Here is a 57,671-nt window from a genome sequence, read left to right as displayed (position 1 = left end):
GGCGCCTCCGGCGACGACTGCGCGGTGCCCACTGCCGCGTACCCCCACGACGTGTACAGAGCCTGCACCTTCCCGTCCTCGTTCAGCGGGTTCACCATCAACGAGGCTTGGGGCTCGACCCGCCCGGCCAGCAGGACGTCGTGCAGCCTGCGGGCGATGCCCTGCCCGCGCCACGGTCGGCGGACCATCATCTCCTTCACCGCGACCGTGGGTGTCCCCGTGATGTCGACCCCGGGCTCGGGGCAGGTGCGCCGCCACCAGCGGTCGTCCGCTCCATCGAGCCGGTTGGCGTAGAGGTAGCCGACCGGCTCGCCCGAGCCGTACGCCACCACGGCCTCCCACCCCGGTTCGGCGGCATGCCGCCGCAGCCGCTCCCCGAACGCCTCCGGGGCGTAGTGCGGCAGATGGAGCTTGTGCGCCCAGCACTCCTCGTAGATGCCCATCAGGTCATCCCACACGGACTCCACATCACCGACCCGGACGAACCTCACAGGGCCCCGGTGCGGGCCGCGAATTCCCGCACGCCTGGTACGCGGGCGGGCACATACAACAGGTCCGCCGTCAGGGCCCGCAGTGCCGGCCGCCGCACTTCCTGCGGCGCCTCCTGCTCCACCCTGCGGAGCGCCGCGAAGGTCTGCGGCTGATCGCCGAGGGCGTGCCACATGCGCGCCGTGTCCGTCCAGGCGCGGGCACGGCGCTCCGCCGTCGGCATGGAGTCGATGTTCAGCCTCACGGCGACCTTCACACCCTCGTCGGGCGTGCCGAGTGCGTTGAGCACGCCGATCCGGTACACGTCCACCTGCGTCCGGCTCGTGTCCACGGTGAACAGCCCCGGCACCGCCCGATGCCGCTCCGCCTGCTCCTCAGCCTCGTCCAACAGGCCCAGCGCCGTGGCGCGGTCCCTGCCGCTGGCCGCTGTGTACGCGGCCGTCAACAGCAGCGTCGTACGCACGGCCCCGGTCGGGGCCCGGCCGACGTCCAAATCGGCCGCCTCCTGGGTGAGCAGCCGCACCGCAGCCGGGCACCGCCCCGACCGCCGCATGGTGATCGCGAGTACCCGAGAAGACTCACCGATCGGAACTGGGTGGCCGCTGGCCCGGGCCGCGGTCAGCGCACGGTCGGCAGCCACCCAGGCCGCGTCGTTGTGCTGTTTGAGCGCCAGCTCGGCAGCCAGCACGTATGCCCGTCCGAGCACCACGCTCGCCTGCTCTCGTGCCCGCCCGTTCGACGCGTCCCGCGTCGCCGAGGCCGCGGCGAGCAGGCCCGGGAGCGCGCGGCCGAGGGAGGCGTAGCGAGCAGCGCAGAAGTCCGCCCGTGCGGCCGCCGTCTGCTGGACGAGGCGGGCCGTCGGAACCGGGGCGGCAGCGGGGAGCCGGAAAAGCGCGTCCTCAAGGCTGGCCGCCGGGTCGAAAGGCCCGGACACGGCACCGGCCGGGGCAGCCCCTACAACGGCCGTTGTCCCAGCCGCCAACGCACCGGTGAGCAGATTCCTACGACGCACCGCATCCTCCTCGCCCGATGGACGCTCCACCGTATCGACCGCGGGTTCGTCCGGCACAGGAGTCGCGGCCAGCCGGTCGAGTGGAAGGTTCAAAACGCGGCGAACTGCACCAGCGCTGCGTAAATCGAGCCGCATGCGGCCGGACTCGATCCGGGAGACGGCCGACGCGGAGTATCCACACGCCTGGCCGACTTGCGCCTGGGTGAGACGGGCGGCGCAGCGGGCACCGCGAAGGATCGAACCGATGTCAACTCTCGCTGAACCTAAGTTCATAGGTACCTCCCGAGGGACAACGAGAGACACGACGCTAGCGGTACCGCGGGCGGGTGAGGAGGGCGTACGGAAGCACGCCGTGTGCGGGTCCGGCACGCGGTGTGCGGAAGGCCATCTCACGCTCCCGCACCAGGCAGGGCGGCATCATCCTCACCACCCTCGCCCCTGGCTCATGGGCGTACGGCACCGGCCTCGCAAAGATCACCGTGAACGACGACGGCACGGCCGAGGGGCCGATCGTCGGGGAGTCGTCATTCATACAAGCCCGCTCCCAGGCCGCCGTACCGCTCGCCGGGGACCTGTCCGCGCGTACCGCCTACGCCGACAGCGAGCGCGAAGCGGAGGTACCGCCGACACTGCTGGAGGAGTGGATGCCCGCCTTCCTCGCCCAGCTGGCCGCGCCCGGCGCACAGCTCGTACGCGCCACCCTGGGTGATGGCACCCCGCAGCTCTACCTCTTCGACGCCGACCGCGAATCCTTCGCCGCGTTCACCGGGAACGGCTCCGGCTGGACCGTCCGGCAGGGCGGTCCGGTGGCGCTGTGGGACGACATCGAGCAAGCGCTCATCGCCTGGCAGGACGCCGGACGCCCCGACATCAGCGCGGTACGGCTCCGCGTCACATCCCGCTCTCATACGTACTGGATCTCCGGCAGCCCCGCGCTGCGCCGGGAGCACCGCCTCACCTGAACCCCGACACGACGAAGGCCCCGCCAAGCGGCGGGGCCTTCGTCGTACATGGGATGAGTGGAGATGGCGGGAATCGAACCCGCGTCCAACGGTGCGGAATCAGGGCTTCTCCGAGCGCAGTCCGCTGTGATTTTCTCGGCCCCGGAGATCACGCGGACAAGTCTCCGACGGGCTCAGTCACTGTTTGATTTCCCACTACACCCCGTGACCGGGTCTAGTGGTTTAGTTCCCTAGTCGATGCCAGGATCCGGGTCGGGAACACCCCCGGGCTGACACTTCGCAAAGTCGCTACTTAGGCAGCGAGGGCGAAGGAATCGCGCTTGGTGTTGGCGATTATTGGTTGCGACATATGGTTTACGAGATCATTGCCGCTTCCTCGGCTCGCTTCCCCTGCTTCGACAGCCGCTGTCGAAACCGATCATCCCCATGTTGATTTTTCAAAAAGGTGGTGCCACGCCCTCGTGTGGGGGCGCACCGCCATCATAGGTGAACAACGCGCTACGGGGCCACATCATTCCCGCCGGGCGACGTCCCGGACGACGTCCGAGGTCAGACTCGGCCGCGCTCGCGGCGGCGGGCCGCCGAGATCGCGCGGTCCGTCTCGCGGCGGTCCTGCTTCTCGCGGAGCGTCTGGCGCTTGTCGTACTCCTTCTTGCCCTTGGCGAGCGCGACCTCGACCTTGGCGCGGCCGTCCTTGAAGTACAGGGACAGCGGCACGATCGTGTGGCCCGTCTCCTGGGTCTTGTGGACCAGCTTGTCGATCTCCGCCCGGTGCAGCAGCAGCTTGCGGCGGCGGCGCGCCGAGTGGTTGGTCCACGTCCCCTGGCTGTACTCGGGGATGTGCACGTTGTGCAGCCACGCCTCACCGTTGTCGAGCTGCGCGAAGCCGTCGGCGAGCGAGGCGCGCCCCTGGCGCAGCGACTTCACCTCGGTCCCGGTCAGCACCAGGCCGCACTCGTAGGTGTCGATGATGTGGTAGTCGTGCCGCGCCTTCTTGTTCTGCGCGATCAGTTTGCGACCCGTCTCTTTAGCCATAGCGAGGCCATTCTCGCACTAGGACCCGCCCCCGAGGCCACTCAATACTGTCCGCGCGCGCGTCTCGGCGCTCGGTCCGTCGTCGCCGTGGACGGTGAGATCGGGTGCGATGCCCTCGCCGTCGACGTTGCGCCCGGCGGGGGTGCGGTAGTGGCCCACGGTCAGCTCGGCGACCGAGCCGTCGGCGAGCTTGCTGGGCATCTGCACCGATCCCTTGCCGAAGGTGCGGGAGCCGACGACGATCGCGCGGCCGCGGTCCTGGAGCGCGCCGGTGAGCAGCTCGGCGGCGCTCATGGTGCCGCCGTCGACGAGGACGACCAGCGGGCTGTGGGTGTCGCCGCCGGGCCGGGCGTCCAGGACGCGTTGCTCGCCCCGTACGTCGTACGTGGCGACCAGGCCGCCGTCGAGGAAGGACGAGGCGGTGGTGACGGCCTCGGTGACCAGCCCACCGGAGTTGCCGCGCAGATCGAGGAGGATGCCGTCGCCCCGGGGCACCTGCCGCACCGCGCGGCGCACCTGGTCGCCGGAGCCCTTGGTGAAGGAGTCGACCTTGATGCGGACGGCGCCCGGCCGCTGGCCGTCGACGCGGTCGACGGTGACCGGCTCGGTGGCCAGCCGCGCCCGGTGCAGGGTCTGCCGCCACCGGTGGCCGTCGCGCTCCAGGGCGAGCGCCACCGGGGTGCCCGACGAGCGTCCGGCGTGTCCGCGCAGCCGGGCGACGACCTCGGTGACGGGGCGGCCGGTGGACTTCGTACCGTCGACGCTCAGCAGCCGGTCTCCGGCCCGCAGTCCGGCCCGGTCGGCGGGGCTGCCGGGCTGGACCTCGTCCACTTCGATCCGGCCGCCGGTTCCGACCCGCGCGGAGACCCCGACGCCGACGTACGCGCCGTCGAGGTGCTGGCGGAATCCCTCGTACTCACGGGCGCTATAGACCGCGCCCCACCGGTCGCCGCTGCGGCTCACCACGTCACGGGCGGCCTGCGAACCGGACTTCCCGTCCTTCTCGGCCGCGGCTGCCGCCGCTTCGACCTGGTCGCTCTCGACGGAGCCGGCGGCGATCGGGCGGATCGGTATCCGCGCGGCCGACGAGCCCCGGTCGGCGGCCCGGGCGGGACCTTCCGCGCCCCACGAGCCGGTGGCGGCGCCGGTGGCGAGCACGCTCACGAAGACCAATGTCAGGGCGGCCCCGTGGCGAATGCGGCGGGGATGGACGAACAAACACGGGCCCGACATGCCGGTGAGTGTAGGGCAAGCCCGGGCGCCGTACGCCGCGTTGTGAGGTACGGCGCCCCAGGCGAATGTCACACCTTGAGGTACTTGCGGAGCGCGAAGAAGGCCGCGAGGGCGGGCATGAGCAGCCCGATCGCCAGCACCAGCGGCAACTTGGCCAGCACCGCGTCCCAGCCGATGAAGTTGATCACGTCGATCTGGCCCGCGAGCCAGTTGTCGACCAGGAAGTACTGGCCGCTGACGAGGAGTACGCAGGCGAAGCCCGCGCCCATCAGCCCCGCGATGGCGGCCTCCATGATGAACGGCATCTGGATGTAGAAGCTGGACGCGCCGACGAGCCGCATGATCCCGGTCTCCCGGCGGCGGCTGAACGCCGACACCCGCACCGTGTTCACGATGAGCATCAACGCGACCACCAGCATCAGCGTCATCACGCCGAGCGCCGCGTAGTTCATGCCGTTGAGCAGATTGAAGAGATCGTCGACCAGGGCCTTTTGGTCCTGTACCTCCTGCACCCCGGGCCGGGCGGCGAAGGCGGTGGAGATGACGTCGTACCGCGTCGGGTCCTTCAGCTTGATGCGGAAGGACTCCTGCATCTGGTCCGGCGTCAGCGAATCGGCGAGCGGTGAATCGCCGAACTGCTCCTTGTAGTGCTTGTACGCCTGCTCACTGGTCTCGAACTGAACCGAGTCGACGATGTTCATCTGGTTCAGTTCGGAGCGGATCTCCTTTTTCTGGACCTCGGTGGCCGCGCCCTTCGCGCAGTTGGCCGACGACTCCTTGTCGTTCTTGTTGCAGAGGAAAATCGAGACGTTGACCTTGTCGTACCAATAGCCCTTCATCGTGCTCACCTGCTGGCTCATCAGCAGGGACCCGCCGAACAGGGCGAGGGAGAGGGCCACGGAGACGATCACCGCGAAGGTCATCGTGAGATTGCGGCGGAGACCGACGCCGATCTCCGACAGGACGAACTGGGCGCGCATGGCGTCCTTTCAGTGCTGGTAGCCGTAGACGCCGCGGGACTGGTCGCGGACGAGACGGCCCTTCTCAAGTTCGATCACGCGCTTACGCATCTGGTCCACGATCTGCTGGTCGTGCGTGGCCATGACGACCGTGGTGCCGGTCCGGTTGATCCGGTCCAGCAGCTTCATGATCCCAACGGAGGTCTGCGGGTCCAGGTTGCCCGTCGGCTCGTCGGCGATCAGCAGCATCGGACGGTTCACGAACGCGCGCGCGATGGCCACGCGCTGCTGCTCACCGCCGGACAGCTCGCCGGGCATCCGCTCGTCCTTGCCACCCAGCCCCACCAGGTCGAGCACCTCGGGCACGGTCTTGCGGATCGCGCCGCGCGGCTTGCCGATCACCTCCAGCGCGAAGGCGACGTTCTCCCCGACCGTCTTGTTGGGGAGCAGCCGGAAGTCCTGGAACACCGTGCCCAGCTGGCGGCGCATCTGCGGCACCTTCCAGTTGGACAGCCGCGCGAGATCCTTGCCCAGCACATGGACCGCGCCATGGCTCGCCCGCTCCTCGCGGAGCAGCAGCCGGAGGAAAGTGGACTTCCCCGACCCCGAGGAGCCCACCAGGAAGACGAACTCGCCCTTTTCGATCTCGAGCGAGACATCCCGGAGTGCGGGACGGGTCTGCTTGGGGTAAGTCTTGGATACGTTGTCGAATCGGATCACTGATGCACCACGGTGACCTGGGTAGCGGTACGGGCTGCCGCCGGAGCGGCTCCCGTCGGTGAGCGTGACCATACGCGAACCGCGCGCGGGCGCGCAGCGCCCATCCGGCTTGGTGCGTTTATTCACGGCACTATTGGGGGCAAACGGTTGACAAACTGGCCGTCGGACCGTCCGAAACGGCCACAGAACCGGTACGGATGCGGCACGGAATCGTGCGGGGCGCGCCGAACCGGGCGGAAGCTGGCACAGTGGAAGGGGAACCAACCCATTTCCCTGAGCGTTGGCCCCATATCTACTGCGGCACCGCCGCGCGGGAGGAGAAAGCGCATGACGTACGACAGGCTCGTCTGCGCCAACTGCGCGAGTCCCGTCAGCGAGGGCCGCTGCCCGGTCTGCCGGGCCAGCAGGGAGCGCCTGCAGCAGCAGGACGGCCTCTTCGGCGGACTGACCCCGGCCGCGCTGATAGCGCTCCTGGTGGCGCTGATCGCGGTGGCCGTGCTCGCCCACGAGATGGCGGCCGCAGCATAACGTAGCGTAACCAACGCTTACCCGTACAGACACCCCGAGGGGCCCGGAGCTCTGCAGCGCTCCGGGCCCCTCGACGTGTAATGCGGCGTATGGATCAGGCCACGTTGTTGTTGCGGTTCGCGAGCCGCGGCACGACGCGGAAGCCGATGCCACCCGCGATCATCGTGGCGGCACCGATCAGCAGGAAGGTGGTCTCGGAGGAGGCACCGGTCTCGGCCAGCTCCTCCTTGGCCTTGCCCTGCTCGACCGGCTTGGAACCGACGCTGTCGGTGTCCGTGTTGTCGTCGCAGTTGGTGGAGTCGAGGTCCACGGTGCAGGTCGAGTCGTCGCCGCCACCCGCGCCGCCGCCCTGGCTGGGCGAGGAGCTGGGCTGGCCGGAGGGCTCGTCCGTGGGCTCGCCGGTCGGCTGGCCCGTGGGCTCGCCGGTCGGCTGACCGGTGGGCTCGTCCGTCGGCTCGCCGGTGGGCTCGTCCGTCGGCTCTTCCGTCGGGAGCGTCGGCAGCCCGGTGGGCAGGCCGGTCGGCTCGTCCGTCGGCTCGCCGGTGGGCTCGTCCGTCGGCTCACCGGTGGGAATCTCGGTCGGTTCGTCGGTCGGGTCGTCGGGGTTGTGGACGCCGACACCGACGTCCAGGCCCTTCTTGTCCGCGTTGACCGAGGCGTCGACGCCACCGATCCCCACGTCGATCCCCACGGCCGATGCGGCACCGGCAGCGGTCAGCGACGCACCGGCGGCTATCACCGCGGCAGCCGCTACGCGCGCGACACGCAGCCGCGTCTTCTTCGTCATCTACTGCTACCCCCAGTAGCTGTGCTCGTCGATGGAGCAGCTATGCAGGGGCCACGGCCGTCAGGGAAAGAAACTCCGCGGGCTCTGCCTGCCCTGCCTGCTCAGGCGATCCGCCGGTCCCCGTTCACACGCGCCCCAGTCATACGCATGCCGCGCGTCAGCCTTCCCAGTTTTCATGGCACCGTCAAGCGTCTTTGGGGGCGAGATGTCCGCTATGAAGGTGCTTGTGTGACGCATGGGTACACGACTGTGACCAAAAAGCGTCCTTGAGGGACCACTTGGCGATCAGGAAAACCGCCACGAGAGGCCGGGAGAGGCCGCGAGAGGCGCCAACCGGGGGCTTAGCTCTCCTGCTCCCGCTTCTTGCGCCAGCGGATTCCGGCCTCCAGGAAGCCGTCCAGCTCGCCGTCGAGCACCGCCTGCGGGTTGCCCACCTCGAACTCGGTGCGCAGGTCCTTGACCATCTGGTACGGGTGCAGGACGTACGAACGCATCTGGTTGCCCCAGGAATTGCCGCCGTCGCCCTTGAGCGCGTCCATCTTGGCCTGCTCCTCCTGGCGGCGGCGCTCGAGCAGCTTCGCCTGGAGGACGTTCATCGCGGTCGCCCGGTTCTGGATCTGCGAGCGCTCGTTCTGACAGGAGACCACGATGCCGGTCGGGATGTGGGTCAACCGCACCGCGGAGTCGGTGGTGTTGACGCCCTGCCCGCCGGGGCCCGACGAACGGTAGACGTCGACCCGCAGCTCGGACTCGTCGATCTCGATGTGGTCGGTCTGCTCGACCACCGGCAGCACCTCGACGCCCGCGAAGGAGGTCTGACGGCGGCCCTGGTTGTCGAACGGCGAGATGCGCACCAGGCGGTGGGTGCCCTGCTCGACGGAGAGCGTGCCGTACGCGTACGGCGTCTGCACGGCGAAGGTGGTCGACTTGATGCCGGCCTCCTCCGCGTACGAGGTCTCGTAGATCTCCGTCTTGTAGCCGTGCCGCTCGGCCCAGCGCAGATACATCCGCTGCAGCTGCTCGGCGAAGTCGGCGGCGTCGACGCCGCCCGCCTCGGCGCGGATGTTGACGACCGCCTCACGGGCGTCGTACTCGCCGGACAGGAGGGTACGGACCTCCATCTCGTCGACGGCCTTGCGCACCGCGTTCAGCTCGGCCTCGGCCTCGACGCGCGCGTCGTCGTCGCCCTCGTCGGCCGCCAGCTCGAACAGCACCTCGAGGTCGTCGATCCGGCCGCGCAGCTCCTCGGCACGGCGCAGGTGCCCCTGGAGATAGGAGAGCTTGCTGGTGACCTTCTGCGCGTTCTCCGGGTCGTCCCACAGGGACGGGGCCGCCGCCTGCTCCTCGAGCACGGCGATGTCGGCCCGCATCTTGTCGAGGTCCAGGACGGCCTCGATCGACCCCATGGTCGAGGAGAGGGACTTCAGCTCTTCGGATACATCGACGACTGCCACGTGCACCAGCCTAACCGCTATAGAAGGATCTCCGGCCCGTCGGCCCTACCAGGACCGGCGGGCTCTCAGCGGGCGCCGGAGTCCTGTCCGGACCCCTGCCCGGAGTCGCGCGAGCCATGCGAATCCTGCGAGGACGAGTGTTCGCCGCCCTTGGGTGCGTCGTCCCCGTCGTCGCCCCCCGCGACCAGCCAACCGCCGACGCCCACGACGACCAGCGCCGCCACCGTGGCCGCGGCGACCTTGATCCGACGGCGGCGCAGCGCGCCCGAGACCGCCGGATGGCGCGCCGAGCCCGCCCGGCGCTGACCGTGTACGCGAGGGGCGCGCGCGGTGCCGTGCGCGCCGCCCGCCAGCTCGTCCGCGCTGGGCACGCGCATGCTGGTGTGCGTCTCGCGGCTGCTGTCCGGCACCGCGCCCGGGACCAGCGGGACCGCGCCGCGCCGCCGCCGCGCCCCGCCCTGGCCGTATGCCCGCTCGTATCCCTGGCCCTGCCCCTGGCCCGGTCCGGCGGGGGCGGGCTGGTGCCCGCCCTCCGGACGCGTGCCCTCGCCCTCGCGCTGCTCGGGTTCGTCGTCCTCGTCCGGCTCGTCGATGTCCAGCGGCGGATACCCGGCCAGGGTGGGCAGGATCTCGCGCAGCCGCGCGGCCAGCTCGGAGGCGCGCAGCCGGGAGGCGGGGGCCTTGGCGAGGCACTGGAGCAGCAGCTGCCACAGCTCGTCGGGGATGCCGGGCAGCGGGGCGACGGTCTCCGTCACATGGCGGCGCAGGATCGCGCCGGGGTGGCCGCCACCGAACGGGGTGAAGCCCGCCAGCAGCTCGTACAACACCGTGGCCAGCGCGTACACATCCACGCTGGCGCGCGGCGGCAGCCCCTCGATGATCTCCGGCGCGAGGTAGTCGGGGGTGCCGATGACGCTGCGCGGGTTGGGCGAGCGGCCCTGGGACGGCTGCTGACCGCGGGGCGTCCGGCCGCCGCGGGCCCGGCCCGGTTCGTCGACCAGGCGCGCGATGCCGAAGTCGGTGAGGAGGGCGGGGTGGGAGCGGCCGGGGCCGAGCGGGCCCTGCATGTCCAGCAGGACGTTCTCCGGCTTGACGTCCCGGTGCACGATCCCGGCGGCGTGCGCCGCGGCCAGCCCGTCGGCGACGTCCGCGGCGATCGCGACCGCGGCCTCCGGGGACAGCCGCCGCTCGCGGTCGAGCCGGGTGCGCAGATCCGTACCGCGGATCAGGTCCATGACGAGGGCCAGGTCGTTGCCGTCGACCACGAGGTCGCGCACGCCGACCACTCGGGGGTGGTCAAGGCTGAGCAGCGCGGTGCGCTCCTGTACGAAACGGCCGACCAGCTCCTGGTCGGAGGCGAGGTCCTCGCGCAGGAGCTTGATGGCGACCGGGCCCTCGGGACCCTCGCCCAGCCACACCGTGCCGGCGCTGCCGCGTCCCAGGACCTGGTGCGCGGTGTACCGGCTGCCGATCTTCCGTGACAAGACTGCTCCGAATCCTCCGACAGGGGGCACGTTGGCGACAAAGCTACGCGCCTACTGGCGCGTTGGGGGCATCAGACAGCGCCAACTGTCACTTCTGAGCGGAAAACACCCCTTGGATGTCGACAAATCACCTGACTCGGCGCATCGGTCGGGGTGTTGAGGGTGTGCCGAAGGGAGGCGGCGCGACGGCCTCAGCCGTGGGTCGGCTGGGGCCGCGTCAGTTCTCGCCTCGTCAGTTCTCGCCTCGTCAGTTCTCGCCTCGTCAGCTCGGGCCGCCGAGCGTGGAGATCCAGTCCTTGACCTCGGTGACCCAGGTCGAGACCGCGTCCCAGTAGCCCTTGCCCTCCGCGACCCAGTCCTTGAGCGGGGTCAGTTCCCAGATCAGCCAGGAACCGACGACCAGGATCAGGATCACGAACAGACAGCCCTTGAGGCACCCGAGCCCGGGGATCTTCATCCGGTTGGGGTTGGACCCGCGCTGCCGGGGCTCGCGGCGCGGCTCCGGCTGCTGCGGCGGCGCGTAGCGCTGCGGCTGCGGCTCCTGGGGGCGCTGCGGCGCCGGGGCGTACTGCTGCGGCTGCTGCTGTTGCTGGCGGCGCTGCTGACGGCGCGACGGCGGCGGCTGCTGCGGCTGGGGCTGCTGCGGCTGCTGGTACGGCTGCTGCTGGTACTGCTGTTGCTGATACTGCTGCTGTTGCTGCTGGTACTGCCCCGGCGGCTGCTGCGGTGCGGGGCGGTGGGGGCGGCGGCGCAGCGGGTCCTCGCTCGGGTCGAGGTACTGGACCTGCGTCTGCTCGTTGCGGTCGCGGGCCGCGGCCAGCTGGTTCTGCCAGGGGTGCGGATCGTCCTGGCCGGGGGTGCCGCCGGGCGGTACGGGGGGCATGGCCCGGGTGGGGTCGGCCCCGGGGGCGTTCGGGCCCGTGGTGGGGAGCACGTTGGTGGCGGCGGCCGGGTCGTACGAGGGCTGGTTGCCCGGCGCGTTCGTCGGCAGCACCTGGGTCGCGTCGCCCGCGTCCGTGGGGGCGGTGTCGGGGACCGGGGCCGGTGCCGGGTCCGGCGCGAGCAGCGCGGCGACGCCGAGGGCGGCCTCCGCCTGGGCGGCCGAGGCGTGCACGCCGATACCGGCGGCGACCACGCGCAGGCCACGGGCCAGGCTCTCGGCGCTCGGGCGCTCGTCCGGGTTCTTGCGCAGACAGCGCTCTATGACCGTCCACAGCGGCTCGGGCACGGTCGTGGGGCGGCGCGGCTCCTCGCTGAGGTGGCGGTGCAGCACCTCGAGCGCGGTGTTGCCCGCGAACGGCGGACGGCCGGTGACCAGTTCGTACAGCATGATGCCCGCGCCGTAGATGTCCACCGCGGACGTCTGCGGACGGCCCTCGGCGGACTCCGGCGCCACGTAGGCGGGGGTGCCCACGAACTCCTGGGTCCGGGTCAGACCGGGTGAGTCGGCGAGCCGCGCGATGCCGAAGTCGGTCAGCATCGGGTGCATCTCCTCGCCCTCGCCGGTGCCCGCGAGGAGCACGTTGGCGGGCTTGAGGTCGCGGTGCACGACGCCGTCGGCGTGGCTGGCGGCGAGCGCGTCGGCGACCTGCGCCATGAGGAGGGACCCGGCGACGGGCGTGAACGGGCCGTTGGCGCGCAGGTAGTGGTGCAGGTCCGGACCGTTGATCAGGTCCATGACGAGGGCGAGCAGATCGCCCTCGACGACGAGATCGCGGGTACGGACGATGTTGGGGTGGGTGAGGCGGAGCAGTACGGAACGCTCGCGGAGAAAGCGCATGACGATGTCCGCGTCGTTCGCCAGCTCCTCCTTGAGGACCTTGATCGCGACCGTCTCGCCGGGCTGCCCGGCCACGGCCGCCTCGGCGCCCGCCGTCTCCCGCTGGCTGGCCCGCCAGACGGTGCCCGTGGCTCCGCGTCCGAGCGGCTCCTCGAGCAGGTACTTGCTGCCTACCGGCCGCACGTGCGCTCCCTGGTCGTGGTCATATCACTTGCATCGCTTGCTGCATCGCTTGTACTGCCTGCCGTGCTCGTCCGCCCACTGTAATGGGGACGGACGAGGTGCCGTACCGATCACCGCTGATCACCGCTTGAGCGGGGCGCGACGGGGTGTGCCGGGCCGTCGCGAACCCCGGGGAAAGACGCGTGATCCGGGGAGTCGGTTGCCCACTCCCGTCCTCTTAACACAGCCGATCCGGTCCTGCTAACGCAGCGGATCCGGTCGCAATCAGCCAGTTTCGGCCGAGTAGCCGACCAATCAAGATCATGTGCCGCCGGGCGGCGGGCGAAGTGTCAGTGGCAGGTGCGAGGATGCACGCAGCACGGAAGCGCCGAGCGGCGGGGGGCTCACGCTCCGTGATCCGTACGACCCCGTACGGACCTGTACGTGCCGAAGCGCCTGGGGGCGAGACGGCGGGGTTGGCACCCCCGCCCGGCCCCCCGGACAGAAGGGACCGTTGACGGCGATGCAGATTCGGCTGACCGTCCTCGGGCCGCGCAGCGCCCACCCGGGCCGTTCCGGCCATCCTGCGCCCGCGCCGCCGCCGCATGCCCTCGCGGGCGCGGTGGACGTGCTCGTGACCGCTCCCGTCGGCACCGCCCTCGCCTCCGTGACGAGCGGCCTCGCCGCCGCCGTCGCCGCCGCCGGGCACGACGCCGGGGGCGGCACCGGCGCGGTCGTGGTCTACGCGGGCTCGGAGCGGCTCGACCCCCAGCGCTGCGCGCTCGGCGAGCCCCCGCTGGTGGACGGCGCGGTGCTCTCCCTCCACGCCCCGGCCGACCCCGACCACTACCCCGGCTACCCGGGGTACCCGGGCCTGCCCGAGGCGGCGGTGTCCGACGCCACGGTCCACCTGGACGTGATCGCGGGGCCCGACGCGGGCGGCGTCCACCTGCTGCACGGCGGCCAGGTCCGCATCGGCCGCTCCGCCGACGCCGATGTCCCCCTGGACGACCCGGACGTCTCCCGGCTGCACTGCGCCGTGACGGTCGCCGAGGACGGCCGGGTGACCATCGCCGACCTCGGCTCGACGAACGGCACCGCCGCCGACGGCGCCCCCGTCGGCCCCGACCCCGTACCGCTCGCGCCGGGCGCGCTGCTCCGGATCGGCGAATCCGCGCTGCGGCTGCGCGCCCCGGGGGAGGCCCCGTCCTCCCCCGCCCGCCTCCCCGCCCAGCCGGACGGCGAGGGCCACCTGAGGGTCACCCCCCGCACGGACGGCGTGGCCCACGCCAAGGGCCCCTGGACCGGCGCCCCCACCCCCCGCCACCCCGGCCGGGGCTGGACCCCGGTCACCCCCGCGGCACCCCAGGGCACCACCACGCACGGCACCGGCACGGCGGCAGCCAACGGTCCCACCGGACAGCCCGGCACGGCCGCAGGCCCCCGCCACGGCGAGCAGGGCCCCTGGGCCGAAGGCCACGCACCGTACGGCGACCCGGGCGGCCAGCCCGGAGCCCGCGAGACCCACGGGCGCGGTGGGCCGTACGGCAACCCGCCTGCCAACGCCGGGCAGCACACGCGCGACGGCGCGGCCGGAGGCCCCGGAGGCGGTGTACCGGGGCCCCGGTCCGGAGGCCCGGGAGCGGGCGGCGGCACGCCGCACGGCGGACCGCACAGCGCGACCGACCGGACCGGAGGCCCCGTCACGGACAGCGGCGGGCAGCCCGGAGACCCAGGGCGCGGCACGCGGGGCGACGCACCGTACGGCGCCCCGGCCGGAACCGGCCCGCGCCCCGGCGGGCAACCGGCGCTCGGCACCTGGGCCGGAGGCCCCGTCACGGACGGCGGCGGGCAGGGACTCGGGGCGCCCCGGGGGCCCCGCGGGGGGCGGGGGACGCCGTTGCGGGGGACCACCGTGCCGGAGGGGATCGGCGAGGCGGGGGCGGCGTATGCGTACGACGCTCCCGGGGCGCAGGTCCGGCGGCGGGGGATAGGGGCCTGGGTACGGCAGTTGACCGGGGGGCGGGGCGCGGACGAGCAGGGCATGGACGAGGCCGCGGGCGCCGAGGACCGGGCAGTGCGGGCGGCCGAGGAGGCCGCCGCGCTGCACCGGCGGTGGCCGGACCCCGCCGCCGTGCTGATGACGGCGCTGGGCCCGGGGCCTCGGCTGTGGGAGCGCGGGCCGGGCCACCCGGACGCGCTCACCGTGCGGCTCGGCTCCGCCGACCGGCTCTCCGGCGCCGGGGGGCTGCTGCCCGCCGCGCCGGTGACCGTCGATCTGCGGCAGGCGGGTTCGCTGGGGCTGGCGGGGCCACGCGGGCGGCTGGCCGGGCTCGCCCGGTCCGTCGTGGCGCAGCTCGCGGCGCTGCACTCCCCCGGCACGCTGGAGATCGTGCTGCTCAGCACCGAGGACCGGCCCGCCGAGTGGTCCTGGCTGGGCTGGCTGCCGCAGCTGCAGCCGTTGCGCGGGCAGGACTGCCGACTGCTGCTGGCGTACGACGCGGAGCAGGTGACGGCCCGTACGGCGGAGCTGACGCGGCGGCTGGACGACACCGCCGCGGGCCCGGCCGGGCCGTACACCGTGGTGATCGTGGACGGCGATCCGGGACCGCCCGCGCTGCGCGAGACGCTCGGGCGGCTGGCGGCCGGCGGGCCGGGGGCCGGGATTCACCTCCTGTGCCTGGCCGAGGCCCCGGCCGCGTCGCCCGCCTCACCGCTGTCGGTGAGCTACGAGACGGCGTGCGCGGCCTCGGCGGCGTTCGCGGCGTGCGAGGTGGCGGCGCTGCTGAGCGGTGATGTGGCCACCGGGCTGCAGATCGTGCGCCGCGATGCCGCCACCGGCGGCGCGGGCGTCCCCATGTGGGTGGCCGGGGCCACCACGGCGGCCACCGTGGACGCGGTGTCGGGGGCGTGGGCCGAGCGGTTCGCGCGGGCGCTCGCGCCCCTGCGCCCGGCCGCTTCCGGCCAGGGCGACGAGAGCGGCCCGGGGCGGCAGGTGGCGGCCCCGCTGCCCGACTCGGCCCGGCTGCTGGACGAGTTGGGACTCGCCCGGGCCACCCCCGCGTCGCTGCTGGCCCGTTGGGCGGCCGCGGCGGACGAGGTCCCGGCGGGCGGCCGGGCCCTCGCGGTGCTGGGCGCCGGGCCGCGCGGACCGGTCGCCGTCGATCTGGCGGCCGACGGCCCGCATCTGCTGATCGACGGCGGGGCGGGCACCGGCAAGACGGAGCTGCTGCGGTCGCTGGCCGCCTCCCTCGCGGCCGCCGAGCGCCCCGACCGGCTGGAGCTGGTGCTCCTCGACGGCGCGGGGGCGAGCGGCGGGGCGGAGCGCGGCGAGGGGCTGCGGGTGTGCACCGATCTGCCGCATGTGTCGACGTATCTGGCGGCTTCCGACCCGGTGCGGATGCGGGAGTTCGCGCAGGCGCTCAGCTCGGAGCTGAAGCGCCGGGCCGAGCTGCTGGGCCGGATGGACTTCGTCTCCTGGCACGCCCGGCTCCGGGAGGGTACGGGCACGAGCGCGTCCGGAGGCGCTCCCGCGCGGGTGATCGCGCCCCGTTCCGCCGGTGACATCGACCCACCGCCCAGTACGACACTCAGGCTGCGCCCCCAGCGCGGCCGCCCCGACCAGCACGACGAACCCGCGCGGGGCAGCGCCGAGGCGGCCGCCTCGCCCCCCTTCCCCCGACTCGTCGTCCTCGTCGACGACTTCGACGCGCTGGTGGCCCCGGCCCTCGGGAGTCCGGGCCGCCCGGCGGCCGGTTCGGTGGTGCGCGCGCTGGAGGCGATCGCCCGCGACGGCGCCCATCTCGGCGTCCACCTGGTGGCGGCGTCCGGCCGCCCGGACCGTACGGCGGACACGGCGGCGGTCGAGCGGGCCGCGCTGCGGATCGTCCTGGAACCCCGTCCGCTGGCGCCCGCCTCGTCCGAGCAGCCGGAAGGGGAGACCTGCGCGTCCGGTGAGTCCGGCAGCGAGCACGCCCCCGGCCGCGGCCGTCTGCTGGGCCCCGACGACGCCGCGGCGACCCCGTTCCAGGCGGGCCGGGTCACCGGGCGGATACCGCGCACCGCCACCCAGCGGCCGACGGTCGTCCCGCTGGAGTGGGAGCGGATGGGCGATCCCCCGGCCCGCCGCCCGCTGCGCGAACTGGGCAACGGGCCGACCGATCTGGCGCTGCTCGCCAGCGCGCTCCAGCGCGCCGCGCAGTCGGCGGACGCGCCGACGGCCCCCGCGCTGATCTGACGCCACCCGGGCAACCGGGGCGGGCGGGCCGCACCACGGCCCCCGCCCCGTCCGCCCGTCCATTCCCCTCGTTCGGTTCCCCCGTTCGGCGATCATCACGGCACGGTCACGACCGTGAGTGAACGCCGAAAACAGTATTGCCACGTTGGGTGACCGGGCGTAGGACTGTCGCACGGGACACGACCGCGCGCGAGGCGGTCGGCATCGGAGGGAAACGGGGATGCAGAAATCGCTTCGCAGGAACGGGAGCGGAAAGCGGAAGAAGCGAGCGGTACGCGCCGCGCTCGCCACCGCATCGGCGGGAGCGCTCGTGCTCACCGCCGCGGGCTGCGGCAACGACGACGGGGACACGGTCAGCGGCGGCCCGCCGCCGGTCACCGTGAAGCTGCCCAGCCTCAAGGGCCAGAAGCTCCAGGTCACCGCCGTCTGGACGGGCACCGAGCAGGAGAACTTCACCAAGGTGCTGAAGGAGTTCGAGAAGCGCACCGGCGCCAAGGTCTCCTTCGTGCCCAGCGGTGACGACATGGCGGGCTTCGTCGGCTCGAAGATCGCGGGCGGTTCCCCGCCGGACGTGGCGATGGTCGGCCAGGTCGGCGTCATGCGCGAATTCGCGCAGAAGGGCTGGGCGAAACCACTCGACACCGCCGCGAAGTCGGAGGTGAACAAGAACTTCGCCAAGGGCTGGCGGGATCTCGGCTCGTACGACGGCAAGCAGTACGGGGTGTATTTCAAGGCCAGCAACAAGTCCCTGCTCTGGTACAACACCTCGGCCTTCGACTACGCGGGCGCGAAGGTGCCGAAGACCTGGCGGGATTTCCTCGCCCAGGCCCAGCTGATCTCGGATTCCGGCACCGACGCGGTCGCGGTCGGCGGCCAGGACGGCTGGACGCTGACCGACTGGTTCGAGAACGTGTACCTCTCCCAGGCGGGACCGGAGAAGTACGACCAGCTGGCCCAGCACAGAATCAAGTGGACCGACCCGTCCGTCAAGAAGGCGCTCGAAACGCTCGCCCAGCTGTGGGGCGCCAAAGGCCTGGTCGCGGGCGGCCGGAGCGGCGCGCTGCAGACCGCGTTCCCGGATTCGGTCACCAAGGCGTTCGGCAACGCCGCCGAGCCCGAAGCGGGCATGGTCTTCGAGGCCGACTTCGTCGCGGCCAACGTCGCCGACGCGGGCGCGGAACTCGGCGGGGACGCGAAGGTGTTCCCGTTCCCGGCGGTGGGTGCCAAGCCACCCGTGGTGACCGGCGGCGACGTGGGCGTGGCGCTGAAGAACAGCAAGGCCGCGCAGGCGCTGCTGACCTTCCTGGCCTCGCCCGACGCCGCGACCATCTGGGCCCAGTCCGGCGGCTTCATCTCGGCGAACAAGGCCGTGAAATTCAGCGCCTATCCCAATGACCCGATGCGCGACATCGCCAAGGCGCTCATCGCGGCGGGCAATGACTTCCGGTTCGACATGTCCGACCAGGCCCCGGCCTCCTTCGGCGGAAAGCCCGCCCAGGGCGAATGGAAAGCGCTCCAGGACTTCCTCAAGAACCCGAGGAACGTGGAAGGAATCCAGCGCCAGTTGGAAGCCGATGCCGCCAAGGCGTACAAGAACTGACGACTCGACCGGGAGATCCACATATGTCGACCGCGACAGCGGGCGGCGCGGCCACACCTGGCCGGGCGTCGTCCGCCCCACCCGCCACCCCGCGCGTCACCAAGAAGAAGAGCGTCCTGGGCACCCGGCCGTGGCTGGCGGCGGTGTTCCTGCTGCCCGCGCTGCTGCTGCTCGGCGCGCTCGTCGTCTATCCGATCGGCTACTCCGTCTACCGCAGCTTCTTCGACGCGAGCGGCAACGGCTTCGTCGGCCTGGACAACTACACGGAGATGTTCTCCGACGACGCGACCAAGACGGCGATCAAGAACAACATCATCTGGCTGATCCTGGCGCCGACCATCTCCACCGCGCTCGGCCTGATCTTCGCCGTGCTCACCGAGCGGGTGCGCTGGGCCACCGCGTTCAAGCTGATCGTCTTCATGCCGATGGCGATCTCCATGCTGGCCGCGGGCATCATCTTCCGGCTGGTGTACGAACAGGACCCGGACAAGGGCGTGGCCAACGCCATGTGGGTGGGCGTGCATGACTCGTTCAGCGCCTCGCCGCCCTTCCCCGGCGCCCATCCGCGCCCGGCCGCCGGGCTGACGGAGTCGTCGAACGGCTCCTTCACCACCCGGGACACCGTCCGCGCCGGGTCCCCCGCCTCGATCCCGCTGGTCGCCGCCAAGCGCGACGACATCAGCGGCGCGCAGGACGCCAAGGCCGCGCGGCCCGAGGCCGGGAAGGTCACCGGCACCGTCTGGTTCGACTTCACCAAGGGCGGGCTGGGCCAGCAGGGCGCCATCGACCCGGGCGAGAAGGCGATGTCCGACCTCAAGATCGAGGCGGTCAAGGACGGCAAGGTCGTCGCGAAGACGACCTCGGCGGCGGACGGTACGTACACCCTCCCCGCCAAGGCCGAGGGCGCCCAGCTGCGGCTGCCCTCCTGGAACTTCTCCGCGCCGTACAACGGCATCGACTGGCTCGGCCCGTCCCTCGTCACCCCCGCCATCATCGGCTCGTACGTCTGGATCTGGGCGGGCTTCGCCATGGTGCTCATCGCGGCGGGGCTGGCGGGCGTACCGCGTGAGCTGATGGAGGCCGCGCGGATGGACGGCGCCAGCGAGTGGCAGGTCTTCCGGCGCGTCACCGTGCCGCTGCTGGCGCCGGTGCTCTCGGTCGTCGTCGTCACGCTGATGATCAACGTGATGAAGATCTTCGACTTGGTCTACATCATCGCACCGGGCCCCTCGCAGGACGACGCCAACGTCCTCGCCCTCCAGCTCTTCCAGTCGTCCTTCGGGACCGACGTCAACCAGGGCCTCGGCAGCGCGATCGCCGTCCTGCTGCTGTTGCTGGTGCTGCCCGTCATGTTCGTCAACATCCGCCGGATCCGAAGGGAGAGCCGCCGATGACCAGCGCGGACACGGTCGTACAGGCGAAGCGGTCCCTGATCGGGCGGATCGCGGAACGCGCCGGGGGCGGGCTGACGCAGGTCGCGCTCGTCCTCATCGGCCTCTTCTGGCTGATGCCGACGGCGGGGCTGCTGCTGTCCTCCCTCCGCGACCCGTCGCAGGTGGACATCTCGGGGTGGTGGAAGGTCTTCAGCGATCCGTCGCAGCTGACCTTCGACGCGTACGACAAGCTGCTCAGCAACCAGCTGATCACCGACTCGCTGTGGACCACCCTCGCCATCACCGTCCCGGCGACCCTCCTGGTGGTCATCATCGGCGCCCTGGCGGGCTACGCCTTCGCCTGGATGGACTTCCCCGGCCGCGACTGGTGGTTCCTGATCGTCGTCAGCCTGCTGGTCGTCCCGGTCCAGGTCGCCCTGATCCCGGTCGCCAAGCTCTTCGGCGAGATCGGCATCTTCCAGACCACCACCGGCGTGGTGCTCTTCCACACCGCCTTCGGCCTGCCCTTCGCGATCTTCCTGCTGCGGAACTTCTTCGCCGAGATCCCCCGGGAGCTGCTGGAGGCGGCCCGCCTGGACGGCGCGGGCGAGCTGCGGCTGTTCTTCCGCGTCGTCATGCCGCTGGGCGCCCCGGCGATCGCCTCGCTCGGGATCTTCCAGTTCCTGTGGGTCTGGAACGACATGCTGGTCGCCCTGATCTTCGCGGACAGCGGCAACCCCCCGATCACGGTGGCCCTGCAGCAGCAGGTCCGTCAGTTCGGCAACAACATCGACATCCTGGGCCCCGGCGCGTTCGTCTCGATGGTCATCCCGCTGGCCGTCTTCTTCGCCTTCCAGCGCCAGTTCGTAGCGGGCGTGATGGCAGGCGCGGTGAAGTAACCCCGAGGGGCTTCCCTCCGCCCCGCCCCTCCCCGACCCCGGGGAGGGGCGGGGCGGGGGAACCCGGCCGCCTGCGGAAGCGCTGGGCCGAATGGGGGCAGTTTGGGGATGTCCGCCATGGCGGCACCCCATCCCGGCGGCGTTCAGATGATGGTGTGAGGAACCACCCGTACCGCGCCGCCCGCCCCAGGACGCACGATGCCCCTCACCGCACCGCCGCCCGCCGCCCCCCGCCCCCCGTCGTGGCTTGCCGATCCGCCCCTGGTACGCGGCTACCGGCGTACGGTCCCGCTGCGGATCCGTCGCGCGGTCATCGCCCTGACCGGGGCCGAATTGCGCCGCACGGCCATGCGCGGGCTGGGCCGGATGTCCACCGCCTCCGGTGCGCTGCGGCTGCGCTGGGCGCGGCGGCGGCTGGGGCGGCTGGTGCGTACGGGGCTGCTGTCCACACCCGGCCGCATGGTGATCGCCGACGACCGCGGCACCCGGATCGCGACCGTCGTCCCCGCTCCCACCCCGCTGTTCGCACGCGCCGAAAACCTGCGGCTGGTGTGCGAGGCGCTGGACCAGGCGCGGCTCGATCACTTCGTCATCCGCTGCTACAGCAACGTCGCCTCCGCCGTGGGCGTACGGGCGGACCAGCGGGCCGAGGTGGTCGCCGCGCTCAGCGCGCTGTGCGCCCGGGAGGCGGGTTACGTCTCGCCGCCCCCGCGCCGGAAGGGCGGAAGGGGCGGGGCGGACCCGCTGCGGCTCGGCACGGCGGCCCGCGCCTGGCGGCCGCTGGCCGCCGAGCCCGTCGTCCGCTTCACCCGCTTCCACACCACCCCCCGCGGGGACCTCGTCCTGGGCTCCTCGCACGGCTGCGACATCGAGTTCTGGGAGCGCGGCCCGGCGGACGGCCCGGCGGAGCGCGGCCCGGCGGACGGCCCGGGAATCCCGGAACCGAACGGCGCGCACCTCCTCCACGCGCCCCGCCCCAACCGCACCACCGCCTCCGTCCCGCTCGCGGGCGACGCCGTACGCGCCCCGGACGAGATGTTCACCCGACTCGCCCCGGCCGCGGGCTGGGCCCCGAACCGCCTCGTCCGTACCCGGCCCGAGTTCACCACCCGGCTCCCGGACGACGTCCGCTTCCCGATCGACGTCGTCTACACCTGGGTCGACGGCTCCGACCCGCAGTGGCAGCGGCGGCGCGCCGCCGTAACCGACGAAGAGGGGGCCGCGGGCTACCACGCGCAGGCCGCCAACGCCGCCCGCTACGCCAACCGCGACGAGCTGCGCTACTCCCTGCGCTCACTCCACCTGTACGCCCCCTGGGTACGCCACATCTACATCGTGACGGACCGCCAGGTACCCGCCTGGCTCGCGCTCGACCACCCCGGCATCACCGTCGTCGACCACCAGGACATCTTCGACGACCCGAGCGCGCTGCCCACCTTCAACTCGCACGCCATCGAGACCCGGCTGCACCACATCAAGGGCCTCGCCGAGCACTTCCTCTACTTCAACGACGACGTCTTCCTCGGCTCGCCCGTCACCCCGCAGGACTTCTTCCTCGCCAACGGCGTCACCAAGTTCTTCCCCTCCCGCGCGCTGATCCCGCTGGCCCCCGCCGACCACCTCGACGTCCCCGTATCGGCGGCGGGCAAGAACAACCGACGGCTGCTGGAGGGCCGGTTCGGGGCGACCGTCACGCAGAAGATGAAGCACACCCCGCACGCCGTGCGCACCAGCGTGCTCGCCGAGATCGAGCGGGAGTTCCCGGGCCCGATCCGGGCCACCATGGCCAACCGGGTGCGCTCCGCCTCGGACATCTCCCTGCCGTCCTCGCTCCACCACTACTACGCGTTCCTCACCGGCCGCGCGATCCCGGCCCAGCTGCGCTACGACTACGTCGACCTCGCCCGGCCCGCCATCCACAACCAGCTCGCGCGACTGCTGCGAACGCGCCACTGCCAGGCGTTCTGCCTTAACGACACGGTCTCCTCCGAGCACGACCTGGCCGGTCAGCTGGCCCTGCTCCGCCCCTTCCTCGACGCCTACTTCCCCGTACCCAGCCCGCTGGAGCGGGCCGTCACCCGACAGGAGGCGCGGCAGCCATGCCCCTCGCCATCACCCTCCCGCTGAACCCGGACGTGCTGGCCGCCAGCGGCCCGTACCCCCGCGCCCTCAACGTGCTCAGCCGCAAACAGACCGCGGTGCAGCGGCAGTTGCGCCGCTCGGGCCTCGCGGGCTACGAACCCACCACCCAGGCCACCCTGCTGGCCCTCGCCGGAGCGGCCCCGGCGGGCAGCGCGGTGTACGACATCGGGGCGCACATCGGGCTGTACTCGGCCCTGGTCGACGCGATCTACGGCCACGGCGGCCCGCACACCAGCGGCCCGCGCACCATCGCCTTCGAACCCACCCCGCAGACCGCGGCCCTCTGCCGCCGCATCCGCCACTGCAACCACCTCGACTACGAGGTGCAGCAGACCGCGCTCTCCTCCGAACCCGGCGCCGCGGAGCTGTACTTCTCCCATAAGTCGGAATCGTCGAACTCCCTCAACCCGGCCCACCGCGAACACTCCGAGTCGGTGACCGTCCCGGTCACGACGGTGGACGCCTTCACCGAGGACCGCGGTCTCGTCCCCCACCTCATCAAGATCGACGTCGAGACCTACGAGGCGGCCGTCCTCACCGGCGCACTCGCCACCATCCGCCGCCACCGCCCGTGGATCATCTGCGAACTCCTCCCCAGCGCCGACCACGACACCCTCCGCACCGCCCTGGCCCCCCTCACCGCCATGGACTACGGCCTGCACCCGATCACCCCGGAGTCCCCCTGGCAGCGCTACGACGAGACGACGTATCAGCAGGCGGTCAGCCCCCAGTCCCGCGACTGGCTCCTGGCCCCCCGCCCGCTCGCCCCGGCCTTCCACCGCGCCATGCGCCGCTGGCTGATCGCGATCCTGGCCTGCGACGAGACGACGAACCTCCTCACCCCCGACAAGGCGTCCTTCCCGTACGCCTGGAACGCCCCCTACCGCCCGCGCGCCCTGAGCCCGGCCCTGACCCGCCTGTCCGCCGCCGCGGCCCGCGCCCGCCGTTTCGCCTTCCCCGCCCCCACGCCGCCGGTCACCACTCCGCCGGTCACCACGCCGCGCTGACCGGCCCAGGTTCAACGGCCTCCGACACCGTGACGAGAAGCCTCTCCACCTCGGCACCCCAACGGGAACTGATCACCAGATCGCGAGCGGGATCGACCCACAGCAGATGGCCACCGCCGTTGCCCCGGGCGCAGCGCCCGGTGGCCGGGGCGGTCGGCCATACGGTGCGGTGGTCGTTGAGCCACCAGGACAGCCCGTAGTTCGGCTTGACCGGGCACGGCGTCCACATCTGCTCGATCCAGCGAGCGGAGACGATCCGGTCCCGCCCCCAGCGGCCGCCCCGAAGACACAGCTGCCCGACGCGGGCCAGATCGAGCGCGTTGATCCACAAGCCCCCACCCCAGTGGGCGCCCCCGGAGACCACCGGCACCCGGGTGCCGTCGAGGTCCAGATACGCGTTCGCGTAGCCGTGCCAGGACCACGACGACGACGCGCCGATCGGCGCCATGACGCGCTCCCGCAGAACGTCCGGCAGCGCGCGCCGGAAGAGGACCGTGAGCGCCAGGGCGGTGAGATTCACCCGCACGTCGTTGTACGCCCACCCCTCACCGGGCGGCCCACCGGCCGACTCGGTGCCCTCCCGCGTGCTCTGCGCGTCGACCGCCGTCGGCTTCCCCCACAGTTCGCCCTCCCACTGGCTCGTCTGGTCCAGCAGATGCCGCCAGGTGACCGCCCGGCCATGCGCCCCCTCGAACTCCGGCAGCCCGACCCGCGCGGAAACCGGCTCGTCGAGGACCAACAGCCCCTCGTCATGAGCAACGCCCGCCACCAACGCCAGCACGCTCTTCGTCGCGCTGTACGCCATCTCCACCCGCGCCGGATCCCCCCACGACCCGATCACGACCCCCCGCCGCACCACGACCCCGCTCGCACCCCCGCCATCCAGCAGCGGCCCGATGACCTCCCGATGCGAGTCGTCGGCCACCTGCGCGGCGAGATAGGAAGCCATATCCCCCACCCCGGGAACCCCCCGCTCCCCCTGCCCCCGAACCGCCCGCGCCACAGCTCCCGCGTCCACGCCCTCCCACGGATCCCCAGCCCCACCCGCCCCGTCCAGAGCCGCGTTCACAAGAACCTCCCCCATCCCCGCTCTCCTCTTGTTCCCCACGGACGGTACCCAGAGGAGATCCCCGCTCCCCTTCCCCCTCACCAACGGATAGCGACAAAAGGCGCATATATGGCGGTTCGCCTAGGGTTCCGTTCAGGACGACGTATCCGCCGCGAAGGGCATGAGCCATGGATCGCCTCGGTGTTCGGACTCCCCGCGGGCCCGTGCCGCCGGTCGCGGAGTGAACGGGTCCGGCGTGTCGTGCGTCGAAGGGGGCGCCCCGGACGCTGGTCCGTCATCCGCCGGCCGTGCGTCCCACACCCGTCCCTCACCCCCGGCCCCGACCATGAGCAGCCACCAGGAGTCAGGAGCGATCATGGGAACGCAGCACGTCATGGCCGCCGCCCGCAGCCGCGTCGGCCGCCGCGCCCCCGCACACCCCGGCGACGCCGCCTGAGCCCCACCTCACCCACCGGAGTCCGCATGTTGCCGCGCACCCCACGCCCCGGCTCGCGCCCCCGCGTCAGCGTGATCGTCCCCGCTCGCAACGCCATGCCCGCGCTGACCCGCGCCCTCACCTCCGCCCTGGACCAGACGATAGGCATCGCCCGGCTGGAGATCATCGCGATCGACGCCGGGTCGACCGACGGCACCGGCGCGGAGCTGGACCGGCTGGCCACCGGCTGCCCCGCCCTCAAGGTCGTCCGCGAGGAGCCCGGCGGTGGGCCGGGCAGACCCCGCAACACCGGTCTCGACCTCGCCCGCGGCGACTACGTGTTCTTCCTCGACGCCGACGGGTATCTGGGCCCCGACGCGCTGCGCCGCATGGTCGCCATGGCCGACCAGAACGGCACCGACGTCGTCGTCGGCAAGATGGCCTCCCCCACCGGACGCGGCGTCCCCCGTGCGGTGTTCCGCCACAACCAGCTGCGCACCGACGTCCTCGACTCGCACGCCTACTCCACCCTCGGCCCCTGGAAGCTGTTCCGCCGCGACCTCATCGAACGGTTCCACCTGCGGTTCCCGGAGGAGTGCCGTACCGGCGAGGACCAGCCCTTCACCGCGGCCGCCTTTCTCAACGCCTCCGCCATCTCCGTCGTCGCCGACTACGACTGCTACCACCTGACCACCCGCCACGAGGCCGGGCCCAACCCCGCCCGCACCGGACTCACCGACCGCATCGACGCCATCCGGCTGCTGTTCCAGACCGCCGCCCGCTACACCCAGCCCGGCCCGCGGCGCGACCATGTGATGCGGCGCCACATCCGCCGGGAGCTGTGCGGCGCGCTGCGCGCCCTGCCCCGCGAGGACGAGGCGGAGGCGCGGACGCGGTTCCTCCCCGAGCTGCGCCGCTGGGCGACCGACCACTGTTCGGACGCGCTCTTCCGCACCCTCACCGCGCCCGAGCGGCTGATGGTGCACCTGCTGCGCAGCGGCCGCTTCGACGATCTGCTGACCGTCATCCGCACCGCCAAAGAGGACGCGGGCCGCGGCCGTCTGGTCGAGAAGGGGCGCGTGTACTGGCTGCACCCCTTCTTCCGCGACCCGGCGGCCGACGTCCCCGACGACTGCTTCGACGTCACCGACCGGCTGCCGGTCCGTCACCACCTCACCGGCGCGGCCTGGCACGGCGGCTCCACGCTGCGGGTCCGCGGCCGGGCCGGGGTCAAGGGCCTGGACGCCGGTCCCGAGGACCGCACCGAGCTGATATTGCGCCGCCGCGAGGCCTCGGACGAACTGTGCGTGCCGGTCACGGCCGCGGAGGGCGAGACGGACGACGGGGACTTCGAGGCGGACATCGACATCGCCACCGCCGACGGCGGCGCCCCGCTGCGCCCGGGCGTCTGGGACGTCTTCCTCGACGTACGCGCCCAGGGCGTCAGCCGCACCATACGATTCGGCCACCGCCACGACGAGGGGCTCGACATCGGCACCGCGCGCCGGGTGGTGAGCGCGGGCCCCGGACTGCGCGCCCGCGTGACGCCGTACTTCACCACCCCGTACGGCAATCTCTCCCTCGACATCGGCCCGGCCCCGCGCGGCGCGCCCTGCGAGGTGACCGAGGCGCTGTGGCATCCGTCCGACAAGGGCACGCTGGTCGTCGCCGGGCGGCTGCTGCCGCCGGGCTCGCCACCCCGCGACCGGGTGCTGCGACTGCGCGCCGAGCACACCGACGGCCGCGTCCTGGACCACCCCGTGCGGTACGCGGCGGGCCACCCGGCGGGCGCGTTCACCGCCCGGCTGCCCGTGCGCGACCTGAGCCGCGGCCGCTGGACGGTGACGCTCGCCCTGGTCGGACGCGGCGACGGCCCGCCGCGCGCCGCCCCCGTACCGCCGCCCGAGCGGCTGCCCGGCACCCGCTGGCTGCGCCGCGGCCGTCCGTACTACGCCAAGCCGCTCACCGGGCGCGGCGAAGCGACCCTGGAGCTGCGCATCGCGCCCGTACGCCTCCTCGCCGCCGCCCGGAACCGCCTCGGCGGCCGTTTCTGACCTACCTGCCCCTACGGGCACGGGCACGGGCACGGTCCCGGGCCCGCCGCAGCCGCCGCCGCACCCCCGCGGCGACCTTCACCGGCGCCACCTCCAGGGCGAGGGCCGGAGCCGAGCGCCGGGTGAGCGGTTTGGCGTAGTACGGACGGCCGAAGCGGAACCAGCGCGTCCCGGCCAGCCGACCCAGGCAGGGCACGACGACGCCGCGGCCCTCCACGATCAGCGTCAGCGTCCAGCGGCCCGCCGTCAGCCGTCCGACGGGCAGCCGGGCGGTGAAGTCCCCGGAGGTGCCCGGCTCGAACCGCGCCGCGACCTCGCGCACCGCGCCCGCCCCGCTCTCGGCGCGCAACCGCAGCCCGGCCGGGGCCCCCGTCCAGGGGACCGTGCCGGTCAGCCGTCCGCCGACGATCAGGACGCTCTTCCTGGCGCCGTGCCAGGCGGTCCGGGTCACCAGGCACGGGGCCTCGCGGGCGTCGCGGGCGGCATGGGCGACCTCGCCGACGTCGAGCGAGAGATTGCCGTACGGGGTGAAGTACGGAACCACCACCACGGGTTCGCCGCGCGGCGCCGTGACGGCGCGCCGGGGCGGCCGGGTGGCCGCACCGCCCTCGCGGCTGCCGCCGAACCGCACGGTGCGGGTGACGCCCTGGGCCCGGACGTCCAGGTAGAGGTTCCACAGGCCGCGTTCCAGCGGTGCGCCGCCGTCGGCGGTGGCCGGGTCGATGTCGACGGTGAAACCCGGCGTCCCATCAGGGCGCGGCACCGCGGGCACCCGGATCTCGGGGCGGTCGGCCTCGTACTTGCGCAGGACGAGTTCGGTGCCCGGTTCGGTCGCGTCGACGCCCTCGGCCGCGTCGAGGCCCTCGATGGCGGCGCGGCCGGTCAGCCGCAGCACTCCGCCGCGCCACCGCGCCGTATCGAGGTGGTGGTGGACCGGCAGCCGGTCCGTGATGTCGAAACAGGCGTCGGGGACATCGGCGGTGTGGTCGCGGAAGAAGGGGTGCAGCCAGTAGACGCGGCCCTTGTCGACGAGGCGGCCGCAGCTCTCGTCCCGCTTGGCGCCGCGCGCGACGGTCAGGACGTCCTCGAAGCGGTCGGCGCGCAGCAGATGGATCAGGAGCCGGTCCGGGGCGTCGATCCGCTCGACGATGGTGTCGGTCACCCAGGTCCGCGCCAGGTCCCGGAACACGGGGAAGAAGCGCTCGCGCGCGTCCCGCTCGCTCTCCCGGGGCAGCAGCCCCCGCAGCGGGCCGCACAGCTCCCACTCGACGTGACGGCGCATGATCTGGTCCCGGCGGGGGCCCGGTTCGAGATAGCGGGCCACGGTCTCGAAGCACAGCCGGATGCCGTCCACGCGATGGGCGAGACCGGAGGCGGTGAGGGTGAGGTTGCCGCGGTTCTCGCGGTAGCGGACGTAGTAGCAGTCGTAGTCGGCGACCACGGAGACTCCGGAGGCGTTGAGGTAGGCGGCCGCGGTGAACGGCTTGTCCTCGCAGTTGCGGTACGGCGGGAAGCGCAGCCGCAGCCGCTCGATGAGCGCGCGCCGGAAGAGCTTCCAGGGGCCCAGGGTCAGATAGGCGTGGGAGGAGAAGATGTCGGTGCGCGGCTGGTTGTGCGAGAAGACGGCACGGGGCACGGCGCGTCCGCCCACCGAGGCGATCCTGCCGAGCACGACGTCGGTGCCGTTCTCGTCGGCCATGGCGACCATGCGGCGCAGCGCGTCGGGCCCCAGGTAGTCGTCGGAGTCGAGGAAGAAGACGTAGTCGCCCCGCGCCCGGTCCAGTCCGGTGTTGCGGGGGCCGCCCGCGCAGCCGGAGTTCTCCTGGTGGATGACGTGCAGCGCGGGCCATGTGCGGGCGAGCCGTTCCAGCTCGTCCCCGGTGCCGTCGGTGGAGCCGTCGTCCACCGCGATGATCTCGATCCGGTCCGGGCCGAGGGTCTGCTCCATCGCGGAGGTGACGGACCGGGTCAGCTCCGGCATGGCGTTGTAGGCGGGAATGATCACGCTGACGCGGGGGTGGGAAGGGGACGCTGCGGATGCTGCGGGCATGGCGACCTCCGGACTCCGGCTCAGGGGCGGACTACGGGATCAGTCGCGGTCGACTACGGGATCAGACGCGGTCAGAGAAGGCGCGATCGGATCAGTCTCGGTCGGATCAGTCGCGGTCGGGAAAGGCGCGGGTGGGCTGCACGGCATGCGGGGGCAGGGTGCCGCCGTGTCCCCGCACGCCGTGCGGCGACGGCACCGTACGGGCCTCGGCCTCGGACCGCTGCGCGAGGGGCGGCAGCGGCCCGGGAGCCGTGACGTCCTCGCCCAGCATGAGCGTCCGTACGACGCGCTCGGCCGCGTGGCCGTCGTCGTACGGGCAGAAGCGGTCCCGGAAGGCGGCGCGCAGCGCGGCCGCTTCGGCGTCGCACCAGCGGCCGTCGCGGAAGAGGGCGATCAGTTCGTCCAGGGTGCGGGCCACCGGGCCCGGGGTGTCGCCGGGGCGGCCCGACAGCAGGTCGAAGTAGACGCCGCGGGCGGCCCGGTAGATGTCCCAGTCGTCCGCGTAGATCACGATGGGCCGGTCCAGCAGGGCGTAGTCGAACATGATCGACGAATAGTCGGTGATCAGCGCGTCGGCGGCCAGGCACAGCTCTTCGACCCGCGGATGGCGCGACACATCCCGCACCAGCCCCGCCTCGTCGAGTTCGCGCAGCGCCGCCGATGGCCGGTACGAGTAGTGCGCCCGCACCAGGAGCGTCGTACCGGGGCCCAGGGCGCGGCTGACCCGCTCCAGGTCCAGCCGGGGCGTGAACCCCTTCTGGTAGTCGCGGATCGTGGGCGTGTAGAGGACGGCGGTGTGGCCCTCCGGGACGCCGAGCGCGGCGCGGGCGCGCCGTACGTCGTCCGCGGTGACCGAGACCAGCACGTCGTTGCGCGGATATCCGCATTCCAGGAGCCGGTAGGAGGCGGGATAGACCCGCTCCCACACCTCGCTGGAATGCGGATTCGAGGAGAGCGCGAAGTCCCAGCGGTCGATGCGCTTGAGGAGATTCCCGAAGCTCATTCCCGCCGCCGCGGCGGGGTAGTGCTGCTGGTCCAGGCCCATGCATTTGAGCGGGGTGCCGTGAAAGGTCTGCAAATGCACCGTGCCGGGCCGCTTGACGACGTCGTTGGAGAAATTGACGTTGTTGATGAGATACGTGGCGCGGGCTACCGTCCGGTAGAAGTCCCGGGTGCCCGCGACGACGTAGTCGACATCCTCCGGAAGCGAGGCGATCTCCGATTTCTTGACCACCCACACTCCGTGGACATGCGGGGCCAGTTCCCGGGCCTTGTAGTAGATCGCCGCCGGGTTGCACAGCACTCCGCGGCCCCAGTACGCGCTGTAGACGGCCAGGTTGGGGTCGGTGGGCCGCCGCCGGTGGGCACGGTAGAGGGCCCGTTTGCCCCGTACGGCCAGCGCCGCCCGGGCCATCCGCTTGGCCTTGCGGGCCCCGGCGACGGCCCGCGTCGCCATCTCGTGCTCCCGGTAGCTGGCGAACGAGCCACGGGCCAGCGCCGCGAAGCGCCACTCGGCTCCGGCGGGCGGCCGGAATCCGTCCGGGAGGTGGGTCCGGTACCAGGCGGCGGCCCGCCGGAAGAAGCGCGGCCGGTCGCCCGGCGCCACCCGGGAACGGCGGTCCAGGCAGAACAGGAAATGGGAGACGGCCCGCTCGAAGAGCAGCTCCCGCAGCGGATTCAGATCGGGGTGCTCATCGAGGAAGGCGAACAGTCGGGTGTACTGGTCGAATATGACGAAGTGTTTCTCGCCCGGGCTTCCCGTGCTGGCGCCGACCCGGCGCTGGCGGTATTCCAGGCCGACCAGATCCACACAGGCGATGCGCCGCGCCGTCAGCATCGTCAGATACGACAGCAGCGCGTCCTCGTAGATTCCCTCGCTGAACGAGAAACCGTGCTCGGCGTAGAAGGCGCGGCGGTAGACCCGGTTGGACGACATCGCGAAGATCCGCAGGAATTCGGGGCGCTCCAGGACGGAGAAGACGTCGGTGCCCGCCGAGTTCAGCAGCTCCCCGAAGACGCTGGGCGCGCTGCGCCCCGACCAGTACGTGCGGACGTGGTTGAAGTAGAGGATGTCCGGGTCCTCGTTGAGCGCGAGCCGTTCGGCGAGGCCCTCCAGGGTGCCGGGCGCGAGGGTGTCGTCCCCGTCGAGGAACAGCAGATAGTCGCCGGTGGCCCGCTCGACACCGGCGTTACGGGCCTGACCGGGGCCGGAGTTGACGGGCTGGTGCACGGCCACCACCCGGCTGTCGCGGGCCGCGCGGGAGTCGATGATCGCGCCGCAGTGGTCCGGCGAGCGGTCGTCGACGGCCACCACCTCCACGTCGCGGAACGACTGGGTCAGCACGGAGTCCAGGCAGGCCTGCAGATAGCCCTGCACCCGGTAGGCGGCGATGACGATGCTGAAGCGGGGCATGCGGCTCCTCGGGACGCGACGGCGGACCTGGGCGCGGGGCGCTCACTGATTCACCACCGTAGGGTCGTACGTCCCGATATGCCCGATAAGCCCATGAGCGGGCGGCCAAGTGGGTGAAACCGGGGAATCGCTGCGAAGTCATGAACACGGCATCTGTACGATCTTCGAGTCACGCGATCTTCGGGGGAACCATGACCAATGCCGACCACGCCGTGCTGAGCCCACTCGGGCCGGACGATCCACGGGAAGTCGCCGGTTACCAGCTGCTCGCCAGAGTCGGCGAAGGCGGCATGGGCTCGGTGTACCTGTCCCGCACCCGCGGCAACCAGCCGGTCGCGCTCAAGGTCATCCGGCGTGAATTCGCGCAGAACCATGACTTCCGCCGCCGTTTCGAACAGGAAGTCACCGCCGCCCGCCGGGTGCAGGGCTACCACATCGTGCCGGTGGTCGACCACGACACCAGCGGTGACCTGCCCTGGCTCGCCTCCACGTACGTCCCCGGACTCGCGCTCGACGACGCGCTCGGCCGCTTCGGCCCGCTGCCGATGCCCGCGGCGTTCCAGCTCATCGGCTGTACGGCGCAGGCGCTGCACGCGGTGCACGCCGCGTCCGTCATCCACCGGGACCTCAAGCCCAGCAACATCCTGCTCAGCTCGAACGGCCCGTTCGTGATCGACTTCGGCATCGCCCGGGCGGCCGACGCCACCCAGCTCACCCGCAGCGGCGGGTTCATCGGCACGCCGCAGTACATGTCGCCGGAGCACGCCTTCGGCAAGCCGGTCACCGCCGCGACCGACATCTTCGCGCTCGGCCTGATCGCGGCGGTCGTGGCCACCGGCCGCCACCCGTACGGGGACGGCGCGGGGATCTCGATCGCCGCGCAGATCGCCAACACCGCCCAGCAGCCGCCGGACCTGAGCGGCTACCCGGACGAGCTGCGGCCGCTGCTGGAGCGCTGCCTGACGGCGGACCCCGAGCGGCGGCCCACGCCCGCGGAGCTGGCCGACCTGTGCCACCGGGCCGCGGCCCGTGAGCTGCGCGACTTCGCGGGCTGGCTGCCCGCGCCCCTCACGGGGGAGATCGAGCGGCGGGAGCGGATGGCGCAGCAGCCGCCGACGCCCGCACAGCCACCGGCCCCCGCGCAACCACCGGCCCCCGCGCAGCCACCGATGCCCGGTCACGCCCCCACGCAGACACCCACCCAGACCCCCACCCACACGCCCACGTACGCCCCCGCCTACGCCCCCACGCAGGCCCCCGCGCAGCCCGCCCACCACCCCATCGCCTCCGCGCCGACGCAGGCCTCCACCCAGCCGCCCGTGGGCGGCGGCTACCCGGCCCCGCCGGCGCGGGGCGACAGCGGCCGCGACCGGGGCCGGGGCCGGATGCTGGCGTTCGGCGGCGGCGCACTGGCGCTGATCATGGTCGCGGTGGCGGCGTGGGTGTTCACCCAGGGGGACGACACCAAGGGCGGGGAACAGAACAAGGCCGACGGCAAGCACACGGCCCAGCCGCGGCACTCCGCGTCCGAAGAGGCCCCGCAGCCGAAGGACTCGGCCTCCTCCGACGTCGAGAACGCCGAGGACGCCCCCACCCCCCGGACCGCCTACACCCCGGTCTACGAGAACAAGACGCTGCAGCTGCGGGCACCCGACGAGTTCGGCCCGACCACCGACTTCGACCTCGACCAGCCCAAGGTGGACACCACCGGGAGCATCGCCTCCGGTGTGCAGGACTTCTCCATGAACCAAAGCCAGTTCAGGGCCGGGGAGGCGATGGCCAAGAGCCCCGGCACCACTCCGAAGGAGTGCGAGGAGGCGGTGACGACGGACCCGCTGGAGACCACCCTGGACGCGGATGATCTGAACGACGACCAGCTCATCGCCAAGGGCGACCGGCTGTGCATGGTCACGACGAGCGGCAATCTCGCGATGCTGAAGATCACCGCCGTCCTCCCGCCGGAGGCGGACTACCACATCCCCAGCTACAGCGCCCAGGTGACGCTCTGGAAGCGCGCCTCGTAGCCGACGCACCGCACGCCGAAGGGGCGGTCAGCGGCCACATCGGCCGCTGACCGCCCCTTAGCGGTGGATCAGCTGTGGGTACGTCAGCTGTGCGTACGCAGCAGCGTCCGCATCGTCCGCATCGCCACCGACAGGTTCGCCAGGTCGAACGTCTCCGACGCCTGGATCTCGTCCAGCGTGGTCCGCGCGCGGGAGAGAATCGCGGCGTTCTTCTGCTCCCAGGCCTTGAAGCGCTGCTCGGGCGTCGAACCGCCGTTACCGACCGACAGGACGTCGGAGGTGAGGGCGGCCTGGGCCGCGTACAGGTCCTCGCGGATGGAGACGCGGGCCATGGACTGCCAGCGGTCGGCCCGCGGCAGCTCGATGACGCGGTCCATCAGCTGGCTGATCGACAGCCGGTCGGCCAGGTCGTAGTAGACCTCGGCGACCGCGAGGGGGTCCTTGCCGGTGCGGTCCGCGATGGCGACGATGTCCAGCGTCGGGAAGGCGGACGAGAAGCCCGCCACCCGGGTGGCCAGATCGTCCGGGACACCGGCGGCGGTCAGCTCGTCGTGGATGCGCTGGTACCACTCGATGTCGCCGCCGCGCAGCAGCTTGGGCAGCTGGGCCCGCACCGCGGCGACCCGCTCGCCGAAGAAGTCGATCGTCTCGGCCAGCTCCAGCGGCTGCGGCCGGTTGTTGAGCAGCCAGCGGGTGCCGCGCTCGACGAGCCGCCGCGAGTGCAGCCGCATCCGGGTCTGGAATTCGGCGGAGACGACCGTGTCCAGGGACTCGACCTCGTCCCAGACCGCCCCCAGCTCGAAGATGGCGCGGGCCGCGGCCTGGGCGCGCACGACCTCCTCGGTCGAGGCCCCGCTCTCCTCCCGCATGCGGTGCAGGAAGGTCGAACCGGCGGTGTTGAGCGTGTCGTTGACCAGCACCGTGGTGATGATCTCGCGGCGCAGCGCATGCCCGTCGACGTACTCGGGGAAGCTCTCGCGCAGCGCCTGCGGGAAGTAGGCGTGCAGCAGCCGCTGGAGGTACGGGTCGTCGGGGAGCCCGGTGCCGATCAGCTCGTCCGCCACGGTGATCTTGACGTAGGCGAGCAGCACGGCCAGCTCGGGCTGGGTCAGACCGCGCCCGGCGGACAGCCGCTCGCGGATGACCCGGTCGGACGGCAGGAACTCCAGCCCGCGGTCCAGCCTGCCCTCGCGCGACAGACGGCGCATCAGCCGCTGGTGGGCGTGGAGCAGGCTGGGGGCCTGGGCGGCGGAGATGGCGAGGGCGACGTTCTGCGCGTAGTTGTTGCGCAGCACCAGCGCGCCGACCTCGTCGGTCATCTCGGCCAGCAGCTTGTTGCGCTGCTTGACCGTCATGTCCCCCTCGGTGACGAGCGCGTTGAGCAGGATCTTGATGTTCACCTCGTGGTCGGAGGTGTCCACCCCGGCACTGTTGTCGATCGCGTCGGTGTTGATCCCGCCGCCCTTGGAGGCGAACTCGATGCGGCCGAGCTGGGTCAGGCCCAGGTTGCCGCCCTCGCCGACGACCTTGACCCGCAGGTCCTGGCCGTCCACGCGGATCGCGTCGTTGGCCTTGTCGCCGACGTCGGCGTGCGACTCGGTGGACGCCTTGACGTACGTACCGATGCCGCCGTTCCACAGCAGGTCGACCGGGGCCTTGAGGATGGCCTTCATCAGGTCGGCCGGGGTCATCTTGGCGACCTTGGTCTCGATGCCGAGCGCGGCCCGCACCTGCGGGGTGATCTGGATGGCCTTGGCCGTCCGGGGGTGGATGCCGCCGCCCGCCGAGATCAGCTCGGTGTTGTAGTCCTCCCATGACGAGCGCGGCAGCTCGAAGAGGCGGCGCCGCTCGGCGTACGAGGTGGCCGCGTCCGGGTTGGGGTCGATGAAGATGTGCCGGTGGTCGAAGGCGGCGACGAGCCGGATGTGCTCGCTCAGCAGCATGCCGTTGCCGAACACGTCACCGGACATGTCACCGACGCCGACGACCGTGAAGTCCTCGTTCTGGGTGTCGTGGTCCAGCTCGCGGAAGTGCCGCTTGACGGACTCCCAGGCGCCGCGCGCGGTGATGCCCATGCCCTTGTGGTCGTAACCCGCCGAACCGCCGGAGGCGAAGGCGTCGCCGAGCCAGAAGCCGTACGACTGGGCGACCTCGTTGGCGATGTCGGAGAAGGTCGCGGTGCCCTTGTCGGCGGCGACGACCAGGTAGGTGTCCTCACCGTCGTGCCGCACGACGTCCTTGGGCGGCTCGACCTGGCCGCCGACCAGGTTGTCGGTGATGTCGAGCAGACCGGAGATGAAGGTCTTGTAGCAGGCGATGCCCTCGGCCATCCACGCGTCCCGGTCCACCGACGGGTCCGGCAGCCGCTTGCCGACGAAACCGCCCTTGGCACCGACCGGCACGATGACCGTGTTCTTCACCATCTGCGCCTTGACCAGGCCCAGGATCTCCGTACGGAAGTCCTCACGCCGGTCGGACCAGCGCAGGCCACCGCGCGCGACCTTGCCGAAGCGCAGGTGCACGCCCTCGACGCGCGGCGAGTACACCCAGATCTCGTACGCCGGGCGCGGCGCGGGCAGATCGGGCACGGCCTGCGGGTCGAGCTTGACCGACAGGTACTCGTGCGGCGCGCCGTGCGCGTTCTTCTGGAAGTGGTTGGTGCGCAGGGTGGCCTTGATGAGGGTGAGGAACGAGCGCAGGATGCGGTCCTCGTCGAGCGAGGCCACCTGGTCCAGCGCCGCGTCCAGCTCCTCCATCAGGGCGTCGGTCAGCTCCAGCCCCGCCCGCTGCCGCTCGGGCGACATCCGGGCCTCGAAGAGGGAGACCAGCAGCCGGGTCGTGTGCACGTTGTTACGGAGGGTGTCCTCCATGTACGACTGGCTGAAGGTGGAACCGGCCTGCCGCAGGTACTTGGCGTACGCGCGCAACACCATGGCCTGCCGCCAGTCCAGCCCCGCGCCCAGCACCAGCTGGTTGAAGTTGTCGCTCTCGGCCTGGCCGGTCCACACGGCGGCGAACGCGTTCTGGAAGCGCTCGCGGGCGTCGTCGGCGAGGGCCTCGCCCTCGCGCAGCGGCAGCCGCAGCCCGAAGTCGTAGATCCAGGCCGTGGTCTTGTCCGCGCAGCGCAGCTCGTACGGGCGCTCGTCGACCACCTCGACGCCGAGCGTGTTGAGCACCGGCAGCACGGCCGACAGCGACACCTGGCCGCCCGCCCGGTAGATCTTGAAGCGGCGCTCCGCGTGGGCCGCGCCGACCGGCTCGTACAGGCTGAGCGCGAAGTCCTGCGGGCTGTCCTCGGCGGTCAGCCGCTCCACGTGCTGGAGGTCGGCGACGGCGCCGCGCGGCGTGTGGTCGGCCTTGTAGCCCTCGGGGAAGGCGTGCTGGTAGCGGCGCAGCAGCTCGGCGGCGCGCTCCTCGCCGACCTCGGAGACCAAGGCCTCGGAGAAGCCGTCGGCCCACGAACGGGCGGCGTCGACCAGCCGGTTCTCGATGCGCTCGACATCGGCGTCGGTCAGGTCGGGCAGCTCCGTACCGGGCTGGACGCGGACCACGAAGTGCAGCCGGGACAGCACCGACTCGGTGTGGAGGGCGGTGAAGTCCACCGGCGGGCGGCCGGTCAGCTCCTCCAGCAGGATGTCGGTCAGCCGCAGCCGCACATCGGTGGTGAAGCGGTCGCGGGGCAGGTAGACCAGCGCGGAGTAGTAGCGCCCGTACTCGTCCTGCCGCAGGAACATCCGCAGCCGGCGGCGCTCCTGGAGGTAGAGCACGCTGGTGACGATCGAGCGGAGCTGGTCGACCGGGGTCTGGAACAGCTCGTCGCGCGGGTAGGTCTCCAGGATCTGCAGCAGGTCCCGGCCGTCGTGGCTGTTGGGCCCGAACCCGGCGCCCACCAGCACCTCGTCCACCTTGCGGCGGATGACCGGGACCCGGCGCACCGACTCGGTGTACGCGGCGGACGAGAACAGCCCCAGGAAGCGGCGTTCGCCGATCACATTGCCCTCGGCGTCGAACTTCTTCACGCCGATGTAGTCGAGGTAGGACGGCCGGTGCACGGTGGCGCGGCTGTTGGCCTTGGTGAGGACGAGCAGCTTGTGCTCGCGGGCCTTCGCGCGGGCGTCGGCGGGCAGCCGGTTGAACGCCGGGGACCCCGGGGCGGCCCCGGCGTGGGCGCTCTCGTCGGTGTCCTGGTGGGCCGGATCGGAGCGCAGGATGCCGAGGCCGGTGCCGGGCACCGCGCTCAGCACGTCCTCCTCGCCACCGGCCTCGGTGGGCGCCTGGGTCAGCTCGTACTCGCGGTAGCCGATGAAGGTGAAGTGGTCGTCCGCGAGCCAGCGCAGCAGCTCACGGGCCTCCTCGACCTCCTGGTCGCGCACCTCGGAGGCCTTGGGCTCCTCCGGCAGCACCTCGGCGAGCCGCAGCGCCGACTGGCGCATCTTGTCCCAGTCCTCGACGGCCTCGCGGACGTCGGACAGGACGCGCAGCAGGTCGGCGGTGATCTGCTTGAGGTCGCCGCGGTCGGTCTCCCGGTCGATCTCGACGTGGATCCAGGACTCGACGACGGCGTCGTGCGGCAGGTTCTCGCGGGCCTTGCGGTCGTACGAGGCGTCCAGCAGCTCGATCAGCTTGCCGGTGATGTCACGGCGCACGACCACCTGCGGGTGGATCACCACATGGATGCCGCGGCCCTGGCGGGTCAGCTCGTTGGTCACCGAGTCGACCAGGAACGGCATGTCGTCGGTGACGACCTCGACGACCGAATGGCTGCACGTCCAGCCGTGCTCCTCCACGGTCGGAGTGTGCACCCGGACGTTCGCCGTGCCCTGGGGGCGCGCCTCGGCAAGCCGGTAGTGGGAGAGCGCCGCGCCGAAGACGTCGACCGGATCGCGGTCCGCGAGGTCCTCGGGTGGCGTGTGCAGGTAGTAGTGCTGGAGGTATGCGGTCAGGGTCTCCGGGCCCGGGCCCTGTACCGGTGGTTGCCCCCCGGCAGGGCTGTTCTCAGCGACCCGGGCGGCCCGTGCGAGCAGCTCGGCCTTGGCTTCGTCCAGCTTGGTCTGCATGTCCTCTGGCTCCTGTCGCGCGCCGTTGCGTGACATAGGTGGCGGTGGCATGACGCCGCGACTCGGGAAATCCGGTCACGTACGACGGTATGCCGGATCGGGAGATGGCCGCGGCGTACTCGGCCGTAAGTGACCAAGACCCCACGCGGCGTCGACCAGCGGCAGCGGCTCCGGCCCGGAGGCGCCCCGGACTGGGAGCGAGGGCCTCCTTGCCCCCGTGGACTATCGCGCTGATCACGCAGTAAGGCTATCGCCCCTCCCCAGGGGCTCGTCATGAGCCGTTCGTGTACAAAACCCGGCCCAGATGTTTGACGACACCGGACAGCCGGGGAGCGTGCGCCTCCACACGATGCGCTCTTGGCAAAGCTCTGGTGCGGATGCAGGGTGACATCGACGGTGGTAAGCGTGGAAACGTGGAGGTGGGCGGCATGAGCAGCACAGCTGCGACTGCGAAGATCCTGCTGGTGACCGGGGACGCGGCCGAGTCCCTGGAGGTGCTCTACCCGTACCAGCGGCTGCGCGAGGAAGGCTACGAGGTCCACATCGCGGCCCCCTCCCGCAAGACGCTGCGCTTCGTGGTGCACGACTTCGAGGACGGCTACGACACGTACACCGAGAAGCCCGGCTACAGCTTCCCCGCCGACCTCGCCTTCTCCGACGTCGACCCGGGGGAGTACGCCGCCCTGGTGATCCCGGGCGGCCGGGCCCCGGAATACCTGCGCAACGACCCGGAGCTGCGCAAGATCTGCAAGGCGTTCTTCGACGCCGACAAGCCGGTGGCGCAGATCTGTCACGGCCCGCTGCTGACGGCGGCGGTCGGCGGGCTGACCGGGCGCCGGGTGACCTGCTATCCGGCGCTGGAGCTGGACATGCAGGCGGCGGGGGCGACGTTCCAGGACGCGGAGGTCGTGGTGGACGGCACGCTGGTGTCGTCGCGGGCCTGGCCGGACCATCCGGTGTGGATGCGGGAGTTCCTGGCGGTGCTGCGGACGAAGGCGCCGATCAGCTGACAGATTCCATCATCTGCCAGCTGATACCTGATAGCCGCTACCTGTCAGGTGTCGGCTGCCAGGTGTCAGCTGTCAGCTGTCAGCCAGTGCCTCGGCTTCCCGTACGGCCTCCTCCAGGGTGTCGACCACCGGCACCCCGGCGGCCAGCAGACTGGTCCGGCTGTGCGAACCGCCCGTGTAGAGCACCGCCCGCGCCCCCGCATGCCGCGCCGCCACCGCGTCGTCGACCGCGTCCCCGATCACCACGATCCGCTGCGGCGGCACCTTCTCCAGCGCGGCGAGATGGCGCACCATCTGCTCGGCCTTGCCGGTGGTGCTCTGCCCGATGCGGCCGTCCACGCGGACGAAGTGGCGTTCGATGCCATGCGTACGCACCAGGGGCAGCAGATTCTCGTGCGGCGCGAGCGAGCACAGCGACTGGGTGAGCCCCGCCTCCTGCCACTCCGTGAGCAGCTCCCGGGCGCCGAGCGCCAGCCCCGCGCTCTCGGCCAGCGCCCAGTAGTGCCGGTGGAAGGCCTCGTCCATGACCTCCCACTCCTCATCGGTGGGCAGCCGCCCCATCAGCCGCTCGTAGAAGAGCGGGACCGGGACGCAGTACAGCTCCCGGTAGCGCTCCAGCGTGATCGGCGGCAGGCCGATCTCCCCGAACGAGGCGTTCGTCGCCAGGATCACGGCGTCGATGTCGTGAAAGAGCGTGCCGTTCCAGTCCCACACGATGTGCGTTACACGGTTCTTCCCCATCCTTCGACGGTACCCGGGCTCACTCGATGAGATTCGGGATCTCCTGGGTGGCGTACCACAGCAGCTCGTGGTCCTCCGCGCCGTCCACCGTGAACTGCGCGTCGTCGTCCCCGAGGTCCGCCGCGCCGAGCGCGTCGGCCGCCGCGGCGACATCCCGCTCGGCGTCCTCGGCGTCCAGGTGCACCGCCGCGGCCACGGAGAGCCGTACGGCGGCGGCGATCCGCACCTCCCCCAGCGCGGACTGGTCCAGCCCCCGGTCCGGATCGGCGACCGCCTGCCCGTCGGGCACGTCCAGGGCCACCACCACGCGCCGCCGCGGCACCCGCGGGTCCACGGCGAGCAGCCGCAGGGACGCCTGCGCGGCCCGGCTGAGCGCGGCGTACTCCAGCTCCTCGATGTCGTCCGACACGTACCACTCGCGCAGCGCGGGCGTCACGGCATAGGCGGTCAGCGGCCCCGGCCCCAGTTCCCCCGCCTTGTGCGCCTCGGCGAGACCGGAGAGGGTCAGGGGGACGTAGACACGCATGGGCCGCCGCTTTCACGAGACATCAGGTCCCCGCCAGCATACGTTCGACTCTCCTGCTTTGAGCGCCCAGTTCTCCCCCAGCCACCGCTGGGAGGTGCCCCCTCCGGCCCACCCCGGCCCTCTCCCCGCGGTCATGGGGGCACAGCCGGGGAGGGCCGGGCCCGCCGGTCCCCGTTCGGGGTATTTCCGGGGGGCTGCCGCCCGGGGCTTCCCCGGTGTCCCTCGCGCCGCCACCAGGCCTTTCACCGGATCGGTTCCTTCGGATAGGTGAACCCCACGGCCGGGCCCAGGGGCGTTGCGGGTGGCGGAAACGCGTCGGTAGAAGTCTCCCCGACGAAAGCTACTGCCCGGTATCGCCCCGGGCCCGGCAGAGACGGCGGAGCGCATGCACGACGAGATCACCCCCCGGACGACGACGCCGACCGCGAGGACCGACGCCCACCGCGGCGGCACCGCCGCCCGGCGCCGGAGCGGCGGGCCGCCCGGGCGACGGGACCCCCGGAGGCCGGGCGGCGCCCCCGTACGACGGCCGGACAGCGCGCCCGGCGGCGCGACCGCGGTACGGCCCGGCCCCCGCGCCACACCCGCCCGCCGCGCCGCCGCCGTCTCGCGTACGGCCGCGCTCGCCGCCGTGCGGCGGGAGCGGGACCGGCTGCCCCACTACTGGTTCGCGCACCGGCTGCTGCTCACCCTCAGCGGCCAGCGGCCCGTCCACACCCTGCTCGGGCACGCCCTCCCGGACGCCTACGACCAGCTGGTCGCCCTCGCGCCCCGCACACCGCTGCGCCCCGCGACCGGACGCGCGGCGCCCGTCGTACGGCGCTGCGGGGAGTACCGGCCGCGGCACGGGGTGATCGAGGCGTTCGCCCGGATCGCCTCCGGCGACCGGCTCAGCGCGCTCGCGTTCCGTCTGGAGCTGGGCCCCGACGCCCGCTGGCGCTGCGCCGCCGTCGACCTCGGCCCGCTGGCACACGAGAAGCTGGCACACGAGAAGGCCGGGGCACCGTGCGGCTAGCACGGTGCCCCGGCCTTCTGACGTCTGCGCGCGCCCTACTTCTTGCGGCGGCGGCCACCCTTGTTGGCCTTGCGCCGCTCCGCGCGGGTCAGCCCGTCGGACTCGGAGCGCGGCGCGGGCGGGGTCTCATCGTTGGTGAAGTCGCCTTCCACGATGCCGCCCTCGCCGTCCACCGTCGGGGCGGAGAAGTGCAGCCGGTCCGGCCGCTGCGGAGCCTCCAGGCCCTTGGCGTGGATCTCGGGACGACCCGATGCGCCCGCGCCCGCCGGGACCGCGTCCTGCACGTCCTTGTCCAGCGTGGCCTTCGCCTCCGCGGCCTCGACCGGGACCTCCTCGACCTGCTGCTCGACCTGGACCTCCAGGTTGAACAGGTAGCCGACCGACTCCTCCTTGATGCCCTCCATCATGGCCTGGAACATGTCGAAGCCCTCGCGCTGGTACTCGACCAGCGGGTCCTTCTGGGCCATCGCGCGCAGCCCGATGCCCTCCTGGAGGTAGTCCATCTCGTAGAGGTGCTCGCGCCACTTGCGGTCCAGCACGGACAGCACGACACGCCGCTCCAGCTCGCGCATGATCTCGGAGCCGAGCTGCTCCTCACGGGCCTCGTACTGCTGGTGGATGTCGTCCTTGATGGCGTCACCGATGAACTCGGCGGTGATCCCGGCGCGGTCGCCGGTCTCCTCCTCCAGCTCGTCGACGGTCACCTTGACCGGGTAGAGCTGCTTGAACGCGCCCCACAGCCGGTCCAGGTCCCACTCCTCCGCGAAGCCCTCGACGGTCTCCGCCTGGATGTACGCGTCGATCGTGTCGTCCATGAAGTGGCCGACCTGCTCCTGCAGGTCCTCACCCTCCAGGACGCGGCGGCGCTCGCCGTAGATGACCTCGCGCTGCCGGTTGAGGACCTCGTCGTACTTCAGGACGTTCTTACGGGTCTCGAAGTTCTGCTGCTCGACCTGCGACTGGGCGGAGGCGATGGCGCGGGTGACCATCTTGTTCTCGATCGGTACGTCGTCGGGAACGTTGGCCATCGCCATCACGCGCTCGACCATCTGCGCCTTGAACAGCCGCATCAGGTCGTCGCCGAGCGAGAGGTAGAAGCGGGACTCGCCGGGGTCGCCCTGACGGCCGGAACGACCGCGCAGCTGGTTGTCGATACGGCGCGACTCATGGCGCTCGGTGCCCAGCACATACAGCCCGCCGAGCTCCTTGACCTCCTCGAACTCGGCCTTGACCGCGGCCTCGGCCTTCTCCAGGGCGGCGGGCAGCGCGGCCGCCCACTCCTCGGAGTGCTCCACCGGGTCGAGACCGCGCTGGCGCAGCTCGGCCTCGGCGAGGTCGTCGGGGTTGCCGCCGAGCTTGATGTCCGTACCACGGCCGGCCATGTTCGTCGCGACCGTGACAGCGCCCCTGCGGCCCGCCTGGGCGACGATCGTCGCCTCCCGGTCGTGCTGCTTCGCGTTCAGCACCTCGTGCGGCACACCGCGCTTGGCGAGCTGCTGCGACAGATACTCGGACTTCTCCACCGAGGTCGTGCCGACCAGGACCGGCTGGCCCTTCTCGTGCTTCTCGACGATGTCCTCGACGACCGCGTCGAACTTGGCGACCTCGGTGCGGTAGATCAGGTCGGACTGGTCCATGCGGGCGAGGGGGCGGTGGGTCGGGATCGGGACGACGCCCAGCTTGTAGATCTGGTGGAACTCGGCGGCCTCGGTCATCGCCGTACCGGTCATGCCGGAGAGCTTGTCGTAGAGGCGGAAGAAGTTCTGCAGGGTGATCGTGGCGAGGGTCTGGTTCTCGTCCTTGATCTCCACCGCTTCCTTCGCCTCGATCGCCTGGTGCATGCCCTCGTTGTAGCGGCGGCCGGCGAGGATACGGCCGGTGTGCTCGTCGACGATCATGACTTCGCCGTCGATGACGACGTAGTCCTTGTCCTTCTTGAACAGCTCCTTGGCCTTGATGGCGTTGTTCAGATAGCCGACCAGCGGAGTGTTGACGGACTCGTACAGGTTGTCGATGCCCAGCCAGTCCTCGACCTTGGTCACGCCGGACTCGTGGATGCCGACGGTGCGCTTCTTCTCGTCGACCTCGTAGTCGCCGGTCTCCTCCTGGCCCCGCTGGAGGTTCGCGGCCTCGCCCCGGGTCAGCCGGAGGACGAGCTTGGCGAAGTCGCCGTACCACTTGGTGGCCTGGTCGGCCGGGCCGGAGATGATCAGCGGCGTACGGGCCTCGTCCACCAGGATCGAGTCGACCTCGTCGACGATCGCGAAGTTGTGGCCGCGCTGCACCAGCTCGTCCTGCGACCACGCCATGTTGTCGCGCAGATAGTCGAAGCCGAACTCGTTGTTCGTGCCGTAGGTGATGTCGCACGCGTACTGCTCGCGGCGCTGCGCCGGGGTCATGTTGGCGAGGATGCAACCGACCTCGAGGCCGAGGAACTTGTGCACCCGGCCCATCCACTCGGAGTCACGCTCGGCCAGATAGTCGTTCACCGTGATCAGGTGGACGCCCTTGTCGGACAGCGCGTTCAGATAGGCGGGCAGGGTACCCACCAGGGTCTTGCCCTCACCGGTCTTCATCTCGGCGACATACCCGAGGTGCAGCGCGGCGCCGCCCATCAGCTGGACGTCGTAGTGACGCTGGCCAAGCACCCGCTTGGCCGCCTCGCGCACCGTCGCGAACGCCTCCGGCATCAGGTCGTCGAGGCTTTCGCCGTCGGCGTACCGCTCCTTGTACTCGTCGGTGAGGGCACGCAGCTCGGCGTCGGAGAGCGACAGGAAGTCCTCTTCGATGGAATTTACCTGGTCCGCGATGCGGTGCAGCTTGCGCAGGATCTTTCCTTCGCCTGCACGCATGAGCTTGTTGAAGACGGACACGTAGGCTGGCTCCTTGCCGGTCGGGCCTGGCACGGTTGTGGGGTGCGCTGGCGCGGCATTGTCAAGGGGCACAAGCCCCGCCGCAACGGCCATCGTAAGACAGACCCCGCCTGGCCGGGAGGTCCGTCACCACGCGGGCCGGGTGTCACCACACCGTGTCAACGCGTGAGAGGTCGCCGGGGTGCCCCCGAATTCCCCAAAACCACTCGCGGCCCCGCGCGGCAGCGGCTCAGACTCGGCCCATGGAACCCGTCACCCTCACCACCGAGCGACTCGTTCTGCGCCCCTTCCGGCCGTCCGACGCCCCGGCGGTGCACGCCGCCTGTCAGGACCCGGACATCCTGCGCTGGACCACCGTGCCCGCTCCGTACGCCCGCGCGCACGCCGAGGACTTCGTACGGCGGACCTGCCCGGAGGGCTGGCGGAACGACAGCACCTATAACTTCGCGCTCATCACCAGGGGCGGGGGCGGCAAGGACGGCGAACGCTCCGAGGGCTCCGAGGGCTCCGAGGGGGAACTCATCGGGGCCGTGGGCCTGGTACGGCTGGCCCGGCTGCACAGCCCCGAGCGCCAGGCCGAGCTGGGCTACTGGACGGCACGGGAGCACCGGCGGCGCGGCTACACGGGCGAGGCGGCCCGGGCGGTGGCCGAGTGGGCGTTCACCGGGCTGGGCGTGGAGCGGCTGGAGTGGTACACGGAGGCCGGGAACGAGGCGTCGCGGGCGGTCGCGCTCGCCGTGGGCTTCCGGATGGAAGGGACGGACCGGGCGGGCATCGTCCGCGAGGGCACCCGGCGGGACGCCTGGCGGGGCGCGCTGCTGCCCTCCGACTGGGGCCTGCCCACGGCCACGCCGTACCTCCCCGCCTCCGCCGCGGACCGGGTCTGAGCCGCGTTCGTCCTCCGGCGGCGGGGCGTTGTCAGTGGTCGCCACTACGGTGGCGCGCATGACGAATCCCGCCGCCGGGTCCATCGCGAACCGCAAGCCCGAGGTCAGCTTGTCCGCCGACGAAGCGCGCCGGATCGCGCTGCGCGCCCAGGGTTTCCTGGGCGCGCCCGACCGGCGCGGCGGGGTGCGCGGCGTGCTGCGCCATCTGGGCGCGGTGCAGCTGGACACGATCTCGGTGCTGGCCCGCTCCCACGAGCTGATTCCGTACGCGCGACTGGGCGCGGTCGGCCGCCCGGCCATCGAGTCGGCGTACTGGACCGGCACCCACGCCTTCGAGTACTGGTCGCACGCGGCCTGTGTGCTGCCGATCGAGGAGTGGCCGCACTTCGCCTTCCGCCGCCGCGCCTACCGCGCCCGCCCGCACTGGCACCACGAACTGCCGGACGGGGTGTACGAGGAGGTGGTCGCGCAGCTGCGGGCCGAGGGCCCGCTGACCGCGACCGAGCTGGGCGGCGCCAAGAACGGCGGCCCGTGGTGGGACTGGTCGGCGGCGAAGGTCGGGGTCGAGCGCGCGCTCACGTACGGCGAGGTGGTGTGCGTGGAGCGGCGCGGCTGGAAGCGGGTGTACGACCTGGCGGAGCGCGCCGTGCCGGACGCGCTGCTCCACGACGACCTGGACGACGCGGAGTGTCTGCGGCGGCTGGTGCGGCTCGCGGGCCAGTCCCTCGGCGTGGGCACTCGGGCGGACCTCGCGGACTACCACCGGCTCAAGGCGGAGCAGGTCGACGCGGTGATCGCGGACTCGGGGCTGGTGCCGGTGTCGGTCGCGGGCTGGGACAAGGCGGCCTGGGCGGACCCCGAGGCGCTGGCCACCACCCCGCGCGGACGGCACCGCACGACCCTGCTGTCGCCCTTCGACTCGTTGATATGGGACCGGGCGCGCACCGAGCGGATCTTCGGCTTCACCCATCGGCTGGAGGCGTATGTGCCCCGCCCCAAGCGGGTGTACGGCTACTTCGCCATGCCGCTGCTGTCGGGCGGGCGGCTGCTCGGCCGGGTCGATCCGGCCCGCGAGGGGACCACGCTGGTGGCCCGGCAGGTGTCGCTGGACACGCCGAAGGCCGTGGCACCGATGGCCGAGGCGCTGCGCGAGGCGGCGGGCTGGGTGGGCTGCGACGCGGTGCGGATCGAGCGCGTCAACCGCCCGGAGCTGGCTGCCCCGCTGGCGGCCGCGGTCAGGTGACCGCGGCCGATTCTGCCCCCGCTCACCTGATCTCGAGGATCTTCTCCCGCATCGCGTAGACCACGGCCTCCATCCGGGAGTGCAGCTGCAGCTTCTCCAGGATGTTCCGGACGTGGTTCTTCACGGTGTTCTCGCTGATGAACAGCTCCTTGGCGATGTCGCGGTTGTTCATGCCGGTGGCCACCAGCTTCAGCACCTCCAGCTCACGGTCGGTGAGCCGGGGCGCCGGCACCAGCCGCCGCTCGTCGGTGCGCTGGATCATCGACTTGAACTCGGTGAGGAGCTTGGCCGCCATCGACGGGCTGATCTGCGACTGACCGTCGGCCACCGCCCGGATCGCCGTCGACACCTCGTCGGTCGAGATCTCCTTGAGCAGATAGCCGGTGGCGCCCGCCTTGATCGCGTCGTAGAGGTCGGCCTCCTCATCGCTGATCGTCAGCATGATGATCTTGGCGCTGGGTGCCACTTCCTTGATCGACGTGCAGGCCTCGATCCCCCCGCGCTTGGGCATGCGCACATCCATCAGGACGATGTCCGGCAGCAGATCCGCCGCCTTGTCCACGGCCTCGGCGCCGTCCCCGGCCTCGCCGACGACCTGGATGTCCTCCTCCTGGGCCAGGACGATCTCCAACCCACGCCGGAAGAGAGCGTGGTCGTCCACTACGAGGACCCGAATCGGCTCCTTGCGCGACTCGCCCCTGTCCGGCCCCAGGCGTTGGTCATCGCCTTCGTCGGACACGGGCCCGAAGCTGTCCGCCATCGTTCCTCCCCCTGAAGGCCATGGCCCTTGCGGTTTGCACTCTGCGGTGCACGGTGCGGTGCGGCATCAACCAGTCGTTTCCCCATGCCGGTTGGCCGTCGAGCCATGATTTCATGCCCGGACCGGCCACGGGACCGCGCGGCGCATACGCCGCGCGATCCCGCTCACTCTCTGTGCACCCGCCCAGAAGCGGTCGAGCTTCAGTGGGGCTCAGGCGCCGAGTGCGCCGCCGGCGCCACCGGGCTCCTCCCCGGCGAACGCTTCCGGCTGAAGATGAATGACCCCGTAGTCATAGCCATGCCGCCGGTAGACGACGCTGGGCTGGCTGGTGTCGGAGTCGACGAACAGATAGAAATCGTGCCCGACCAGCTCCATCTCGTAGAGAGCCTGGTCGAGCGTCATCGGAACCGCGGCATGGGTCTTCTCACGGACCACGAGGGGGCCTTCGCCCTGGACTTCCAGGGGTCCCATCCGGGTGGTCGGCACGGTGTCCGACGGGGTGCGCTGGGCGGCGATCTCGCCGTGCCCGTTGATACGTGCCGCGTTGGGCACGGTGATGGCCACGTCGCTGGCCGGAATGCGACCGTTGCCACGCCGGGTGTGGCGCTTGTCGTGCTGCTTGCGCATCCGCGCTTCCAGCTTGCCGGCCGCCAGGTCCAGCGCTGCGTACGGATCGGCCGCCGCGGCCTCCGCCCGGATGACCGGACCACGGGAGCGAAGGGTGATCTCCACTCGGTCCGACCGGTCGGCCTGACGCGGGTTGTGCTCCTTGGACACCTCGACGTCGAGGCTGATCACCTTGCCGTCGAGCTTCTGGATCTTATCCAGCTTCAGCTTCTCGGCCACGTGCTTCCGGAACCGCTCGGGCACCTCTGTTTTACGGCCCTTGACGACGATGTCCACGCAGAACTCCGTTCCCGGGTCGCTCCGGAGCATCCACCGGAGCTCATCCCTTGTGCACTAGGCTCCGGCGTCTTCCGGAGCCACCGGCTTGGCGGCTTTCACCTCTCCTTCCCACGGGGAACAACTCCACCCCGTTTCGGTTAACAGCTCACGAGAAAGCACCCAAAGCACGCCAAGCGGATTTGTGAGTCATAGCACCTGCCACTCCTCACAACCGAACATAGCTCGCCCGGGCGGATGTCGGCACCCCCTACCGGGCCGTACCTCCGATCAGGTGCTTTGGCATCCTTACAGCCTGCAACGACGCGGCTTCGTATTCAGTTCCGCTTACCGCTCGCGAAGGGTCTGAGACGCCCGGAAGACACCGAGGGCGCGGGGACCGGCGGCATGGGCGTCCCCGGCGCGGGGACCTGTGGTGCGGCCACCACCGCCCCGCCCACGACCCGTCCGCCCGCCTCCGTCACCGCCCGTGCCGCCTCCGCGAGCGAGGCCCCCGTCGTCATCAGATCGTCCACCAGCACCACCGGGCCCGCCACCAGGAGCCGCCCGCCACCCGGCACGGCCTCCAGCGCCCCCGTCACGTTCTCCCGGCGCTGGCGGGCGCCCAGCCCCGACTGGTCGGTCACCCGGCGCCGCTGCCGCAGCACCGCGGGCACCCGCGCGGGACACCCCTCGCGGCGCAGCACGCCAGCCGCCGCGCACGCGATGCGCCGGGCCGGATCATGGCCCCGCGCCCCCACCGCACGCCGCGCCGAGGGCACCGGCACCAGCAGCAGCGGTCGCGCGTCTCTCCTCGTGGCTCGGTTCGCCTCAGGCACGGGGGCGCCCGAGCGCCTGCGGTACCCCGAAGGCGCCGCGGGCACGGCCCCGCAGGCCGCCGCCCGCACCGCACCGGCCAGCGCCTCGCCCAGCGGTCCCGCCAGGCGCAGCGCTCCCCGCTCCTTGTGCGCGAGCAGCACCGCGCGGGCCTCGTCCACGTAATCCACCGCCGCGTGGACCACCGGCAGCCCCGGCGGCACCGGGCTCGGCAGCACCCGACGCGCCCCGGGCCCGCGCAGCGCCCCATGACACCGGTCGCACAGCGGACCACCCGGCCGACCGCACCCCGCGCAGTCGGCCGGCAGCACCAGATCGGCGATCTCCTGCCACCAGCCCCGCATGGCCCCACTGTCCCGTCACACCGGCCGGGCCGCCACCCCCTGTGGAAAACCACGCGCATGTGGACAACCGGGCGCCCCATGGCGGGGCAGGCGGTGAGAAGGCCACATGGCCTCTGCCTCCGCAGCCTCCGCCATACGGCTATCCGGGGTACACCGGCCCGGAACCGTCCTCGTCGACGGTCTTCCAGTCCGTGTTCGGCAGCAGCCGGACGATCCCGTTCTCCCTGGTCTCGGCGATCAGCGGCCGGGTCTGGTCCTCCGAGGCGGCGACCGTCTCCACCCCGTTCGGCCCCGGGACCTCCGGCAGGTCCGCCGGTGAGCCGTCCGTCTCCACGTACTGCAGCTGCTGCACGCCGTCCGACTCCCGGCCCGCGACCACCAGCCTGCTGTCGCCCGCCCAGGAGGCGGTGTCGACGTCCTGCAGCTTCGGCGCGATCGCGTGCAGCGCCCGCACCGACAGCTTCGGATGGTCCGCCGTGCCGCGCCGCTCGATCCGGCCCAGCCGCAGCGTCGTATGCCCGTCCCGCTTGACCAGCATCGCGATCCTCGTGCCGTCCGCCGAGACCCGCAGCGCCGTGATCCGGCCACCGTCGAGCGCGGGCAGCTCGACCTCGTCCGCCGGACCGGTGCCGCCCCGCAGCCGCAGCAGCCGGGGCCGCTGCGGGTCCCGGTCGGCCACCCACAGCCCGCCCAGCCCGTCCCAGCTGGGCGCCGTCAGCCCGTGCTCGGGGCTGCCGCCCTGGCTGTGCACCCGCACCCGGCCCCGCTCGGCGCCGGACGACAGCTCCGTCACATACAGCGACCGGCCGTCCTCGCTGACCGCCGCCGCGTCCCGCTCGTCGCGCGAGACCGCCACGGTGCCCAGCCCCGCGCCATCGGCGCCGAAAGGACCGGGCACCGGCCGTGGCTTGTCCTCGTCATCGGACAGCCGGACCATCCGGTGCTGCGCGTCCACGAAGTACTGGTGCTGGGGCCGTCCGATGACATGGTCCGGGGCGTACGCGCGCGCCGCGTCGCTCGACTGGGCGCACAGCTCGGAGCCGCTCTGCCGCTCCAGCCGCACCCCGCTGACCTCGTCCGATCCCTCCCAGAGGTTCTGCACCGTGAACAGCGTCTGCGCCGCCATCCGGGCACATCGGCCCGGGCTGATCTGCGCCGCCTGGTCACTCAGCCGGACCTTCAGCACGTTCGAATCGTCCAGCGACAGCCTGTCGGTGCGGCGGCCGAGCGCCGTACCGGCTGGGAAAGCCGTGCTGACCACCGGGTCCAGCCAGTCCGTCGGACCGTCCAGCAGCGCCTTCACGGTCGCGGTGACCGGATTGATGCGCCGCCGCAGATAGACCGGATCGGCGACCAGGACCTCGTCCCCCACCCGGGAGTCCTCGGCGTCCGGGCCCAGCTTCGCGAAGTAGTACTTGTTGACCGAGTGGTAGATGCGCTGGAAGTCGGACTCGCCGAGCACCAGCCCCGGCGGCGGCCCGTCGATCCGCCACTCCGACCCGCGCAGGGTGAGGTGGATGCGCTCCTCGTACCTCTCCTCATCGGGCCGGTAGGCGTGGGTCGCGTCCACCGTGGCGATCCGCTCGCCCGACAGCACGACCGTCTTGCTGTTGCCGTCCCGGTCGCCGGGATCGGTCTCGACCCGTACATCCGGCGCCTGCTCCAACACCGTGGTCTGCGCGAACGGATCCCAGTCCTTCGACGCGCCCCGGGTCAGATACTCCTTCGCGGTGGCGAAGTTCTCCTCGTCGCTCGTCGTGGCCTCCAGGAAGCCGGAGACCAGCTCCGCGGGCTGCTCGCCCTTGCCCGGGCTCACCCCGTACACCCGGACCTGCGAATCCACGTCGGAGCGCGGTGAGGAGTCGACCCGGCGCACATCCCCGCTGTCGGGCATCGAGGCACATCCGGACAGCAGCAGCACCCCACACGCGAGCAGCGTGCCCGTGCCCCGGACGCGGTGGTACGCGCCGGAGCGGGAACGGTGGCGGTCGGCACGGTCAGCGCCCACGGGGGCGGCCCTCCCCTTCGTTCGGTGTCGTTCGCTCGCGGCGCTCCCGGGACTCGCTGTACTCCCTCTGCGACGGCTCCGCGGCGCCGCGCACGACCCGCGCCCCGTTCCCCGGCAGCGCCGTGGGGTCGGCCGAGGGCACCGGGGCGTCGGCGGGCGGCAGCGCGGAGCGGGGCTGCGCGGGCACCGAGGCCAGCCGCTCCGCCGCGGGCTGCCCCTGCCCGCCGTCGGCCGGCAGCCGGTTGCGCCGGGAGTCATCGGGTTCCAGCGGGATCGGCGAACCGCGCAGCACGTCGCCCGCGGCACGCGGCAGCGTCAGCCGGAACTGCGACCCGCCACCGGGCTCGCCCCACGCCTGGAGCCAGCCGCCGTGCAACCGCGCGTCCTCCACCGCGATCGACAGACCGAGACCGGTGCCGCCGGTCGTCCGGGCGCGCGCCGGATCGGCCCGCCAGAAGCGGTTGAACACCCGCGTCGCCTCGCCGGGCTTCAGCCCCACCCCGTAGTCCCGCACGGCCACGGCGACCGCGCCGCCCGCCGCCGCGAGCCGCACCACCACGTCCCGGCCCTCGCCGTGCTCCACGGCGTTGACCACCAGGTTGCGCAGCACCCGCTCCACCCGGCGGGCGTCCGCCTCCGCGAACACCGGCGCCTCGGCGCCCCGCACCACGATCCGGGTGCCCTTGGCGTCGGCCAGCGGCTCGGCGCCGTCGACCACCCGGTTCACCACATCGCGCAGATCGATCTGGTCGGCCTCCAGGGCGGCCGCGCCCGCGTCGAACCGGCTGATCTCCAGCAGATCGGAGAGCAGCGACTCGAAGCGGTCGACCTGGCCCCACAGCAGCTCGGCGGAGCGCGCCGTGATCGGATCGAAGTCCTCTCGCCCCTCGTAGATGACGTCCGCCGCCATCCGCACGGTCGTCAGCGGTGTGCGCAGCTCATGCGAGACGTCCGAGACGAACCGCCGCTGCATCCGGGACAGCTCCTCCAGCTGCTGGATCTTGAGCTGGAGGTTCTGGGCCATCTTGTTGAACGCCTCGCCGAGGCGGGCGATGTCGTCCTCCCCGGTGACCTTCATCCGCTCCTGCAGCAGACCGGCCGCCAGCCGCTCGGAGATCCCGGCCGCCATCCGCACCGGCGTGACGACCTGCCGCACCACCACCCAGGCGATGGCGCCGAGCAGTACCACCACGAACACACCGGCCGTGGCCAGCGTGCCCTTCACCAGGCTCAGCGACTTCTCCTCCTGGGTGAAGGGGAAGAGGTAGTACAGCTGATAGGCGTCGCCGTGGTTGTCGTCCAGCCGCTTGCCGATGATCAGCGCGGCCTCGCTGTCGCCGGAGCCGAGGTGCTCGATCCGCCCGTACTGCTCGTACGGCGCGGTCCGGCCCTCGTCCACCCGCTGCCGCAGGTCGGCGGGCACGCTGTCCGCCTTGACGTCACCGGAGGCCCGGGGGCCGCGGCTGGCCACATAGGGCGTCTCGCCGGAGTCGGAGCTGAGCGCGACCACCGAATACGCGCCCTTGCCGCCACTGGCCAACTGCTCCACCAGGGCGTTCAGCCACGCCCCGGCGTCCTGGGTGCCGCGGCTGCCGGGGCCCGCGCCGTCCTGCCCGCCGGAATCGCTCTTACGGTCGGCCATCTGCTCGGCCACCTCGAACCCGCCCACGGCCTGGCCCTGCGCGGCGTGCCGCTTGGCGTCCAGCAGTCCGTTGCGCACCTGGCCGATGACGACCAGGCCCAGCAGGATCACCACACCGAGCGACATCAGCAGCGTGGTGGCCACCACCCGCAGCTGGATGTTCCGCCGCCACAGCCGGGCAGCGGGCAGCAGCGGACGGCGCACCCACCGCCCGAACAGCCGGATCAAGGGGTGGGCCGGTCCGCCGGAGGCCCCGTCGGGCAGCAGATGCCCGCCGCTCCACAGCCTCCGGAGCAGTGGAATGTCACCCGCCGGATCGGGTCGCCCCGCCCGGCCGCTGTCCGGCGCCCCGCCTCCCGGACCCTGTGGCCGCGGAGCCGTGCCGCCACCCGTCATCTCAGCTGGGCCCGGCCTTGTAGCCGACGCCGCGCACGGTCACCACGATCTCCGGCCGCTCCGGGTCCTTCTCGACCTTGGAACGCAGCCGCTGCACATGGACATTGACCAGCCGGGTATCGGCCGCGTGCCGATAGCCCCAGACCTGCTCCAGCAGCACCTCGCGGGTGAACACCTGCCACGGCTTACGGGCCAGGGCCACCAGCAGATCGAATTCCAGCGGGGTCAGCGCTATCGACTGCCCCTCCCGCTTCACCGAGTGCCCGGCGACGTCGATCACCAGATCGCCGATCGCCAGCTGCTCCGGCGTCGGGTCCTCGGACCGCCGCAGCCGCGCCCGGATCCGGGCCACCAGCTCCTTCGGCTTGAACGGCTTGACGATGTAGTCATCGGCACCGGACTCCAGCCCGACCACCACGTCGACCGTGTCGCTCTTGGCGGTGAGCATGACGATCGGCACCCCGGACTCGGCCCGGATCAGCCGGCACACCTCGATCCCGTCCCGTCCGGGCAGCATGAGATCGAGCAGCACCAGATCGGGCTTGGCCTCGCGGAAGGCGGCAAGAGCCTTGTCACCGTCGGAGACGAACGACGGTTCAAAGCCTTCGCCGCGCAGCACGATGCCGAGCATCTCTGCCAGTGCGGTGTCGTCGTCGACGACAAGGACGCGTCCCTTCATGAGGCCATCATCCCATTACCTGATCGTGACCTGGCGCACAGCTCTGCGATACCTCCCTCGGTGACCGGAGCGACGACACCACGCTCGGTGACGATCGCGGTCACCAGGTCCGGCGGGGTGACGTCAAAGGCCGGGTTGAACGCCTGCGTGCCCAGTGGGGCCACCGGAACTCCCATCGCCGCATCGGCACCGGGACCCGGGGCGTGCGGCACTATGACGTCCGTCACCTCATGCCCGGGACGCTGCTCGACCTCGATCGCCGCCCCGTCCGGGGTCTCCGGATCCACCGTGGTCGTCGGAGCCACCACGATGAACGGCACATGGTGGTAGCGGGCCAGCACCGCGAGCGGATAGCTACCGACCTTGTTGGCCACCGAGCCGTCAGCGGCTATCCGGTCCGCGCCTACCAGGACCGCGTCCACTTCCCCGGCCGCGAACAGCGACCCCGCCGCGTTGTCGGTGAGCAGCGTGTAGGCCATCCCCTCCCGTGCCGCCTCGTACGCCGTCAAGCGGGATCCCTGGAACAGCGGGCGGGTCTCGTCCACCCAGAGCCGCCGCAGCTGCCCGGCCCGGTGCACCGCCTTGACCACGGCCAGGGCGGTGCCCTCACCGCCGGAGACGAGCGCACCGGTGTTGCAGTGGGTGAGGATGCGGTAGCCCCCCGCGGGCAGCAGCTCATCGAGGAGCGCCTGGCCGTGCCCGGCCATCCGCTCGCTGGCCTCGGCGTCCTCACCGTGCAGGGTGCGGGCCTCGGCGAGCGCGGCAGCGGCGGCCCGGTCGGGACTCGCCTCATCTCTGACCGCCGCGTGGTACGCGGCGGCGGCCCGGCGCACGCCATAGCCGAGGTTGACGGCAGTGGGGCGGGCATGGGCGAGCGACTCGGCGGCCTCGTCCACATCGAAGCCGCGCACCGCGGCGAGGGCGACCCCATAGGCCCCGGCGATGCCGAGCAGCGGGGCTCCTCGCACGGCCAGTGAGCGGATCGCCTCCACCAGCATCGGCACATCGGTGCACACCAGCTCGACCTCTTCGGCGGGAAGCCGGGTCTGGTCGAGGAGCACCACGACGGGCCCCTCCGGTGGTTCCTCCCAGCGCAGTGCGGAAGCAGTGGGCGCTGCGGCGCCTTCCGGGGACACCCGGTGCTGATCAGCCATCCGCCCAGTCTGCCCCCTGCGGCACCCTCTGATGAAGTGGTCAGCCCGCCCCAGCGCCCGGTACGCACCACAACCCACCGTGGCACGATGGCTACGAAGCGGCCGTCACCGCATCGGCGACCGGCCAACGAACGACCTACGGAGCGACGATGAACGACTCTCCGGGCTGGGCTCCGCCCGGATCGTCCCCTTCCGACGAGCCCGACCACGGCAGTCAGCAGCCGAACGAGCCCGTCGACCACGCCGCGCCGGAGCGGCCTGCGCGGGGCGCCACCTGGGCCAAGCGGCAGCCCCCCGCGGGACACTGGTCGCCCCCGGGCGGCGGCATCTCCACGCCGCCGCCCCCGCAACCGGCCGGACCGGCGAACGGCCCCGGCTGGGGCACCGGCTGGCGACAGCCACCGCTCGCTCCCCGCCCCGGCGTCATCCCGCTCCGGCCGCTCGGTGTGAGCGAGATCCTCGACGGCGCGATCGCCACCGTGCGTGCTCACTGGCGCACGGTCCTCGGCATCTCGCTCGCCGTCTCGGTGGTGACCCAGGGGCTGATCACCGTCGTGACCGGCCTGTGGTTCCGCACGACCTCCGGCACCGGCGCGATCGACAAGCCGGACCCCACGCTCGGCGAGGCCCTGGAGGCCGTGCGCGGCTCCCTGGGCAGCAGCTCGGTGACCCTGCTCGTCGGCGTGCTGGGCACCATCGTCACCACCGCTCTGCTGACCATGGTCACCGCCCGGGCGGTCCTGGGCCGCCCCGTGTCCACCGGGGAGGCCTGGGGCGGTGCCCGGCCGCGCCTGCTTCAACTGTGCGGTCTGCTCCTGCTCATCCCGGCCATCGCCGCGGCCGTCATCGGCGTGGGCATGGCGCCGGGGATGCTCCTCGCGGCGGTCGGCGTGGGCAGCGAGGGCGCTGCGCTCGCCTCGCTCGGTGCCCTCGCGGGATCGGGCGTCGCCATCTGGCTCTGGGTCCGCTTCAGCCTCGCCGCCCCGGCGTTGATGCTGGAGAAGCAGGGGATCATCTCCGCACTGCGCCGCTCGGCCAAGCTCGTACGCGGAGCGTGGTGGCGCGTCTTCGGCATCCAGCTGCTCTCCATCGTGCTGGTCTTCCTCGTGGCCGCCATCGTCGAGGTACCGACCAGCGCCGTCGCGATGGTGCTCGGCGGGGACAGCGCCATCGACTACCTGTCCGGCGAGTCCGTCTCCGTCGGCTGGGCCTTTCTGACCGTCGTCGGCATCGGCGGGGTGATCAGCTCGTCCATCACCTTTCCGATCAGCGCCGGTGTGACCGCTCTCCTCTACATGGACCAGCGCATCCGGCGCGAGGCACTCGACCTCGAACTCGCCCGCGCCGCGGGCTACGACAACTGATGTGGTGACGGTGGCAGGTGATGGCGTCAGACCCGGCCCCATAACGGGCCCTGACGCCACCTCCACCGCCCTCCCGGCCTGCATCACCCTCATGGGGTACCCCCGCTCTCCTCACCCCTCCTGCTGGCGATTCTGAGCGGTTCCGCACACGCCGCGCCAGGGCCGCAGCCCCGTTTCACTCGATCCGGTGATACATCAGTTCGACTGGGAACCTGGCGCTGAACGCAAAAATGCCTCGGTCCCGAGCATGAAATGCTCGGGACCGAGGCTAAAGATTGTTCGGCGGCGTCCTACTCTCCCACAGGGTCCCCCCTGCAGTACCATCGGCGCTGAAAGGCTTAGCTTCCGGGTTCGGAATGTAACCG

The 57,671-nt window shown here is 71.9% G+C and carries 38 protein-coding genes, 1 rRNA gene, 1 other RNA gene and 2 pseudogenes (1 of these 42 running past the window's edge); 15 read left to right on the top strand and 27 right to left on the bottom strand.

Annotation, left to right across the window (positions count from 1 at the left end; genetic code table 11):
- From ACZ6CL_RS24960 to ACZ6CL_RS24950, 3 genes and pseudogenes are all read right to left on the bottom strand, one after another.
- Positions 1-491, bottom strand: the 5' portion of a protein-coding gene (locus ACZ6CL_RS24960) for a GNAT family N-acetyltransferase (RefSeq protein WP_468938935.1). 52 nt of this gene lie to the left of the window's left edge; 491 of the gene's 543 nt are visible here — the first part of the coding sequence; the start codon lies at positions 489-491; the stop codon falls past the left edge of the window.
- On the bottom strand, positions 488-1,423 hold the full coding sequence (locus tag ACZ6CL_RS24955; RefSeq protein ID WP_468939313.1) for an XRE family transcriptional regulator: 936 nt from the start codon (positions 1,421-1,423) through the stop codon (positions 488-490). Before ACZ6CL_RS24955 ends, ACZ6CL_RS24960 begins: the two co-directional genes overlap by 4 nt.
- Before the next feature lie 207 nt (positions 1,424-1,630).
- Positions 1,631-1,774: pseudogene (locus tag ACZ6CL_RS24950) on the bottom strand (helix-turn-helix domain-containing protein); the annotation flags it as partial.
- Positions 1,775-1,899: 125 nt separating this feature from the next.
- Here ACZ6CL_RS24950 and ACZ6CL_RS24945 point away from each other — a divergent pair.
- Positions 1,900-2,463 (top strand): annotated as a pseudogene (locus ACZ6CL_RS24945) (methyltransferase domain-containing protein); the annotation flags it as partial.
- Positions 2,464-2,518: 55 nt separating this feature from the next.
- Here the strand turns inward: ACZ6CL_RS24945 and ssrA are convergent.
- The 5 genes from ssrA to ftsE all read right to left on the bottom strand — a co-directional run bounded on the left by ssrA (position 2,519) and on the right by ftsE (position 6,410).
- Positions 2,519-2,889: a transfer-messenger RNA gene (gene ssrA / locus ACZ6CL_RS24940) on the bottom strand.
- Positions 2,890-3,012: 123 nt separating this feature from the next.
- Positions 3,013-3,498, bottom strand: coding sequence for an SsrA-binding protein SmpB (gene smpB / locus ACZ6CL_RS24935; protein ID WP_468938933.1), 486 nt, complete (start codon positions 3,496-3,498; stop codon positions 3,013-3,015).
- Positions 3,499-3,516: 18 nt separating this feature from the next.
- Positions 3,517-4,731 carry a S41 family peptidase gene (locus ACZ6CL_RS24930; RefSeq protein ID WP_468938932.1) on the bottom strand — a complete coding sequence of 405 codons (1,215 nt, stop codon included), beginning with the start codon at positions 4,729-4,731 and terminating at the stop codon, positions 3,517-3,519.
- Positions 4,732-4,799: 68 nt separating this feature from the next.
- The gene (gene ftsX, locus ACZ6CL_RS24925) at positions 4,800-5,711 is read right to left on the bottom strand and encodes a permease-like cell division protein FtsX (protein WP_468938930.1); all 912 of its coding nucleotides are present in this window, start codon (positions 5,709-5,711) and stop codon (positions 4,800-4,802) included.
- 9 nt (positions 5,712-5,720) lie between these two features.
- Positions 5,721-6,410 carry a cell division ATP-binding protein FtsE gene (gene ftsE / locus ACZ6CL_RS24920; RefSeq protein WP_201857601.1) on the bottom strand — a complete coding sequence of 230 codons (690 nt, stop codon included), beginning with the start codon at positions 6,408-6,410 and terminating at the stop codon, positions 5,721-5,723.
- Positions 6,411-6,737: 327 nt separating this feature from the next.
- Here ftsE and ACZ6CL_RS24915 point away from each other — a divergent pair, with 327 nt between their 5' ends.
- On the top strand, positions 6,738-6,938 hold the full coding sequence (locus ACZ6CL_RS24915; protein ID WP_123108461.1) for a hypothetical protein: 201 nt from the start codon (positions 6,738-6,740) through the stop codon (positions 6,936-6,938).
- A 94-nt stretch (positions 6,939-7,032) separates the two neighbouring features.
- On the opposite strand, the gene ACZ6CL_RS24910 is transcribed toward ACZ6CL_RS24915, so the two are convergent.
- The 4 genes from ACZ6CL_RS24910 to ACZ6CL_RS24895 all read right to left on the bottom strand — a co-directional run bounded on the left by ACZ6CL_RS24910 (position 7,033) and on the right by ACZ6CL_RS24895 (position 12,626).
- The gene (locus ACZ6CL_RS24910) at positions 7,033-7,725 is read right to left on the bottom strand and encodes a hypothetical protein (protein ID WP_468938928.1); all 693 of its coding nucleotides are present in this window, start codon (positions 7,723-7,725) and stop codon (positions 7,033-7,035) included.
- A gap of 341 nt (positions 7,726-8,066) precedes the next feature.
- Positions 8,067-9,179: a peptide chain release factor 2 gene (prfB, locus tag ACZ6CL_RS24905; RefSeq protein ID WP_468938926.1), complete on the bottom strand. Its 1,113-nt coding sequence runs from the start codon at positions 9,177-9,179 to the stop codon at positions 8,067-8,069.
- Positions 9,180-9,244: 65 nt separating this feature from the next.
- Positions 9,245-10,663 carry a serine/threonine-protein kinase gene (locus ACZ6CL_RS24900; RefSeq protein ID WP_468938923.1) on the bottom strand — a complete coding sequence of 473 codons (1,419 nt, stop codon included), beginning with the start codon at positions 10,661-10,663 and terminating at the stop codon, positions 9,245-9,247.
- Between the two features lie 262 nt (positions 10,664-10,925).
- The gene (locus ACZ6CL_RS24895) at positions 10,926-12,626 is read right to left on the bottom strand and encodes a serine/threonine-protein kinase (protein WP_468938922.1); all 1,701 of its coding nucleotides are present in this window, start codon (positions 12,624-12,626) and stop codon (positions 10,926-10,928) included.
- 502 nt (positions 12,627-13,128) lie between these two features.
- On the opposite strand from ACZ6CL_RS24895, the gene ACZ6CL_RS24890 reads away from it, so the two are divergent.
- From ACZ6CL_RS24890 to ACZ6CL_RS24865, 6 genes are all read left to right on the top strand, one after another.
- Positions 13,129-16,842, top strand: a complete 3,714-nt coding sequence (locus ACZ6CL_RS24890) for an FHA domain-containing protein (protein WP_468938919.1) — start codon at positions 13,129-13,131, stop codon at positions 16,840-16,842.
- 220 nt (positions 16,843-17,062) lie between these two features.
- On the top strand, positions 17,063-18,442 hold the full coding sequence (locus tag ACZ6CL_RS24885; RefSeq protein ID WP_468938916.1) for an ABC transporter substrate-binding protein: 1,380 nt from the start codon (positions 17,063-17,065) through the stop codon (positions 18,440-18,442).
- A 23-nt stretch (positions 18,443-18,465) separates the two neighbouring features.
- The gene (locus ACZ6CL_RS24880) at positions 18,466-19,836 is read left to right on the top strand and encodes a carbohydrate ABC transporter permease (RefSeq protein WP_468938915.1); all 1,371 of its coding nucleotides are present in this window, start codon (positions 18,466-18,468) and stop codon (positions 19,834-19,836) included.
- Entirely contained in the window at positions 19,833-20,714 is an 882-nt protein-coding gene (locus ACZ6CL_RS24875) for a carbohydrate ABC transporter permease (protein ID WP_468938912.1), read from the top strand. Before ACZ6CL_RS24880 ends, ACZ6CL_RS24875 begins: the two co-directional genes overlap by 4 nt.
- A gap of 198 nt (positions 20,715-20,912) precedes the next feature.
- The gene (locus ACZ6CL_RS24870) at positions 20,913-22,841 is read left to right on the top strand and encodes a stealth conserved region 3 domain-containing protein (protein WP_468938910.1); all 1,929 of its coding nucleotides are present in this window, start codon (positions 20,913-20,915) and stop codon (positions 22,839-22,841) included.
- Positions 22,814-23,863 carry an FkbM family methyltransferase gene (locus ACZ6CL_RS24865; protein WP_468938907.1) on the top strand — a complete coding sequence of 350 codons (1,050 nt, stop codon included), beginning with the start codon at positions 22,814-22,816 and terminating at the stop codon, positions 23,861-23,863. Before ACZ6CL_RS24870 ends, ACZ6CL_RS24865 begins: the two co-directional genes overlap by 28 nt.
- On the opposite strand, the gene ACZ6CL_RS24860 is transcribed toward ACZ6CL_RS24865, so the two are convergent.
- Entirely contained in the window at positions 23,847-24,812 is a 966-nt protein-coding gene (locus tag ACZ6CL_RS24860; RefSeq protein WP_468938905.1) for a serine hydrolase domain-containing protein, read from the bottom strand. The genes ACZ6CL_RS24865 and ACZ6CL_RS24860 overlap by 17 nt on opposite strands.
- Before the next feature lie 582 nt (positions 24,813-25,394).
- Here ACZ6CL_RS24860 and ACZ6CL_RS24855 point away from each other — a divergent pair.
- Positions 25,395-27,401: a glycosyltransferase gene (locus tag ACZ6CL_RS24855; RefSeq protein WP_468938904.1), complete on the top strand. Its 2,007-nt coding sequence runs from the start codon at positions 25,395-25,397 to the stop codon at positions 27,399-27,401.
- Between the two features lies 1 nt (position 27,402).
- On the opposite strand, the gene ACZ6CL_RS24850 is transcribed toward ACZ6CL_RS24855, so the two are convergent.
- Both ACZ6CL_RS24850 and ACZ6CL_RS24845 read right to left on the bottom strand, forming a co-directional pair.
- Positions 27,403-29,451: a glycosyltransferase family 2 protein gene (locus ACZ6CL_RS24850; protein ID WP_468938901.1), complete on the bottom strand. Its 2,049-nt coding sequence runs from the start codon at positions 29,449-29,451 to the stop codon at positions 27,403-27,405.
- A gap of 106 nt (positions 29,452-29,557) precedes the next feature.
- Positions 29,558-31,864, bottom strand: a complete 2,307-nt coding sequence (locus ACZ6CL_RS24845; protein ID WP_468938900.1) for a bifunctional glycosyltransferase/CDP-glycerol:glycerophosphate glycerophosphotransferase — start codon at positions 31,862-31,864, stop codon at positions 29,558-29,560.
- Between the two features lie 191 nt (positions 31,865-32,055).
- Here ACZ6CL_RS24845 and ACZ6CL_RS24840 point away from each other — a divergent pair, with 191 nt between their 5' ends.
- The gene (locus tag ACZ6CL_RS24840) at positions 32,056-33,888 is read left to right on the top strand and encodes a serine/threonine-protein kinase (RefSeq protein ID WP_468938898.1); all 1,833 of its coding nucleotides are present in this window, start codon (positions 32,056-32,058) and stop codon (positions 33,886-33,888) included.
- Positions 33,889-33,971: 83 nt separating this feature from the next.
- On the opposite strand, the gene ACZ6CL_RS24835 is transcribed toward ACZ6CL_RS24840, so the two are convergent.
- Positions 33,972-38,945, bottom strand: a complete 4,974-nt coding sequence (locus ACZ6CL_RS24835; protein ID WP_468938896.1) for an NAD-glutamate dehydrogenase — start codon at positions 38,943-38,945, stop codon at positions 33,972-33,974.
- Positions 38,946-39,373: 428 nt separating this feature from the next.
- On the opposite strand from ACZ6CL_RS24835, the gene ACZ6CL_RS24830 reads away from it, so the two are divergent.
- Positions 39,374-39,955 carry a DJ-1/PfpI family protein gene (locus ACZ6CL_RS24830; protein WP_468938893.1) on the top strand — a complete coding sequence of 194 codons (582 nt, stop codon included), beginning with the start codon at positions 39,374-39,376 and terminating at the stop codon, positions 39,953-39,955.
- A 72-nt stretch (positions 39,956-40,027) separates the two neighbouring features.
- Here ACZ6CL_RS24830 and ACZ6CL_RS24825 read toward each other — a convergent pair whose 3' ends face one another.
- Together ACZ6CL_RS24825 and ACZ6CL_RS24820 are read right to left on the bottom strand one after the other, a co-directional pair.
- On the bottom strand, positions 40,028-40,696 hold the full coding sequence (locus tag ACZ6CL_RS24825; protein WP_468938891.1) for an HAD family hydrolase: 669 nt from the start codon (positions 40,694-40,696) through the stop codon (positions 40,028-40,030).
- 19 nt (positions 40,697-40,715) lie between these two features.
- Positions 40,716-41,222, bottom strand: coding sequence for a DUF6912 family protein (locus tag ACZ6CL_RS24820; RefSeq protein ID WP_468938889.1), 507 nt, complete (start codon positions 41,220-41,222; stop codon positions 40,716-40,718).
- Positions 41,223-41,607: 385 nt separating this feature from the next.
- On the opposite strand from ACZ6CL_RS24820, the gene ACZ6CL_RS24815 reads away from it, so the two are divergent.
- Positions 41,608-42,237, top strand: a complete 630-nt coding sequence (locus tag ACZ6CL_RS24815; protein WP_468938887.1) for an Rv3235 family protein — start codon at positions 41,608-41,610, stop codon at positions 42,235-42,237.
- A gap of 35 nt (positions 42,238-42,272) precedes the next feature.
- On the opposite strand, the gene secA is transcribed toward ACZ6CL_RS24815, so the two are convergent.
- Positions 42,273-45,110 (bottom strand): preprotein translocase subunit SecA, encoded by a 2,838-nt coding sequence (secA, locus tag ACZ6CL_RS24810; protein ID WP_468938884.1) that lies wholly within the window; start codon positions 45,108-45,110, stop codon positions 42,273-42,275.
- Between the two features lie 242 nt (positions 45,111-45,352).
- Between secA and ACZ6CL_RS24805 the strand changes: the two genes are divergently transcribed.
- Together ACZ6CL_RS24805 and ACZ6CL_RS24800 are read left to right on the top strand one after the other, a co-directional pair.
- Positions 45,353-45,997: a GNAT family N-acetyltransferase gene (locus ACZ6CL_RS24805; RefSeq protein ID WP_468938881.1), complete on the top strand. Its 645-nt coding sequence runs from the start codon at positions 45,353-45,355 to the stop codon at positions 45,995-45,997.
- A 58-nt stretch (positions 45,998-46,055) separates the two neighbouring features.
- Complete coding sequence (locus ACZ6CL_RS24800; protein ID WP_468938879.1) at positions 46,056-47,240, top strand: winged helix-turn-helix domain-containing protein; 1,185 nt, start codon at positions 46,056-46,058, stop codon at positions 47,238-47,240.
- Positions 47,241-47,262: 22 nt separating this feature from the next.
- Here ACZ6CL_RS24800 and ACZ6CL_RS24795 read toward each other — a convergent pair whose 3' ends face one another.
- The 7 genes from ACZ6CL_RS24795 to mtnA all read right to left on the bottom strand — a co-directional run bounded on the left by ACZ6CL_RS24795 (position 47,263) and on the right by mtnA (position 55,942).
- Positions 47,263-48,000, bottom strand: coding sequence for a response regulator (locus ACZ6CL_RS24795; RefSeq protein ID WP_468938877.1), 738 nt, complete (start codon positions 47,998-48,000; stop codon positions 47,263-47,265).
- Between the two features lie 210 nt (positions 48,001-48,210).
- Positions 48,211-48,903: a ribosome hibernation-promoting factor, HPF/YfiA family gene (gene hpf / locus ACZ6CL_RS24790; protein WP_039941767.1), complete on the bottom strand. Its 693-nt coding sequence runs from the start codon at positions 48,901-48,903 to the stop codon at positions 48,211-48,213.
- Between the two features lie 317 nt (positions 48,904-49,220).
- On the bottom strand, positions 49,221-50,063 hold the full coding sequence (locus ACZ6CL_RS24785; RefSeq protein WP_468938875.1) for a ComF family protein: 843 nt from the start codon (positions 50,061-50,063) through the stop codon (positions 49,221-49,223).
- Between the two features lie 139 nt (positions 50,064-50,202).
- The gene (locus tag ACZ6CL_RS24780; RefSeq protein ID WP_468938874.1) at positions 50,203-52,071 is read right to left on the bottom strand and encodes an LpqB family beta-propeller domain-containing protein; all 1,869 of its coding nucleotides are present in this window, start codon (positions 52,069-52,071) and stop codon (positions 50,203-50,205) included.
- Positions 52,061-54,109, bottom strand: a complete 2,049-nt coding sequence (gene mtrB, locus ACZ6CL_RS24775; RefSeq protein ID WP_468938871.1) for an MtrAB system histidine kinase MtrB — start codon at positions 54,107-54,109, stop codon at positions 52,061-52,063. Before mtrB ends, ACZ6CL_RS24780 begins: the two co-directional genes overlap by 11 nt.
- Position 54,110: 1 nt before the next feature.
- Positions 54,111-54,788: a two-component system response regulator MtrA gene (gene mtrA / locus ACZ6CL_RS24770; protein WP_385436830.1), complete on the bottom strand. Its 678-nt coding sequence runs from the start codon at positions 54,786-54,788 to the stop codon at positions 54,111-54,113.
- A complete protein-coding gene (gene mtnA, locus ACZ6CL_RS24765; RefSeq protein ID WP_468938869.1) occupies positions 54,785-55,942 on the bottom strand; it encodes an S-methyl-5-thioribose-1-phosphate isomerase in 1,158 nt (385 codons plus the stop codon). The genes mtrA and mtnA overlap by 4 nt, the downstream gene beginning before the upstream one ends.
- 149 nt (positions 55,943-56,091) lie before the next feature.
- On the opposite strand from mtnA, the gene ACZ6CL_RS24760 reads away from it, so the two are divergent.
- Complete coding sequence (locus tag ACZ6CL_RS24760; protein WP_468938868.1) at positions 56,092-57,306, top strand: hypothetical protein; 1,215 nt, start codon at positions 56,092-56,094, stop codon at positions 57,304-57,306.
- 277 nt (positions 57,307-57,583) lie between these two features.
- On the opposite strand, the gene rrf is transcribed toward ACZ6CL_RS24760, so the two are convergent.
- A 5S ribosomal RNA gene (gene rrf, locus ACZ6CL_RS24755) occupies positions 57,584-57,671 on the bottom strand; the annotation flags it as partial.

Source organism: Streptomyces sp. NPDC041200 (genome assembly GCF_055591805.1).
This window is presented reverse-complemented; position numbering and strand designations above follow the sequence as displayed.

Bases quoted from the DNA above. Each gene is read 5' to 3' on its own strand.
- smpB (WP_468938933.1), bottom strand. From the start codon at position 3,498: ATGGCTAAAGAGACGGGTCGCAAACTGATCGCGCAGAACAAGAAGGCG.
- ACZ6CL_RS24795 (WP_468938877.1), bottom strand. From the start codon at position 48,000: ATGGCGGACAGCTTCGGGCCCGTGTCCGACGAAGGCGATGACCAACGC.
- ACZ6CL_RS24800 (WP_468938879.1), top strand. From the start codon at position 46,056: ATGACGAATCCCGCCGCCGGGTCCATCGCGAACCGCAAGCCCGAGGTC.
- ACZ6CL_RS24760 (WP_468938868.1), top strand. From the start codon at position 56,092: ATGAACGACTCTCCGGGCTGGGCTCCGCCCGGATCGTCCCCTTCCGAC.
- ACZ6CL_RS24820 (WP_468938889.1), bottom strand. From the start codon at position 41,222: ATGCGTGTCTACGTCCCCCTGACCCTCTCCGGTCTCGCCGAGGCGCAC.
- mtnA (WP_468938869.1), bottom strand. From the start codon at position 55,942: ATGGCTGATCAGCACCGGGTGTCCCCGGAAGGCGCCGCAGCGCCCACT.
- ACZ6CL_RS24885 (WP_468938916.1), top strand. From the start codon at position 17,063: ATGCAGAAATCGCTTCGCAGGAACGGGAGCGGAAAGCGGAAGAAGCGA.
- ACZ6CL_RS24825 (WP_468938891.1), bottom strand. From the start codon at position 40,696: ATGGGGAAGAACCGTGTAACGCACATCGTGTGGGACTGGAACGGCACG.
- ACZ6CL_RS24850 (WP_468938901.1), bottom strand. From the start codon at position 29,451: ATGCCCGCAGCATCCGCAGCGTCCCCTTCCCACCCCCGCGTCAGCGTG.
- ACZ6CL_RS24845 (WP_468938900.1), bottom strand. From the start codon at position 31,864: ATGCCCCGCTTCAGCATCGTCATCGCCGCCTACCGGGTGCAGGGCTAT.
- ACZ6CL_RS24870 (WP_468938910.1), top strand. From the start codon at position 20,913: ATGCCCCTCACCGCACCGCCGCCCGCCGCCCCCCGCCCCCCGTCGTGG.
- ACZ6CL_RS24910 (WP_468938928.1), bottom strand. From the start codon at position 7,725: ATGACGAAGAAGACGCGGCTGCGTGTCGCGCGCGTAGCGGCTGCCGCG.
- ACZ6CL_RS24915 (WP_123108461.1), top strand. From the start codon at position 6,738: ATGACGTACGACAGGCTCGTCTGCGCCAACTGCGCGAGTCCCGTCAGC.
- ACZ6CL_RS24785 (WP_468938875.1), bottom strand. From the start codon at position 50,063: ATGCGGGGCTGGTGGCAGGAGATCGCCGATCTGGTGCTGCCGGCCGAC.
- ACZ6CL_RS24835 (WP_468938896.1), bottom strand. From the start codon at position 38,945: ATGCAGACCAAGCTGGACGAAGCCAAGGCCGAGCTGCTCGCACGGGCC.
- ACZ6CL_RS24815 (WP_468938887.1), top strand. From the start codon at position 41,608: ATGCACGACGAGATCACCCCCCGGACGACGACGCCGACCGCGAGGACC.
- ACZ6CL_RS24840 (WP_468938898.1), top strand. From the start codon at position 32,056: ATGACCAATGCCGACCACGCCGTGCTGAGCCCACTCGGGCCGGACGAT.
- ACZ6CL_RS24865 (WP_468938907.1), top strand. From the start codon at position 22,814: ATGCCCCTCGCCATCACCCTCCCGCTGAACCCGGACGTGCTGGCCGCC.
- ACZ6CL_RS24890 (WP_468938919.1), top strand. From the start codon at position 13,129: ATGCAGATTCGGCTGACCGTCCTCGGGCCGCGCAGCGCCCACCCGGGC.
- ACZ6CL_RS24930 (WP_468938932.1), bottom strand. From the start codon at position 4,731: ATGTCGGGCCCGTGTTTGTTCGTCCATCCCCGCCGCATTCGCCACGGG.
- ACZ6CL_RS24880 (WP_468938915.1), top strand. From the start codon at position 18,466: ATGTCGACCGCGACAGCGGGCGGCGCGGCCACACCTGGCCGGGCGTCG.
- mtrA (WP_385436830.1), bottom strand. From the start codon at position 54,788: ATGAAGGGACGCGTCCTTGTCGTCGACGACGACACCGCACTGGCAGAG.
- ACZ6CL_RS24855 (WP_468938904.1), top strand. From the start codon at position 25,395: ATGTTGCCGCGCACCCCACGCCCCGGCTCGCGCCCCCGCGTCAGCGTG.
- ACZ6CL_RS24860 (WP_468938905.1), bottom strand. From the start codon at position 24,812: ATGGCTTCCTATCTCGCCGCGCAGGTGGCCGACGACTCGCATCGGGAG.
- ftsX (WP_468938930.1), bottom strand. From the start codon at position 5,711: ATGCGCGCCCAGTTCGTCCTGTCGGAGATCGGCGTCGGTCTCCGCCGC.
- ACZ6CL_RS24875 (WP_468938912.1), top strand. From the start codon at position 19,833: ATGACCAGCGCGGACACGGTCGTACAGGCGAAGCGGTCCCTGATCGGG.
- ACZ6CL_RS24830 (WP_468938893.1), top strand. From the start codon at position 39,374: ATGAGCAGCACAGCTGCGACTGCGAAGATCCTGCTGGTGACCGGGGAC.
- ACZ6CL_RS24805 (WP_468938881.1), top strand. From the start codon at position 45,353: ATGGAACCCGTCACCCTCACCACCGAGCGACTCGTTCTGCGCCCCTTC.
- mtrB (WP_468938871.1), bottom strand. From the start codon at position 54,109: ATGACGGGTGGCGGCACGGCTCCGCGGCCACAGGGTCCGGGAGGCGGG.